A 56667-nucleotide genomic window follows, 5' to 3' on the forward strand; every position below is an offset into this window, starting at 1 on the left:
GGCTCTCGGCTCTCGGCTCTCGGCTCTCGGCTCTCGGCTCTCGGCTCTCGGCTCTCGGCTCTCGGCTCTCGGCTCTCGGCTCCAAACCTTAAACCCTTCCCAGCGCTTCCCGCAACTTCAGGGCCAGCACCTGAAACACCAGGGCCGGATTGGCGTACTGTTCCAGCCGTTCCAGGGCTTCTGAGAGGGCCTGGTCTGCCCTGGCGCGCACGGAAAGGGGGTGGTGCCTGAAAGCGAAAAGCAAGGCTTCCGGGTGCCATTCGGGGTTGAAGGATTTCTCCAGTTTTTCGGCTGCGGAGAGGGCGTCCAGCATGCTGCTTTCCAGACCCTGCACCAGTTCACGGGCCTGAACCAGAGCTTCGCGCACGGTTTCCCGCTCGAAGAGCACGCCAGGACGGCCTGCGGCAAAAGCCAGCAGGTCAGGGTCAATCTGGTTTTCCAGGTGCAACAGGGCCTGGTGCATTTCGGCTTCCGGGACCGGAGGCACAAAAATGCGGGCACAGCGGGACATGATGGTGGGGAGCACCAGTTGCTGGTCCTCGGCAATGAACACGAACATGGCCCGGTGGGGGGGCTCTTCCAGCGTTTTCAGCAGGGCGTTGGCGGCCTCTGCATTCAGGTGTTCTGCACCGTCAAAAATCACCACCTTGCGGCGGGTGTGGGGAGCAATCTGCAGCCACTCCACCACGTGCTGGTCGTAGTCGTGGCCTTCGTCTCGGCGTTCGGTGATCACCTTGACCGGGATGATTTTCCTGCGGGCCTGTTTTCCGGTGCTGGTTTCGCTTTTGGGGGCCACGAACATCACATCGGTGTGGGTGTCCCGTGCAATGGCCAGGCAGGACGGACAACTTCCGCAGGCGGTGCCATGTGCACAGTTGGCCAGTGCCGCAATGAAGTGGGCCAGGGCTTTGCGCCCCACCCGCTGGGGACCCAGCAACAAAAAGGCATGGGCAGACTGGGTGCGCAGGGTGTGCATCACCTGCTGGTGTCCGATGATCTGGAAAGGGTTCATGGTCTGGTGTTCAGCGTCCGATGATCAGGCGGTCTGCCAGACCGGAAGGCAGGCCCGCATTGATGATCTTGCGTCCTGCGGTCTGGAAGTCGTATTCCACCCGGAACACTTCAAAGATTGCTCCAGCATCATCAAAAATGCCGTAACTTGCACGGGGATCTCCGTCGCGGGGCTGTCCCACACTGCCAGGGTTGAGCATCCAGCGTGCCCTGGGGGGCATCACGGCACGGGCGTTGCCTTTCATGGGGGCACTCTTGACCCATTCGCCCACAGGACCTTCCAGGGTGGAGTAGATCATGGGAACGTGGGTGTGACCGTAAAAGCAGACCCGTCCGTCCCACAAAGTGAATTCTTCACGGGCGTGGGAGGTGCTGTCCAGGTACTTGTCCGGGTTGGAAGGGCTGCCGTGCACGCACAAAAGCTCATTGAAGCGGGATTGGGTGGCGTCCAGGCGCAGGGTTTTGCCCCAGCCGTTGATGGTCAGCAAATCTGCCTCGGAAAGCTGGTCCAGTTGCCACTTGAGGGCCAGTTGTGCTGGAGCGTTGATCAGGAGTTGCTGGTTGCGGGTCAGGCGAATCAGGTTGGATTCGTGGTTCCCCTGAATGCTGGGCACCCCCAGAGCCACCAGGTGTTGGAGCACCTCAACGGGGCTTCCTCCGTAACCGATGGCATCGCCCAGGAAAACCATGCGGTCATACTGGCGTTTCTCGGCGTCTTGCAACACGGCTTCAAAGGCCTCGAGATTGGCGTGAATGTCAGAGAAAATCAGGGTGCGCATTGGGTCTCCCAACCATGTTAACAGATGGCGCGAAAAATGATAGACGGATGTGCAAGCCACATGCCCCAGATTGGATCCAACTTGATAAGATGCAGCCATGAGCATTCCTCGTGTGGGTATCACCACCTCCCAGTTGATTGACCCTGCCCTCAAGCGCCTGTTCAATGGCACCTCCAGACTCTATGCCCAGGGGGTCCTGGATGCCGGAGGTGCACCCGTTTTGCTGCCCAACCTCCCGGAAGCTGCTGACCTGTACGTGAAGCAACTGGACGCTGTGTTGTTCAGTGGAGGGGTGGATTTGCATCCTGGCCTTTACCAGGAAGAACCCGTGCTGGGCCTCGGAGAAGTGGATGAGGAGCGGGACGCTTTTGAAGTGGCCCTCTACCACGCGGCCCGCAAAGCAGGACTGCCCATCCTGGGAATCTGCCGGGGCATGCAGGCCATCAACGTCTTTGAAGGTGGAAACCTCTACCAGCACCTTCCCAACCACCCTGAATTCTGGGGAGACCACTCCCAGAAAGCCCTGCCCCCAAATCTGGCCCACGAGGTGCACATTGCAGAGGGCAGTCTGCTGGCTGCCCACCATCCAGAATTGAAACTCCGGGTGAACAGCTACCACCATCAGGCGGTGAAAACCCTGGCCCCATCTTTGCAAATGGCTGCGACAAGCTCAGATGGTCTGGTCGAGGCATATCAGGGAGATGGAATTTTTGCGGTGCAGTGGCACCCAGAGCTCACTTTCCAGAAACACCCCCAGCACCTTGGCCCTTTCAAAATCCTGATGGACCTGCTGAAAGTGCAGGTGTGAGGTGCCCCTGACCGTCTGGCAGGACGCATACGACGGCATCTGGGTCTGCCATGAAGGGCTTGCAGGCGGGTACGACTGGCTGATGGTGGGCCTGACCTCTCAACATGTGCAGGTCCAACAGGTGCTGGAGGGTTTGCCCGGAGCTTTTAAAGGGAGGCTGCAGGTGTTGCTGCTGCCAGAGGTCACTGCGCTGCCCCTGGAACGGGCTTTGCAGGAGCACCCTGTGCGTGGGGTGATGGTCCTGGGACGCGATCTGCAGGGTGGGCCAGCCCTGGACCTCCCGGAGCGGCATGTGGACACCACCAGTGGACTGGTGTACCAGGAGGGAGGCAGTTACCCGGCCTGGAACAGTGTCCTTTCTGGACAGGGTGACGCACTTCCCGATCTGTGGGCCAGCGCATGCACTAAACTGGGGGTTCCGGTGGTGGTGTGTTCTCCCGAACGTGCCCTGGAAACCTGGCAGCTCTGGTGGGAAAAAACACCACTGGCCTTGCAAAACCTCGAAACCTGACCCTGAAACCTGAAATGTTGACCCCAGAATGCTGAACCCTGTCAAACACCTCTACCTGCATGTGCCTTTCTGCCCGACCCTGTGTCCGTACTGTGATTTTCACGTGCTGACCCGCACTTCGGGCATGGTGGAGCAGTACCTGCAGCGCATCTGCGAGGAAGTGCAACATCAGGCTGCACTTTACCCTGTGGACCTCAAAACCGTTTATTTCGGGGGGGGCACCCCGTCTTTCCTGCGGGATGCAGAGATGGTGCATCTGGTGGAAAGCGTGCGCTCAGGGCTGGGCTGGGGCCAGGAAGAGAACACCCTGGAAATCAATCCGGGCACCGTGACCCTGGAGCGTGCAGCACTCTGGAAAGACCTGGGGTTTGACCGGGCCAGTGTGGGGGTGCAAAGCCTGAACGACACCACCCTGAAATTTCTGGGCCGGCAGCACAATGCACAGCAGGCCTGCAAGGCCATCGAGATCCTGCTGGAAGTGGGCTTTCGGGTGTCTGGCGACCTGATCACGGCGGTTCCGGGCCAGCACCTGCAGGAAGACATCAAAGGTCTGTCTGAACTGGGCATTGACCACATCTCTGCGTACACCCTCACCATTGAAGAGGGCACCGAATTTTACCGCCGGGGCGTGCAGGTCCGTGAGGAAGACGAGCGGGAGGGTTTTGAGCTGACCGCTGAACTTTTGACCCAGCAGGGCTTCGAGCGGTATGAGATCAGCAATTATGCCCGTCCGGGAGCCCACTCCAGGCACAATCTGGCGTACTGGACCAACCAGCATTACCTGGGCATTGGACCGGGGGCTTCCGGGCATTACCCGACCTCCAGACCAAATTTGCTGTCACAGCGGATCACCAATCCCAGACTCTATGACTGGCTGAAAATGCCTTTCACAGAGCGTGACATCGAAGACATTGCCCCTGCAGATTTTGTGACGGACGCCCTGTTCATGGGATTGCGTCTGAAGCAGGGGGTGGACCTTGCTCTGCTCACCCGGCAGAGTGGTCTGGACGTGCTGGAAAGGTACCAGGAACCTTTGCAAAAACACCTGAACAAAGGATTGCTGACCTTGCAGGAAGGGGTTTTAAAGGCCACCGAGGAAGGGAAATGGGTGTTGAACCAGATCATCACCGATTTTCTGTTGCGGGATGCAGAAGATGCAGAAGATTCTGGAGCCTGATTCGGTATCATGGCAACCATGACCCTTTCCCCCGAGCAGGTTCTGGAGGTGTGCAAAGCCCTGGGCGATGCCAACCGCCTGCGCATTCTGGGTTTGCTGGCTGCCCGGCCCCGTTCAGTGGAAAAAATGGCTGAGGCCTTGCAAATTGGGGTTTCCACCACCTCACACCACCTGAGCAGGCTCTCAAAAGCAGGGCTGGTTGATGCTGCTGCACAGGGGCATTACAGCATTTACTCTGTGCGGCAGGAAACCCTGAATCTGATGTCTCAGGTGCTCGTCAACCCTGCCCAGCTTTCAGGGCTTCTGGAGGTGCAGGCAGATGGGGACAAATACGCCTCCAAGGTGCTGCAGGTGTTTCTGGAGGCAGACGGCAGGATCAAAGCTTTTCCCACCCAGCAGAAGAAACTGCTGGTGCTGCTGGCTTACGTGGCAAAGCCTTTCGAGCAGGGAAAAACCTACACCGAAAAAGAAGTCAATGCGGTGCTGTCCCGTTTCCATGCAGACACCGCCACCCTCAGAAGAAACCTGGTGGAACTGGGTTTCATGCAACGTGAGGGGGGCGGCGGCAAATACTGGCGAACCCCAGAATAGGCAACATCTGGTCTGTTTGTTTCCCTTAAGCCTTTTGGCGATGGTGGGGACTGTTCGATCTCTGTAAAATCATTTTGATAGATATCGAAAGGATCATCCCATGCTGCAGAGCACCCACCTCAAAAATTTCCTTCTGCTGCACCACCCACACAGGCAGGTGGTGCTGGAAGCCTTGCAAACCGGACCCCACAGCCTGCTAGACCTGGTCGCATTGCTTTACAACACCCAGCAGACAGAACACCACCTCGGCAAACTGCAAAAAGCAGGTCTGGTGAAACAGGATGCCGCAGTTTACGTCCTGGCTCTGGACCGCTTTCAGGAAGCCCAGCAAAAGGCACAACATCCCTGGCTGGAAAAAAACCGCCCCTTTTTTCAACTTCTGGAACAGGCTTTTGACGAAAATGGTGTTCTGAGAGCACTTCCACAGCAAAACAACAAAAAGCGGGCTTTGCTGGAAAAACTTTCCCTGCTTTTTGCGGCAGACCAGAAGTACACTGAAAAAGAAGTCAATGCCCTGCTGCTGGGTTTTACCAGAGACCCTTTTCTGCTGCGCCGCAGCCTGATCGATGCAGGGCTGCTGTCCCGCACGCCCAGTGGCAGCCAGTACTGGAGGGAAACCCATGTCCCAGAAATATAAAGGCTTCACGCCCCTGATGGGCATCTGGATCATCCGCAACCACAAGAACGGCAAGGTGCTGCTGGGAGCCAGTGAACACGCCCAGGCCAAACTGAACGCCTACCAGTTCCAGTTGAAAATGGGGAGCTGCATGGTGCGCTCTTTGCAGCAAGACTGGAATCAGGATGGCCCGGAAAACTTCAGCTTCGAGATTCTCGATGAACTGGAACCCGATCCTGGCAAGGGAGAGCACTTTGATTACCGCCAGGATCTCAAAGACCTGGAGGCATTGTGGCTGGAAGACCTGCAGCCTTACGAGCCCAGAGGGTACCACAAGCCCAGAAAATCCTGACAGCAAAAGCTGGCTGAAACAGCCCTGATCAAAAAGCCAAGAAAAAGCAAGTCTGAGCTCCACGTCTCCTTCACTTTTCTTGCAGCCCTGCTTCCTAAATTGGAAGCAGGGCTGATTTTGATGGGATGGATCAAGGGGGAATCATGGCTGAAGTGAAACGTCATGGCGATCTGGACATTGACACAGATTCAAAGCACAGCGAATTGCAGTGGAAAATTCAGCATGTGGGCTGGTGGGCCATGTTTTTGCTGATCCTGCTGGGTTTGCTTGGATTGCTGGGGCCAGGGTTTTTAAGTCACCGCAACGTTCAAGGGACAGGTTTGAAAGTCCAGTACGAGCATTTTTTGCATCTTGACACACCCACTTTGCTGGAAGCAGAGCTGCAGCAGGACGCTGAACATCCTGTTCTGACCCTGGCCCAGGATTACCTGAAGGCTTTTGAGATCCAGTCCATTCAGCCTGAACCCGAAAAAATGACCATTCAGGATGGAAAGTATCGGGTGGCTTTTCATGCCCTGTCCAGAGGGGCCACCATCCAGATGAAGTTGATTCCGCAGCAAACAGGCCGTGTTGAAGGGGATCTGGCCCTGGAGCCAGATCCTGCTGTTGAAATCCGTCATTTCGTTTACCCCTGAGGAGGAAACATGGAACCCATCTTGCACGGTGCCATCCTGTATTTTTCCCTGATGCTGATTTTCCGGGTGGCGGGAAAGCGCAGTCTGGCCCAGACCACCACCTTCGATTTTGTGTTGCTGCTGATCATCAGCGAAACAGTGGACAATTACTTCATGAAACAGGATTACTCCTATGTGGGGGTGCTGTCTCTGGTGGTCACCCTGATCGGACTGGACATCCTGCTCTCGAAAGTCAAGCAGAAATCCCCCCTGCTGGAACGCTGGATGGACGATGTTCCGGTGATCCTGATCGATCAGGGCAAGGTGCTGGATGCCCACCTGAAAAAATCCCGCATTGACCTTTCAGACATTCTGGAAGCGGCCCGCACCAGCCAGGGCATTGAACGGCTGGACCAGATCAAATACGCCATTCTGGAGCGTTCTGGCACCATTTCGGTGGTGCCAAAGGAGCAAGCATGACCTCTGAAGTTTCGCCCATCCTGGATTTGTTTTCCCTGACCCTGGAAGTGAACCACCTGCAGAAGGCCTGCGATTTTTATCAGCAGGTGGTGGGCCTCAAAGTGCAGGCTCTGGATGAGAAACAGGGCACCTGCACGCTGGAATTTTCTTCCGGGCAGCAGCTTCATCTGTGGATGCCCATCACCCGACAGGTCCCGTCTGAGCGCCTCTCCCAACTGGGGGCCAGAGGGGGCAGCCATGTGCACTGGGCCATGCAAATTCCAAAAGGCACCCTGCAACAGGCCAGAGAACATCTGGGACAGCATGGGATTCCCTGGCAGGAGATCGACCTTGCCAGCGGAGACCAGCCTGCAGACCTTGGACTGTACTTCTGGGATCCGGCTTTTCACGGTCTGGAACTGCGAGAAGTGGATGTGCAAGATGAGCGTTTTCCAGTGGTTCCTCCTGGCCAGGCTGCTGAAACAGGTTTGCCTGTGGTGGGTCTCAGGGAAGTGGCGCTGGCTTTTCAGGATTACGCAGCCATGAAACAGCGCCTGCCAGAGGCTTACGGCTTCGCCTTCTTGAAAGAGATGGAAGACCGCAACTTTGCCCAGTTCACCCTGGGACCATGGCCTGAAAGGGATGGTCTGTTCACACCCAGACGCTGGCTGTATGCCTGGGATCCGCAGGTGGGTCTGGCAGACATGCTGGGAGGAGAACACGCCACCGTGACTTTCCTGGCCGATGTGGACGCAGTGGAAAAGCGGGTTCGTCAGTCAGGGCTCTCCCATTTTCGGGATGAGCAGGGTCTGGTGGTGTGTGACCCTGAAGGGCATGTTTTTGAGTTTGTGCCCTTTGAGTTCATGCAGGATTGAGGGGACACAGGAAAAATGCCGCATTGGAGCGGCTCTTTCTGTTGAACCTTGAGGCCAGACTTCAGGCCTGCTGCTCAGAAATGCGGGGGGCTTTCCTGCCAAAGGCTTCGGGACCAAAGCGCACCACGGCCAGCACCCCCGCCACCACAATCACCAGGCTTTGCAAAGTGAAAGCCAGTCTGGGGCCGTAATGCTCTCCCAGGTAGCCCATGAACACATAGATGCCCAGCACCAGCACCGAGTAGAGGGTGTTGAAGGTGGACTGCACCCGGCCCTGAAATTCCAGGGCGGTTTCTTCCTGCACATGGGTCTGGTAGACCACGTTGATGCACACAAAAAATCCCATCAGCACGGTGGTGATGATGGCTGAAACAAGGCTCCAGGATTGCCCGTGCAGGAACACCATGCTGGCCAGCAGGAACAGCCACAGGACCATCAGGCGGGGCCGTCCCAGTTTGTGCACCAGCCTGGAGAGCAGGAAACTGCCCACCACCGAACCCACCGCCCATCCTGCATCGATCAGTCCAAAGCCAACGGTTCCAACCTTCAGGACATCTTTTGCAAAAACCGCCGAGAGGGTGTTCAGGGTCTGGGGAGTGGTCCAGACCATGCTGATGATGATGTAGGGCAAAACCAGTCCGGGATTCTGCCGGATGTAGGCCAGACCTGCCTGCATGTCTGCAAAAAGCTGAATTCTGGGGGTTTTTTCACTGGAGGTGCTGCGGGGGTCCTGAAAATGGATGCTCCCAATGAAGGCTGCACTGATCAGGAAGCTGATCCCATTGACCACCATGGCCCACATGGGTGAAGCGCCTGCCAGCACAAAACCACCCACCCCAGCCCCCAGAATCATGCCCAGTTGAACAGCGGTTCGGGTGTAAATGTTGGCCTGCAAAAGCAGTGGGCTGGGGACCACTTTGCGCACCATGGCCACGGTGGCAGGCCTCCACAGGGTGTCTCCCAGGGCCACCAGGAATTCCATCAGGTACAGGTGCCAGGCCTGCAAATGACCGCTCAGGTACAGCAGGGGAACCAGCAGCACCACCAGAGCACGCACAAAATCGGTGAGGGCGGCCAGTTTGCGCTGGTCCAGACGGTCCACCAGCACGCCCGCAAAGGGACTGAACAGCAGACCGGGCAGGGCGTGGGCCACCATCAGCCAGGCCACACTGGAGCCTTTTCCAGTCAGTTCCAGGGTGATCCAGCTTGAGGCAATGAACTGCATGCCAAAACCAATGGCAGAAATGGCATTTCCGGTCAGGTAGCGGGTGAAAGGTTGAATTTGAAACAACTGGGAACGTGGCATGAAACCCCCTCTGGGTGTATTTTCGCTGTCCGGGCCTGCAAGAAGCAGGACCAGATTCGGGCAGAATCTGCAGGTGTCAGGACAATGGGCTGAACACAGAGAAACCCTCAGACCTGCTGTGAGGCCTGGGTGCTCCTGGATGGCTTCAGGTTAATCTGCAGAAGGGCTTGCGACAATGGATTCAAAAAATTTTGAATCGTCCTTGAAGAGGGTGAGCAGGCCATTGCCTCTGGGGGTCAGGCGGTAATACACAAAGCGGCCCATGCGTTGCGGCTCTGCCAGCCCCAGGTTTTTCAGGCGTCCCAGATGATGGGAAATGGCTCCAGGGGCCAGGTGCAGCCGCTCGGTGAGTTCCAGGGTGGTGGCAGGCAGGTTCAGCATCACTTTTGCGCAACTGTTGCCCAGCAGGATTTCCAGCTGATCATGGTTCTCTGCAGGAGCACTGCCCCACAGGAGGCCCACCCCACGGGCCGGATAGAACAGGGTGGGTTGCCATGGCTCCTCGCAGATGGACATGCTCTTGGGGTACACAAAAGCAGACGGCACCAGCACAATGCCGCGCCCTCTGGCGTCGCTGTCTTCGTGCCTGCCCCGGTCAATCAGCACGTGCCCATCCTCATAGCGGATGGTGGGATCAATGCCCGAGAAAAGCTGCTCCGGGCCTTCCAGGGCCAGGGTGCGGGAACGCACCAGCACATCGTTTTCCAGAAACACCTGCACTTTGACCCAGTAAGGGGCCATCACCCGGTCCCAGTAGGCCCTGAGGGTGTCCACCAGTTTTTGCAGGTGCAACTCGGGTTCGAGCAGGAAAGCATCGATGACTTCTGGGCGGGTTTCTCGCAGGCTGCAGAGTTTGTTCAGCTCATAGACCACCTGTGCTGTGGATGTTTGCAGGATCTGCTTGACCTCCTCTTCAAACACTGGAAATGGGGTGAGGGGGGGAGGGGTCAGAAAATCGGGAATGTAATAAGGTGGGTTCCCGAGTTGCCTGGGAATCAGGGCTTCCAGCAGGGTGGTGTCAAAATCACCCAGCAGTTTGCGTGCCTCCTTGATCCAGGGCAGGTGCAGGGCATGAAAGCCCGGACTCTGGTAGACCATGAAACTGGCCACACATTCCCACAGTGGACTGAAAGCAAAACGCACCCTGGACAGATCCAGAGGGCTGACCTTGATTCGGATCACAGATCCTCCTTTGCCCTGAGTCTGACCTGCCTGATCTGGGCAGGCAATAGCGCCGATGGCCTATGGAGAAGTGCGGGGGTCGGGTTCTACGCTGAACAGCATGACCGAACAGCCAGAGACCCTTCCTCAGCAACAGGGCCAGCAACACAGCTACTGTCTGGCGGTGCAATCCGGGAAGCTGGACGCCCTGCACGTGCACTACCACGACACCGAGTATGGTTTTCCCCTCTCAGAAGACAACCTGCTCTTTGAGCGTCTGGTGCTGGAAATCAACCAGGCGGGCCTCTCCTGGAGCACCATCCTGAAGAAGAAAGACCATTTTCGGGTGGCTTTCGATGGTTTCGATCTGCAGCAGGTGGCCTCTTACACCACAGAGGACATCGAGCGCCTGATGCAGGATGCGGGGATCATCCGCAACCGTCTGAAAATCGAGGCCACCATCGAGAATGCCCGGCGGTTGCTGGTTTTAAAAGAACAGCATGGCTCCTTTCGGTCATGGCTGGATCAGCACCATCCCAGAACAAAAGCAGACTGGGTCAAACTTTTCAGGCAGACCTTCCGTTTTGTGGGAGGAGAGATTGTGGGTGAATTCCTGCTCAGCACCGGATACCTGCCAGAGGCACACCATCCCGATTGCCCGGTGCAAGAGACCATCTTGCAGCTTTCCCCTCCCTGGTCCAGACGGCCCTGAGATGCTTTCAATCTGCATGAAAATTTCCTTCGATCTGCTAAAATGAAAGCAAATTCAAGGGCTCCTTCTGAAAAACCCTGTTCCTGAAGTTGAATCTCTCTGAAGTGCAGGCTGGGTTTCCTGAAAAACAGCTGTGCATTTTCAGAAAGGTGAAAGAGAAGCGCTATACTATGGAGTGAACGGGAGCTTTAGGGGTTGGGTGCGTGAAAGTGCTTCAAAGCATGACAACGCGGCCCACGGTTGTTTGTTTTTCGAACAAACAAAATGCTAAACTCAAGAACACCTACCCCTACAGGAGTGAGTCACATGCGGTCAGAAACCCTAGACCTGAATGCCATTCGAATGCAGCACACCCTGATTCTGCTGCGCAAACTCTGGTATGAAGACATTTCCCGGGCAGAGCTCTCCCGCCGGATCGGACTCTCCAGAAGTGCCATTTCCAGCATTGTTTCAGAACTGCTGGATGTCAACCTGGTGCTGGAACTCGGTCTGGGTGCCTCCCTGGGAGGCCGCAAACCCACCATCCTCAGGCTCCACGAAAACGCAGCCTGTCTGCTGGCCGTGGACATCGGCAAACGCCACCTGGGCGTGGCCCTGATGGATTTGCGTTGCAACATCATTGAACAGGTTTCCTGCGAACACCACCGCGAATACAGCCCCGAAGACACCTACGAGGAACTTGAACAGGTGATCCAGGGCTTCAAAAAGAAACACCCCGAGAAAGCCACCCGCATCGCCACCATCGGGGTGAGCATTGCAGGACCGGTCAATTACAAAACCGGACAGGTGATCCAGCCGCCCAGCCTGCCCTCCTGGAACAATGAAAACGTGGCAGCAGCCCTGTCCCGCCGCTTCAACACCCCGGTTTACGTGGACAACGACGCCAACCTGGGTGCCCTGGCCGAACTGCACTTCAGTGGCATCAGCGACCAGCACCTGATCTACCTGAAATGCGCCACCGGCATCGGGGCAGGCATCCTGATCGATGGCAAGATCTACCGGGGGGTTTCAGGTGGGGCCGGAGAAATCGGGCACACCAGCATCAACGAAAACGGCCCCGTCGGTCCCAGCGGGTATCCGGGCAGCCTGGAAAGTTATGTCTCGGGGGCGATGCTGCTGCAACGCATGCTGGAATTGCTTCCCCAGTACCCCCAGTCTGTGCTCAGGGCAGACAGCAGCCTGCAACACCTGGCCCTCTCTGCCAAAGCAGGAGATGAACTGGCCACATTGATCGTGCAGGAAGCCGGACAGCACCTGGGCATTGCCATTGCCAACGTGGTCAACCTGTTCAGCCCCGGAGAAGTGATTCTGGGAGGAGACCTCTCCCTGGCCGAGGAGGCGCTGCTGGAGCCCCTGCAGCAAATGCTGGAACAGCGCACCATGCTGATCAACCGGGAACAGACCAACGTGCGCCTGACCCGCTTCAACACCCTCACCTCGCTGTACGGGGCAGGGGTGCTCGCCCTCTATGAACTGTTCTCACCCACAGGCCTGAAGCACCTCTACGAGGTGGCCAGACAGCCTGTTTTGACGGAAGCTTAAGCTCCACCTCCAACTCGGGCTGCGCCCTATCCTCCCCCGCCATGCGGGGGAGGATAGCGAGTGTAACGAGCGAGGAGGGGGAAGAGGGACAGAATCAGGTCAGGGCTGGAGCCACCAGCACCTTGAGGCCAGCCTGTTCCAGGGCCACACGCTGCTGGTCCTGCACCCCATCGTCGGTGATCAGGGCGGTGACCTGCCGGACGGTGCCAAAACGGGTCAGGGTGTGGCGGCCCACCTTGCTGTGGTCTGCCAGCACGTAGCAGCGCTCTGCAGCATGGCACACCACCCGTGCGGCAATGGCTTCTGGCTCGTCCCGCATGGAGAAGCCAAATTCAGGGGTGATGCCTGTGCAACCCAGGAAAGCCAGATCCAGCCGGTGTTCCTGCAGGGTTTGCCGCACGTTGTCTCCCACCAGTTCGTAGGAGTACATGTTGAGTTGCCCACCGGCCACCAGCACTTTGGTGTGACCGTGGCTGTACAGCTCCATGGCGACATTGAGGGCATTGGTCACCACGGTGATTTTCTTGCCCCGCAGCCAGCGGGCCAGTTCGGTGCAACTGGACCCACCAGAGAGGCCGATCACCATGCCGGGCTGCACCAGACTGGCGGCCACTGCAGCAATGGCCCTTTTCTCTGCAGCGTGTTTTTTGGCGGAATCCAGAAAGGAAGGCAGGTACTTGACCGGGGTGGCCACACACACCCCGCCCCAGGTGCGTTCCACCAGGCCGCGCGACTCCAGGGTGGCGATGTCCCTGCGCATGGTGGCAATGGACACCTGGACCAGTTGACTGAGTTCTTCCAGTCGGCATTCTCCTTTGCGCGTCACCACATCCAGAATCAGAGCATGCCGTTGTTGGGTGCTGAGTTTGCTCACGAGAACTCCTTACAGGTGGGTTGGAATGGACAGGTCTGGAGCGATCAGACCGGGCAGGGCACGGATCCACAGGGGCCACACAAGACCCAGACCGTTGCGCCATCCAGGTGCTGAAACAGAAGTAACTCCATCATAAGCGAAAAGGGACGATTCGGTCACAGATCCACAAGACTAAAGGTTTTCACTTGTTTGAGTCTCAGGTTGCGAAGTTCCACTTCTGTAAAGATTGTTGCGGTGATTTCTGCCCTGGGACGTAGAATTCCTCTACAGGAGGATGAAATGAACACACCAGAACAACAAATTTTGACTGCAAAGCAACAATTTCAGGACAGCATCAACAGTCGATTCAGGAACACCGGTTTGCAGGTCAACCCCGAAGCCGCAGACTCAGATGGCTTTGTGATGGGCACCGAAGATGGCAGCAGAAGGGTGCGGGCCGTTTTCCATTGCGACCAGGACCAGGTGCAGGTGGACCTGTACCGTCCTCTGGGCGCAGGCTGGGACAATGAACCCTTCGAGCATGGCCTCAGTGATTTTGAACGGGCAGGCTTCCTGATTCATGAAGAGCTGCGGGGCAACGAGCAGAAAATCCAGTAAGCCTTCTATCTCGAACCAGAGAAAACCGGACCTGTGAATCAGGTCCGGTTTTCTTAGCACGGAGGATTTATTCCTGGGATTTGTCCTCGGCTTTTTTGTTGGGCTGGTGCAGGATGTTGTGGGCCAGGTCCTTGCTGGTGGCCCCCAGAATCTGCGCCGTCTGCTTGAGGTTGGGCGGATAATCTTCGGTGATGGGGAGCCTGCCACCCTTGATGCGGTCCCTCAGTTCATCAATGGCCAGTTCTCGCAGCATGGCAGAGACCGTGAGGCCCTGGCGTTCTGCGGTGTGGGCAATCAATTCGTATTCAACTTTTTCCAGTTGCACCACCACATCGGTGGGCTGCTGCAGGGTTTTTTGCTCCTGGGTCTGATTTTGTGAAGGTTGATTCTGTGAAGTGGTCATTGAAAACTCCTTTCGTTTTTGCCAGATGCAATGATGGTCTCAATGCAGCGGTGGTTGATCATGGCGTGTTGATCATCCTGTTGATCATCCTGACTGACATCATATTGCCCGGTTTGTGTTTCTTCTCGTTTGAAATTTCTTGTTCTTTAAACTCCTGTTGTTTAAAATTGATTGCTTTTAAACACAAGACGTTTCTGCAGGATGATCCATTTTAAGTCCCTATATTTTCGCTTCTGTATCGGAAAAAACCATTACAAGCCCCACAATTTTTAAGAAGCATTTCCCACAACTGAAGGGCAATTGAAGATCACTTAAAGGATGGATCAATGCTTTTGGAGGGCCTCCGTCAGCTTCAATCTGCACAATCAGGTCATGAACCTGCTGGTGGCTTTTCTGGTTTCCTTTCTGCTGGGTGTGATGGTGCGTGCCCTGTGGATCATGCTCTTCCCGCTGGACATGACTGCAGCACTGGCAGGCCAGTCCAGCAATGACATCACCGAGGTGACCTTCAGAACCCTGATGTCCCTGCTGTGGTGTGGATTGCTGGTGGCAGGGGCAGGAAGTTTGCTGTTCAGTGCTTACTTGCTGATTCGTCGTTTGTTCAACCGCAAAGCAATTCCTGAAAGGACCTGACCAAAAGCCCATTTCACAAAACAAAAAACCCCCGAGAGATTCTCCGGAACTCGGGGGAAGCTGTAAGGCTTACTGCTACCTTAGCAGAGCTTCCCCTGCCTTTTTGGTATGAATGGCTGGGGTTCAATTGTAACAAAAACCGAAATTTCTGGTTTGCTGGAAAAATGCTGTCCAGCAAACCAGAAGACAATCTTTGAAACCTTAATGAAGGCGAACATGGAGGGTTTGTTCATTTGTGAGAATCGGCTCTCAGTGCGACCTCAGAGCCACTGTCTACAGTAAAAGCAGGCTTGCCCACCACAGGGCATCAAGGCTTTTCAGCAGAGGTGGTCCATGACGCACAACACCAACAACCAACAGGACGACCCGGAAGACAGCCTGAGGGATTTCATCCTGGTCCTCACGGTGGGTGGGGGTGTGGAATCCCTCAGGGTCAGGGACATCGAGAAGGTGGTGACGGGTCCCTCTGCAACCATCAGTTACGTGTATTTGCGCCGGGAACACAGCCGGGTGTTGCAGCTTCTGGTGGTGGTGGAAGATGCCAGAGCCTTCCAGCAAAGGTGTCACAACCTGCTGGCCGCCCTGCAAGCCCACAACACAGACCTGATCAACAAATTTTTTGCCCCTCCCATGGTGGGATGAATTCAAATAAGCATCCAAAAAAATTCCCCCAAAAAAACCTCCGAGGTGTGCACCCTTAAAGACACCTCGGAAGTGGGGGAAAAGCTGACCTCAGTGTAACGCCAGCAGATGAGCTGGAAGTGGTGTTTGCATGTTGGTTCTTTGAGGGTTCCCCCATCGGGCGGTCAGGAAAAATCCTCAGAAACAAAGACACCTTCTGGCTTGCTGCGTTGAGCGGTAGACCAGCAGTTTCAAATCTTCAGGCCAGACGCTCATTTGGCAGATCCTGCGCCAGTTCTGGCAATTCCACCAGACGGTAACCATAGGCATTGATCACCTGGGTGGGTCCATCCTGGTACTGGATTTTCTTGCCCTCATATTCATGGATGTGACCATGCACCATCAGGCGCGGCTGGTGCTGGTGCATGAAGCGGGTGAGGTCAGGGCAGCCCCGGTGCGCAAAATCCGTTCCTGCATGTTCTCCCACAGGAGGAGCATGGGTCAGGAAAACATCAATTTTGCTTTTGCGTTTGAGCTTCATTTGCAGGTCCATCCTCCACAGTCCCACCCTGGCCTGCCAGGGGGTGTAGTGGCCGTGATCGCTTTCACGGTATCTGGGAACGCCGCCCCAGCCTGCAATGGTCAGGCCCGCCACTTCCAGCACCCGGCCATGGATGTTCTCCACGCCTCCGGGAGGCACCAGTTCATGCTGGTCATTCAGGGTGAATTCATCCCGGTGGTTTCCGGGCACGTAGAGCACCGGAACCGGCAAGGTGGAGGCCAGAAATTCCAGATAGTAAGCAGGGAGATCCCCTGCAGCCAGCACCAGATCCACCTCGGGCAGACCCTGGGGGAAACCCTCACGGTACACGAAAGGATGGACGTAATCCGCCAGCAACAACAGACGCTTCATGTTTCTGAAATAGTATAAGCGCTTCCATGGGTGAGAAGGGGTGATGCTGTAAACAAATGCCCTTCAGCTTTCTGCTTTTTCCCACTCCCAGCGGTTGTCCCTCACCTGCTGCCTGACCTGCCCGCTTTCCAGCAGCTCGGTCAGGTGGGCACTGACCACGCCCCGGTTCAGCACCACAGAAGCGGGGGCCTGCATGTGGATGTTGAGCCTCTGGCAGGTTTTCTGCAAAACCTCATCGATGGTGGATGGGGTGTCCAGCCCTTGCAGCACGGCATCGGTGGTGCTCTGGAAGCTTTCCAGGTTGGTGGTGCAGAGGTGCTGCAGGTCCTTGCTGGGGTTGCCGTGCCCGGGCAGGGTGATCTCGATGCCTTCCAGGTGCTGCAAGGTGCGCACGCTGTCTTTCTGGGCTTTTGAGTCCACACAGTAGGTCAGGGGGTGTTTCTGCAACACCTCCTCTCCGAACAGGGCATCTGCAGCAAACAGCACGCTGCCCATGCGCACCGCGTACATTTCATGGGCGTGACCGGGCACCGAGATGAGTTCCAGTGGGACGCCTGCAATCTGGGTGAGTCCAGTCTGGGGAATGGACACGGCAGGACTGGGTTTGCCCATCAGAAACTTGCCTTGCAACTCCTTGATGGGTCTGGCCCCGAACAGGTACAGCGGTTCCAGAATGGGGTGCTGGATGATGGCGGCTTCCAGCGGAGGAGCGAACACCTCGATTTCCGGGTGGCGCTGCAGGATCAGGTGGTTCCCGCCGTAATGGTCTGCATGCGAGTGGGTGTTGAGGATGGCGGCCGGGGTCAGTTCCCAGCTTTGCAGCGCTTTCAGAAGTTTGCGGGCATGGTCGCTGTCCAGTCCGGTGTCAATGATCAGGCACTTGCCATACACATCCTCAATGATGCCGATGTTGACGCCCCCCGGAAAATAGTGGATGCCGGGTTCCAGTGTGATCAGATCAGGCATGGCTGTCCTCCATGAGTTCTCCTGCCGTCATGTGCTGCACCTGCATGTCCTGGTGGTAAGCGTGCAGGGTGCGGGAGGGCAACTCCAGCACCACAAAGCGGTCGCTGTGAAAACCACCAAGGTCGAGAAAGTAGGCGTCGTTGTTCAGCACAATCGGATGGGCAAAAGGGGTGTGCCCATGCACGCTGTCGTAAGCCCCTGCCGGGAGGGGTTGCAGATCGTGCAGGGTGGGGCGGTCCCAGATGTGATGGTCTCCGATCACCATCAGGTCGCCATCCGGGGTGTGTCCCAGACGGGGACGGGCAGCGTGGGCAATCAGGGCATGGTGGTGCATCACGTAGGGCAGGGCATGTTCACGGATCCACTGCAAATCCTCTTCCAGTTCGGTGCCCCGGAAATCCCGGAGCTGCTGCAGACCGTAGCTGCGCAGGGTGGCCAGTCCTCCGTTGGCAATCCACACGTAAAAGACCTCGTTCTGGCCGTCCAGGATGCCCCGGATGGCGAGGTCTTCATGGTTGCCCAGGCACAGTTCGGCCCGGTCAAAGTCCACCAGGGCACGCACTTTTTGCACCACACTGGCAGATTCCGGTCCACGGTCAATCAGGTCGCCCAGAAAGACATAGAAGTGTGCGGGGAATGTTTCGACCACCCATTTCAGGTGATGCAGGTTGCCATGAAGGTCAGGTACAACCAGAATCTTGTCTCTGTGCATGCTGACTCCTGATCGGATGGTTTGCAGTCAATCATACGCCCCCACCCATGCGGATTCCAGTCAGGGGCCCTGCAAAGTGAGGCTCCACTGGTCAAAAAGGGGAGAGTGCAGAAGGTCCTGCACCTCTGCCATCTGCACCTGCAAGATCGCCTGTACGGTCTCCTCGGTGCTGAGGTAGCGCCCGGTGTACAGAAACTCCAGCCCCAGGTGAAAGAGGCGGTTGTAGGGGGTCTCAAAGCGCAAGGCGGCTTGCAGGGCCAGTTTGTTGCGGGCACGGGCCAGTTCAGCTTCAGAGAGGTTCTCACGGGCTTCAGCGATCACCTGATGGAAGACCTCCAGGGCCTTTCTGGCTTTTCTGGGTTCCGCCGAGATGAACGCCTCCAGGTACCCGATGCCGTCTGCATCCACATGGCTCAGCGAGGCCTCGTCTGCCAGACCCACATGCACCAGCTTCCAGTGCAGGCGGCTGTTTTCTCCGCCCAGCAACTCCACCAGCACATTCATGGGGATGCGCTTTTCATCGGTGGAGGCCAGCCCACGGCCCATCAGGGTCATGCTGCTGCGGTTCAGCTGTTTTTCTTTCAGGCGCTGGGTTTCGAAGGTGGGGACAAATTCAGGGTGTTGCCGCTGAACTTCACTGGGTTGCCAGAAGGCGGTTTCCTGCTGCAACTGGGACACCACCTGCTCCCAGTCAAAAGCGCCGGTCACGGCAAAAATCAGGTTGTTGGGAGCGTACAGGGTGTGAAAATACTGCCGCAGCTCTTCCACCTGTAAATTGCCCACCGTTTCTGCCGTTCCCAGCACGCTCTGGCCCAGAGGGTGGCTGCCCCAGAAGTTTTCACGGGCGGCATCAAAAAGCCGGGAGATGGGGTCGTCCTGGTACATCTGGATTTCTTCCAGAATCACCTGTTTTTCCAGCTCAAAATCTTCAGGACGAAAAGCGGGTTTCAGGAGTTCAGTGAGCAGGTGTTGCAAGGCACTGGCGTGTTCTTTCAGCACGGCAGCGTGATACACCGTCACCTCCTCACTGGTGAAGGCGTTGTAATTGGCCCCCAGCGCATCAAACTGGTGGTTGATCTGCTGGGCACGGGTCTCCTCTGACCCTTTGAACAGCATGTGCTCCAGAAAATGGGACACCCCATTCAGGTGGGCAGGCTCGTCTCTGGAACCTGCGCGGGCCAGGAAGCCCATGGCCACACTGAGGGCTTCGGGGTTCTGTTCGCCAATCACTTTCAGGCCGTTGGGCAAGGTGGTTTCAAGAAACACGCAGGGGCTCCTGTCCGAGGGTGAACATCCCCAGCAGCTCTGGGGTCCAGGTGTCCAGGGTGTCCTGCACATTTTGCAGCGTCACAGCTTGCACGCTGTGCTGGATTTCTGGCAAAGAGCGCACATGCCCCAGTCGCCACAGATCGCGGGCCATCTGGGCGGCCCTGGACCGGGAATTCTCGCCGCTCATGATCAGGTCGCTGAGCACCCCGGTGCGGGCGTGTTGCAGCTCTGCATCGGTGATGCCTGATTTCAGGCTGGAAAGCACCTGCAAAGTCACGTCCAGGGTTTCCTGGGCTTTGCCTGGCGTGCTGGAGGCGTAGGTTTGCAGGTAAGCCAGATTTCGGACCACCTGAATGCCTGCATGCACCCCGTACACCAGACCCCGCTTCTCGCGCACCTCATCGAACAGGCGGCTGGAAGACCCACCAGACAGCACATTCACCGCCAGCATGAAGGCATACCACTGGGCATCTCCAGGCTGAAAAGCAGGATGGGCCAGCAGCAGGTGGGTTTGCTGGCTGGGGCTGCTGTGGTGCTGCACAAAAGGCGCATTGAACCGGGTTTCTGGAAAAGTGGGGGCAGGGGTGTTCCACCCTCCAAAAACCTGCTGCACGGTGTCCAGCAACTGCTGCCAGTCCAGGGGGCCCACCACGGTGAGCACAGCCCCCTGCAGGGAAAGCTTGCGGACATGCTGCACAGCATCCCGGTGGCGGATGGCTTTGAGGCTTTCCGGGGTGCCACTGGGGTAATGACCATATCCCGGTCCCAGCAGGCTTTCCCGGAACAGGAGTTGCGCCTGATCTGCCGGAGAATCCTCCACGGTTTCCAGGTCTGCCAGGGCCAGGGCTTTCAGGCTGCGCAGCTCTGCGGCCTGCAGGTGGGGTTCCTGCAGCACCTCTCCCAGCAGCTGCAGCACTTCTGGCAGGTGTTCGGGCAGGCAGGAGGTTTTGAAGGGCATGTGCTCGCTGCTCACCCCACCACTGCCCCGCCCGGTGGACAGGTCATCCAGTCGGTTGAGGAGGTCCTGGGCAGAATGCTTTCCTGCACCCCGAAAAATCCACTCGGCGATCAGGGCACCCAGGCCCTCTTTGCCTGCAGGGTCCAGGGCACTGCCAAAAGGCAGGTGGAGTTCCAGGCTCACGCCCAGGGTGGAGCGTTCTTCCAGGGCCAGCCGGAAACCATTGTCGAAAATGTGGGTATGAATGGCAGTCACTGATTTTAGAGTCTACAGTTTACAGTGGACAGTTTACAGTTGGCATGCACATTTGCAGGACCAGACCGGGCTTCTGAGGGCAGAAAAAAGAAAAGCCAGAGCATCTCTGGCTTTTCTGAAGTTTGCTGTGAACTGTGAACTGTCTTGCTCTGACTGCGTGTTCACGGGACAGCCCGTTTCGCACTGAGCGCTGAAAACTGTGAACTCAGATCAGGAAATGACCACCTTGTTTTTCCCGGTGCTCTTGGCGTCCCGCATGGCTTCCATGGAAAGGCGCAGCAGGTTCTCGGGTTCGTCGGTCTGGGCGGTGCAGGAGATGCCTGCACTGACCGTCACGATCAGGTTGGCAGCGATGCTGTTCCAGTCGAAGGCTTCCACGGCATTGCGCACTTTTTCGCAGGTCTGGTAAGCCGCCAGGTCCACGGTGTTGAGCATCACGGCCACCAGTTCTTCGCTGCCGTAACGGGCCAGGATGGCGGCTGGACCAATTTCTTCTTTCAGAATGGCGGTGAAGGCCTTGATCACTTCATCCCCGATCTCGTAGGAGAAACTCTCGTTGATGGTGCGCAGGTTGTCGATGTCAAACGCCGCCAGGCTCAGGTAGGTGTTGGTGCGCTGGGATTTCTCAATCAGGAAGGGAAGCTGCTGGTCGATGTAGCGGCGGTTGTAAAGTCCGGTCATGGCGTCTCTGGTGTTGGCATCGATCTGGCCGCGCACATCGGTGATTTCCTGACGGGAACGGGCTTCCAGTTCCTTGTTGCGGGCTTCCAGCTGTTTGACCTTCTCCTGCAGGGTGTCAATCTGGGACAGGCTGGAATCCTGCATGCGGGCATACCCCCACTGGGACCAGCCGGAGATGGGCAGTTTGCTGCTGGCATCCGACCATTCCAGCGAGATGGTCTCGTTGGAGAGGTTCTTGATGGTGACTTCAGAGCGGTCTGCATTTCTGGGTCCAGGCAGGTCGCTGCGGGGAGGGTGGCCCATGGCCATGGAGGCAGGGGTTCCGGTGACCCGCTCGGCTTCCCGGTTCCAGTAGGCGATGTTTCCATCAACGTCGGTGGCCACCACCGCCAGAGGCAGGGATTGCAGCAGCAGTTTGATGCGGTACTCGGCGTCGCTGACCTGACGCTGCGCTTTCTCAAGTTGCTCTTGCAGGGCTTCCACTTCGGTGAGGGCAGGGGCTTCAGGTTCCTGGGGCTCTGCCTGTTTGCTGGCTGCATTCTCATCAAAGCTGATGGTCTGTGACAGTTCCATTTGCTGCTTGGCCCGGTTGCTGTCTCCCATCAACTCAAAAACCATGCTGAGCTGCAGGTGGGCCTGGGAGGTGAACTCCTCGTGCTTCTGGTCCCGTGCGAGGTAGAGGGCACGCTGGGTGTATTCCAGCGCCACATCCGCACGTTTCTTGTTGATGTGCACCCGACCCAGACCCATGAAGGCGCTGTAGGCGGCTTCCCAGACCTGGGGGTTGGCCTGACCGTTGTAGTTCAGGCGCAAACTCTCGCTGTAATAGCGGGTGGAGGCATCGTAATGCTGCAGATCTGCCAGTGCAGAACCCAGGATGCTGAGGGCTTCCGAGGTGTAAGCGTCCAGACCGTTGTCGTGCAGGGTGCGGATCAGGTGCTCGCTGTAGCGCATGGGGTTGGGCACAGCGTCTGCATAGGCAGATTGCAGGGCGTCCAGGGCTTTGGTCTGGCCTTGCAGCAGGTTCTCCAGGCGGCGGTCAAAGCGGGGCATGGCCTTGGTTTTGGCCCCCACGCCAGCGTCCTGCTGCACCCGGTCAATTTCCGAGAGGTGGTAAGCGGCCCGTTTCTCATCGCCCATGCCCTTGAAGATTTCATGCAGGAGCTGGTGGGTCTGGGAGGTGCGGGGGGTGTCTTTGTTGTCGCGGGCCAGGAACAGTCCACGCTGGGCGTACTCCAGGGCCACATCGGTGCGGTTCTGCTTGAGGTTCAGGTACCCCAGCGACATGAAGGTCTGGTGGGCCACCGGCCAGTCTCTGGGGTTGGCCCCAGAGGTGTAGTTCAGGCGCAAACTTTCGCTGTAGTAGCGGGGAGCCAGATCATCGCGGGACTCTCCCACCACCATGCCCAGGGTCAGGAAGTAACGGGCACCCTGATCCTGCAGACCGCTGTCCTGCATGACTTTCAGGGCATGTTCAATGAACACCAGGGGAGACTGGAAGGCCTCTCCGAACTGGGCGGCCAGCGAACGGTTGGCACTTTCGTGCCTGAGCACATCGGCCAGACGGTCATCGTAGGGCACACTGGGTGCAGAAGGTTCTTCTTCGCGCTGGGTGGGCAGGGAAGCCTGCTGGGTGTACATCATCGACTCGGCCAGGTGGAAGGTGGCGCGCTCCTCGTTGCCCAGGCTTTCAAAGATGTCCGAAAGCTGGTAGTGGGCCAGCGACTTGTACTGCATCACCCCGTTCTGGTCTGCCAGGATCAGGGCTTTCTGGGTGAATTCCAGGGCGGCCTCGGTTTGCTTGAGTTCCAGGCACACCCGGCCCAGTTCCCGGAAGGCCTCGAAGGCCTGCTGCCAGTTCTGGGGTTCGCCTTTCTGGTAATTGCGCCCCAGGCTTTCCCGGAAGTAACGCTGGGCCACCTGCGGGTTGCCCGAATCCACCATCACAAAACCCAGGGTGTTCAGCCAGGGAATGGTTTGTGCGCCCTGACCCGCTTCCTGGATGGCCTGCAGGCTGCGCTGGATGTAGGCTGGAGGATCAGCGAGCGCCTGCCCGAAGTTGTCTTTCAGCGCAGTCACCAGCTGGGGGTGGTCTGTTTCGCTGATCACGTCTTCCAGCATGGGATGGTATTCCAGGTTCGCAGTGGCCACAGCTGCAGGAGCAGGGACCTGACCGTCTGCGCTGCGCCCAGAAGCCTCAAGGTACTTGCGGGCCCGGTCCGGGTTGCCCATCTTCACAAAGAGCTGATGCAGCAGGTAATTGCTGTCAGAGAGACGCTTCTGGTCGTTGCGGTTCTGGGCCAGTTGCAGGGCCCGCTGGGTGAAATCCAGGGCCACATCGGTGCGTTCCTTGCGCAGGTAACTGACCCCCAGATCGTGCAGGCTCTGGAAAGCCACTTCATACAGGACCGGTTCGGGACCCAGGAAGTTGCGCTTCAGGCTTTCGGTGAAATAACGGATGGCCGCATCCAGCTGGCTGTTTTCCAGCATCACTTCGCCGAGGCGCTGAAAAACACTGCCTGCCTGCGCCGCCAGTCCGCTCTGGTCCAGCACCTCCTGCACATGGCTGGCATAACCCGCCACATTGCTGGCCGCCTCGGGATAGCGGGACTTGAGGGCTTCGGCCGCATTGGTTTGGTTGTTGAGGAGCTGCCTGAGTCGGCTGTCAAACTCCGAGGGATACTGTTCCATGCGTGTGGTTTCTCCTGGGTGATCCTGATTCATGCTTCAAGCAACTCGGGCAAAAGGCCCTGAGGCCCCTTGTGCTTTCCAGACCGCTCAGAACTGTCCACAAAGTTCGGTCCAGGCCGGGCTTTGCTAGGCGAAGCGAGCAGGCACAAACGTTCTTGCATCCATGTCGGCTTGTCGGACAGTCTCTGAGGGTATTCTAGCAATTTTTTGTGCGGAGCACAGGCGTTCTGGCGTGTTCGGGCCGTTGCAAATTCCTTGCAGTTGTGACCCTGCCACTGACCCTGCCGCCTGGAATCTCATTTGCTTTTGACCTGGTTTCTGGCGAGCTTGCGGTACAGTTTGCCAAAACGCTGCACTTCCTTGAAACCCTGTGGCCTCAGGTGGTAGTGGGTGAGTTTGCCCTGACGGTTGGGTTGCACCAATCCAGCCTGCACCAGCAGTTTCATGTGGTGGCTGATGGTGGGTTGGGAGAGCCCCAGCAACACCTGCAAATCTGCACTGCACACCCCCGCCGAACTGTGCAATTTCTGCAGGTCAGGCTCGGCCAGAAATTGCACGATGCGCAGGCGGTAGGGGTCGGACAGGGCCTTGAAAACTGCAGTCACTTGCTCCATTGGGCCTCATCTTAAGGGTCCAGATCAGGGTTGTACAGGGCTGTAAGGGGCTGCAAAACCGCTGTCTGCTGGCTTGCTGCACCTGCTGTCAAAAGCAACCAGCCCACAACGTTGCGTCGTGGGCTGTCGGAAATCACTTGCGACCAAACCCTCCAGAGGAGTTGGGGTTGTTGGGATTGGGGTTGGGGGTTGCGGCGGGGGTGCCACTGCGACCGAGGTTGCTGGGGGGCTGGCCTGCGGCACCTCCACGACCTGTGGTTGCTGCATTCTGCTGGGCCTGCTGCGCGGCCATCGAAGGCAACTGGGGCAAGGTGACACTGTCGCTCTTCATCAGACGGGTGTATTCCTTGGAGTCCACAGCACGCTCCATGCCCATCTCCTCGGTGATGATGCCTTTCTTGGCCAGGCTGGCCAGACAGGCATCCATGGTGACCATCCCGAGTTGCATGCTGGTCTGCATGATGCTGGTGATCTGGAAGCTTTTGCCTTCACGGATCAGGGCACGCACAGCTGGGGTGGCGGTCATGACCTCGTAGGCAATCACACGGCCATCTCCGCCTTTCTTGGGCATGAGTTGCTGGGTGACAATGCCCACCAGGTTGTTGGCAAGCTGCACACGGATTTGCTCCTGCTGCTCCTCGGGGAACACGTCCACAATACGGTCAATGGATTCTGGGGCACTGTTGGTGTGCAGGGTTCCCATCACCAGGTGTCCGGTTTCTGCTGCGGTCACAGCGGCTTTGATGGTTTCGTAGTCACGCATTTCGCCCACCAGAATCACATCTGGGGCCTGACGCAACACCGCACGCAGGGCATTGTTGAAATCCCAGGTGTCTGCACCGATCTCGCGCTGGTTCACGATGCTGTTCTTGTGCGGGTGGGTGAACTCGATGGGATCTTCAATGGTCACAATGTGTTTCTTCTTGTTCATGTTGATCCAGTCGATCATCGAGGCCAGGGTGGTGGATTTGCCAGAACCGGTGGGTCCGGTCACCAGCACCAGACCACGGGGTGCAGAGGCCAGATCCAGCAGGGTTTCGGGCATGCCCAGTTCTGCCAGGCTTTTCACCTCGGTGGGAATCAAACGCAGAACGCCCCCCACCACGCCTTGCTGCATGAACACGTTCACACGGAAACGGCCCAGGTTGCGCATCGCAAAAGAGAAGTCCATCTCGCGTTTCTCTTCAAAGATCTTCTGCTGGCGCTCGTTCATCATGCTGTACATGATGCGGCGGGCATCCACCGGGGTCACATCTTCAAAATCTGCTCCGGTGTACACACCGTGAATTTTGAACTGGGGGGGAATCCCCACAGTGATGATGATGTCGGAAGCTTTGCGTTCCACAGAGTAACGCAGGATTTCTGCCAAATCTAAAGCCATAGTTGTCCTCCTGGCGGTCTTGATCCATTGTAGCTTTTCACACGTGCAAAATTCTTACTGAAATGTAATGAACTCCAGACATGAAAAATGCTCGCTGTGAGACAGGAAAAAGGGTGAGCGTCGCTCACCCTTTTTCCTGTCGGTTTTACTCGTTGGTGTTCCCCAGAATCTCTTCCAGTGTGGTCATGCCTTGCAGGGCTTTTTCCAGACCGTCTGTTCTGAGGGTTTTCAGGCCCGAGTGCTGGGAAGCAATTTCTTTGATCTCGGTGGCAGCTTTGCCAGTGTTGATGCCCCGTTTGACGTGCTCATCCACCACCAACAGTTCGTGGATGGCCATGCGTCCTTTGTAGCCGGTCTGGTTGCATTTGGCGCAACCGGTGCCCCGGAACAGGGTGGCGTTGCGGATGTCCCTTTCCTGAAGGCCCAGTTTGCGCAGCACTTCCGGGTCGGCACTGATGGCCACCTTGCAGTTCTGGCAGACGCGGCGCACCAGACGCTGGGCCAGCACACCAATGAGTGCCGCAGAGATGTTGAAGCTTTCCACGCCCATTTCTTCCAGACGGGTGATGGCTCCCGGGGCATCGTTGGTGTGCAGGGTGGCAATCACCAGGTGTCCCGTGAGGGCGGCTTCGGTGGCAATCTGGGCGGTTTCACCGTCACGGATTTCCCCCACCATGATGATGTCCGGGTCCTGACGGAGGAACGATCTGAGGGCTTTGGCGAAGGTCATTCCGGCCTGCACATTCACCTGGGTCTGGTTGATCCCGGGAATCTCGTATTCCACGGGGTCTTCCACGGTGGTGGTGTTGCTGTCTGGCGTGGAGATGCGTTTCAGGATGGAGAAGGTGGTGAAGGACTTACCGGAACCGGTGGGACCGGTGATCAGGAAAATGCCATAAGGCTTCTCGATGGTGTCGATGAAGCGCTGGTAGTTGTGTTCGCTGAAGCCCAGTTGTTCCACTTCCGGGATGTTGGAGGCTTTTTGCAACAGACGCATCACGATTTTCTCGCCGTATACGGTGGGCAGGGTCGAGAGACGCAAATCGAGGTCGATGGCTCCTTTTTTAAAGCGCACACGTCCGTCCTGGGGAATGCGGCGCTCTGCAATGTCCAGGTTCCCCATGATCTTGATGCGGGCCGCAATGCTGTTGGCAGCGGTCTTGGGAAGTTCCTGGTATTCACGCAGGGCACCGTCCACCCGGAAACGCACTTTCAAACCGGTGGGGTTGGGTTCGATGTGGATGTCCGAGGCCTCCTGCAGGGCAGCTTCCCGGATGATGGTGTCCACCACCTTCACGATGGCGTTGTCATCCAGGGCGTCCAGAACGTTGTTTTCTTCTTTGGCGGCATCTTTGCGCATGCCTGCCAGCTCTTTGTTGAGGGCAGAGATGTCGGTGTTGCCGTGGATGCGCTCGATGATCTTCAGGATGTCTTTTTCCTGGGCCACCACTGGAATGATTTCCCGTCCGGTCATCACCCTGAGGTCGTCAATGGCAAAGATGTGGCGGGGGTCTTTCATGGCCACCACCAGGGCATTGCCCTGCATGCGCACTGGCACCACCGTGTAGCGGCGTGAGGTGGATTCAGAGACCATCTGGGCCACCGCCAGTTGAACCTGGGTTTCGTTGAGGTTCACATACTCATACCCGAGCTGCAAGGCCAGAGAGCGGGCAATGGTTTCCTCGCTGATCTTGCCGGATTGCACCAGGGTGTCTTCCAGGCGGGTGCCGCTGGATTTCTGGTTGGAAAGCGCCGCTTCCAGGTCTTCCACTTTCAGGTAACCCAGGTCCACCAGGATTTCCCCGAGGGGTTTGTTGGAGCGGGTGCGGCGCTGGATGCTCAGGCCTTCCAGAAGCTGTTCGCGGGTGATCTTGCCCTGCTGCATCAGGGTTTCGCCCAGTGCGCTCTTTTCGGGATAGAAACGCTCAATCAGCTGTTGCAGGGCCTGCGGCAGGATCAGGGCCAGTTTGACCGGGCGACCCACGGCAGCTTCAATGTCGGCACGGTTCCTGAAGTCCGAACTGCCCACCAGCAGTGCGCCAGAGTGCTCTTCCAGGGGCACCGCCTGCAAACGGATGGCGTCCGAGCGCAGCATGTGGCCCAGCACCTCGTCGCTGGGTTCGTAGTCTTTGGGGTTGCGGATGAACGGCACCCCAGCATGCTCGGAAAGCGCCTCGTAAAGCTGGTCTTCCGAGATGTACTTCATGCGGACCAGCACCCGGCCCAGGGGCTCCCCGGATTTTTGCTGTTCTGCCAGGGCCTCGGTCAGCTGGGTTTCCTTGATGAACCCGCGCCGCAGCATGATCTGCCCGACTTTGGCCACCTCCGAATGCCCGATGTCGGTGACCTCGGGAATGGGCAGGTTCAGTTCGGGGTAATGCTTGGCAATGGCCCACTGCAACTGGGAGCGCAGGCCCTGGTAAGGCTCCACCGAATAGTTGGTGTCGTCTTCCACGGTTTCCAGCGAGATGTTGTGCAGAGGATCCAGGAACGCCACTTTGAGGATGCGTCTGGCATGGTCTGCAGCAAAAGGAAAAGCATTGTGTTGCTGGGCCGTCTGCCCGGGCAACAGCTGGTAGGCAGAGGGATCCAGGGTTTCTTTCAGCAAATCCACCAGAGGGATGCCCAGGTTTTCCTCGATCACCTTGGCGATGCGGCGCTCACTGACGATGTTGTGTTGGATCAGAATGTCACTCAGACGCCCGCCACCCATGGCGGTGTGCGCCTCAATTGCCCGGTGCAGGTCTTCATCGCTGATCAGACCCTGCTCCAGCAGCATGGCTCCCAACCTTCGGTCACTGATGGTCAAACTCATCTGGCGTTCTCCTTCAAGAAGTGCAGAACCAGGCGTTCCAGTTTTCTGGTCACTTTGGTGTGCGGCAGTGCGTTGTCACTCAGGGGAGACACCATCACCGTGCGCATGCCTGCCAGATTCCCACCCAGCACATCTGTAAACAGCTGATCTCCCACCATCGCCACCTGCTCAGGAGGGAGTCCAAGTGCCTTTAAGGCACGCCTGAAAAACTTTGGAAACGGCTTGGCAGCCAGTCCCACCCCTGGGAACAGAAATTCCCTCACCCAATAGTCCACCCGTTCATGCAGGGCATTGCTGACCATGTACAGCTTCACGTCAGATGCATGCATGCATTTGACCCAGTCCTGAATTTCAGGGGCTGTTTCGTTACTCTTATAGGGTACCAAGGTGTTATCCAAATCCAAAATCAGACCCTTAATGTCCCATTCCTGCAGGAAATCTGGAGAAAGCTCGGTGACATCCCGCACCATGAAGGTGGGTCTTAAAGGTTTGAAAATGCGTTTCACAGTCCAATCACCGCCCACATCCTCCCTGTGGTTCCTGCATCCCGACGGTACGAGAAAAAGTCTGGTTCTGTGGAGCAGCGTTTTGCGCTCCAGATGTGATCTGTGGGGATGCCTGCCTCCTGGAGCACAAACAGGTTGGCTTCCAGCAAATCCAGATGGGTTCCTCCGGGAATGCAGCGTTCTGGGAAACCCGCCTGCAGGAACTGTGCGGCCACCTCTGGTCCTACCGGATACTGCCCGGCAGAAATTCCGGGTCCGATGGCCACCTGGATGGTTTCCAGCCTTGCACCCAGATCTTGCATGGCCTGCAAGGTGAGGGCTGCAATGCGACCCACCGTGCCCCTCCAGCCTGCATGTGCAGCACCAATCACGCCATGCTCGGGGTCATGAAACAGGATGGGGTAGCAATCTGCTGTGCCAATGGCCAGCACCTGTCCAATTTCACGGCTGACCAGGGCATCTCCGGTCTGCACCCCAGGACGGGCCTGCACCACGTCACAGGAATGGATCTGGTTCAGGCGGGCCACCTGCTGCAGGTCAAAGCCCAGGGCAGAGAGGGCCAGACGGCGGTTCTCTGCAACCCGTGCAGGATCGTCCTGCCTGTCATCGAAGTTGAGGCTGTCAAAAGGCGCGAGGGACACCCCACCCTGCCTCTTGCTGAAACCGTGCTTTGCGGAAAGTTGCTCTGAGGTCAACCACATGGACAGACTGTATTCTATCCAAAATTTGACTGCACAAAGTTTAAATTGCGCCATTTGCACCAGAGCCGCAGAAAAAGCAGGCTTTTGAGGCACACCAGCAGGCATGAAAAAGGTTTTCAGCATTTCCTGTTCAGAAAAGGCGTGGTAACCTACCTTACATGATTGGAATTGATCTGTCAGGCAAAACCGCTCTGGTGATGGGTGTCACCAACAGTTACTCTCTGGGATGGGCCATTGGTAAAAAATTGCTGGAGGCAGGCGCAAAATGCATCTTCAGTTACCAGGGCGAGCGTTTGAAAGACCCCCTGGAAAAGCTTCTCGCCCCCTACCAGGGCACCCTCACCGCCCAGTGCGATGTGACCAATGAAGCCGAACTGGAGGCCCTGTTCGCCACCATCAAAGCCGAATCCGGTTCTCTGGACTACATTGTTCATGCGGTGGCTTACGCTCCCCGTGCCAGCATGGAAGGCCGCTTTGTGGACACCACCCAGGAAGACTGGAACACTGCCCTTTCGGTCAGCGCTTACAGCCTGGTTTCGGTGGCGCGCCATGCAGAGCCCCTGCTCAACGAAGGCGGCAGCATTGTCACCCTCACCTATTACGCCAGCCAGAAAGTGGTGCCCAAGTACAACGTGATGGGTGTGGCCAAAGCTGCCCTGGAAGCCTCCACCCGCTATCTTGCTTACGAACTGGGCAGCAAAAACGTGCGTGTGAATGCCATCTCTGCAGGCCCCATGCGCACCGTGGCCGCCAAGAGCATCCCCGGTTTCAGCAGCATGCTGTCCAAAGCTGCAGAAATGGCTGCCCTCAAGCGCAACGCCACCAGCGAAGAAGTGGGCAAACTGGGCCTCTTCCTGCTCTCCGATCTGGCCAGTGGCATCACCGGAGAAACCACCTACGTGGACGCCGGATACAACATCATGGGCATGTCTTTCGAGTAAGTTTTTGTTGCATTTGCACCACAGCATCTGCCCTGACCTGGGGCAGATTTTTTTGTGATACACCTGTTCTGGGTGCTGAATTGCAGACTTCAGGTTTCATTCAGAACCCTTCAGAACATGTTCAGTGACCTTCAGAGAAGTTTCAGTGACCGGGATTAACCTGTAGACATGAAAGATTTATGGAGGAGGTCAAGATGCTTTTTCTGATTTCACTTGCCGCTGGACTCATTTTCGGATCTGTGATTTTCTTGGTCATTCTGTTCACTGATAAACTTTTGACTGAGGCAAGCAAACAATTGGTTTTGATTCAAAAAGAGCGTCCAGAATTTATTTATCACAGCATCAAAATCAGCAGTATGAAAATCAGCAGCATCAAAATCAACAGAAGAGCAAATATGGTTTCATGACACAAAAAATATCCAAACATCAAATACAAAATATTGCTGATTCATTTAAAACCCCACCCGCGAAGGTGGGGATCATTTTTGGACCTTTTTGATGCTTTTTGAAGCTGTTGTTGAACTGGTGGGGTTCCGGGAAACCGAAAGCGGTGCAGCAAAATCAGTGCAGGGGAGACAGGGGAGAAAAAATCACTTCCAGGAAATGCACGTCTTTGTCGGTGTAAACACCATGCAGGTCGAGGTCTTCGATGTAGGTCACCAGGCATTTGTGTCCGTCTACGGCCACCGGCTCCTCGATGTCGTGGGCATCCAGCAGCATCTGGGCAATGCTGGAATCTGCCAGCACCGCCAGCTTGTCCCTCTGGTCGTATACGTTCACCGTGATGGTACTTCCGAACACTTCTAGGGTCATGCCCCATGATAGCAAGTGCAGCCTTTCTCAACTGTCACCTTCCCTGAGAATCCAGCGCTGTTGAGGGCTGCCCACAGGTTGCCTGAAAGTTGTCCACAGCTGTGCATAACCCTGTGGAAAATTTTAATGTCTAGAACGATGCTGAGCTTAAACTGAGCTTGTGAGAACCCACCCTGCACTGCCCTAGTGCAAGATCACAGGTGAGGTTGTTTGCCCCTCTCAGAAAAGTTTACAGTTCACAGCCAACAGTTCACAGCGAAAGATTTTGTTCAACATACCATCAATTCACCAGCATCATCCGTGAAGTTGCACTAGGGGTTTAACATCGAACGGCTTAGGGGAATTTCCCTAGCCAAACTGGATACAGGACATGAAACATGTCAGGCTTCATGCGGTACAGTAAAAGCAGTACATGCGCATTCCCAGAGGTGCAAAACTTGACCGCCTGATCCGGTTCCCCGTGGAGTGGAACCAGTTTTACCTGCGCATGGAGGAAGAAAGGCGGCTTTCAGAACTGCTGGAAGCCCTGCAGGAATTGCCAGAAAGCAGCGTCCGGGACGTGCGGATTGCGCGGATTTATGTGCGCTTTGGCAGGAGACAGGAAGCCAAGGATCTGGTTTATCAGCACCGCAGATGTCCGCTGGCCAGATCAGCGTATTTTACTTACCTGACTCAAAATGGGGACGAAGAGACCATTCGGAAGTTTGCGGACAATTTTCGTCCTGCAACATCTTTTGGCAACACGGCCATTCATCTGGAGGCACAATACAATGACTATTTGACCCTGGCTGCTGCTGCACATATTTTAAAAAGAACAAAAATGGCCAATGAGATGTATTTTGAGGCCTTGCAGATCGCCAAAGTGATGAAAGATTCTCTTGCAGAAAGGGCTGTGATTTACAACACGGCCTGGATGCGAATGTACGAAGGGCAGCTTAAAGAAAGTGCAAGCACCTTTGAACAGGTTATGAAAATCACAAAACCAACCAACAATATTTATCACTATTCCCTGGACTATCTGGTTTGGATTGCCTGGTTCACCGGAGAAATTCCAGAACATTTCCCAGATTGGGCCAGACATCTCATTCAAACCACCAGGGCTGGAAAACTGCCAGATCCCAATGTTGAAATGCCTGCCAGTTCTGGCATTGCTTACATGGTGCCCGTCATGGAGAATTTGCGGGTCCTGACCAGAGAATTTCACCTGCGTCTTCCCCTGATGCATGTGCAGGAGAACAAGAATTTTCGAGATGATCTGGTTTCCAAAATCCGTGAAGATGTTGGCGACGATGTTGGCGAAATGATTGGCTTCATCAGCCGGTCGGTTCTGGCGCTTGCCCTCAGCATGCAAAACGATCAGGAAGCTGTGAAAGTGCTCAAGTCAGCATTCAAGTGGCCCACCACAGGCTTGCCCATCATGGGCATGTTGTATTTTGCCAACTTGATCCAGATTCAGGCCAATTTGCCTAGGGCACCCCTGGATTCTGCGGAGATTAAACAGGCCATGCACACCCTCAGTGCACAGTTTCAGCACCTCTCTGCAGGAGAGCAACACTGGTTGATGGTATGGATGAAAGACTTCACTCCAGTCACCCTGTACCTGCTGTCGGAAAAATGGAATGTCTATCCAGCCCTTCACGATTATGTAGTGGTCAAGCCCGGAGGCGTATACAGGGGCAATGAATCTGTGGCAAAATATCCCAGATTTTTCATGGTGCGCCATGTGCGGGATCTGCTCTCGGGACAGAGTGTTCCAGACAGCAACCGCAAGCAGGCTTACCGCCATGTGGAAGCCCTGCGGTCCATTGGTGCTCCGCTGGTGATTTACGAACCTGTAATTGAACCCTTCAGAAAATTTCTGTACTGACCTTTACCAAAGTGTCACAACAAAACCGGCTGTTTTGAGGTTTCCTGTCTTACCTTAAAGACATGAAACGGAAAATGCGGTCTCTGGGAATCATCCTGTTGCTGGTCATTGGCGGCTCCTCCTTCGGTCTGAACACGGCCTTTGCTGGACCACCCCAGCCAGGCGGTTATTGTGTTGGTAATACTGCAGGCTGCTGAGTGCAACCTACTCTCATGACCTCTGTCCATTTGTGACACTTCCAGCAGTTTTTCTCCCTTTTTAACAACCGTTTCCGATTTTCCCGCAACCCCAGCACCACCCGGTTTTTCGTACTTTGACGGTACGGAGACCCCCATGCACTACACCCTCGATGACCTGGATTTTGATTTTGGTGCCCTCTGCTTCCTGACCAGGGAAATCTCAGACAATCAAAAACAAGACCTGCTGAACAGGGGCATCCTGATTGCCCGCTGCACCTTCCCTGACCACGAAGGCATTTTTGTTCCCGATGAGCAGCTCAAAGCAGCCAGATCCATCCTGAACCCTTGCTCTGTGGCCTGAACTGTCACACAACAGCCCGCTTTATTGCAATCCCAGAGACAACCCATCCAACCCAGAAACCGAAAGACACCCAGGCCAACCTGGGTGTTTGTTTTGCTGTTTGTTTTGCTGTTTGTTTTGCTGAAAGTGCCTCAGCCCAGTCCGGTCAATTCTTTGGAGGTGTACCACAAACGTGCTGCCAGCCCTTCGTCATGGCTGCGCACACTGGATTTGCTCTGCATGCAATTGACGAAATACTTTCCAGACACCTCGCTGACTTCCGGGCTGCTGGCCAGATAAATGCCTGTTTTTGCCCCCTGTTCTGGTGTGACCATGATGGGGCGGAACACCTTGAAGAGCTTGCCCAGCACCCCTCCTGCATTCTTGCCAAAATCGGTTTTGACCATTCCTGGATGCAGGCAGTTGGAGGTGACCTGGGTGCCTTTCAGGCGGCGGGCCAGTTCGTAGGTGAACAGCACGTTCATCAGTTTGGTGTCGTTGTAGGCCCGCAGGGCGTTGTAACGGCGGTCCTGGTACTGAAAATCCGTGAAATCCACATACCCCATCTGGTGGGCCTGGCTGCTCACATTGATGATGCGTCCGTGTTCAGCCTTGATGAGCAAATCCAGCAGCAGGTTGCTGAGGATGTAATAGCTCAGGTGGTTCAGGGCAATGGTCATCTCGATGCCCTCGGGGTTTTCCAGGCGGTCTGAAAACATTGCCCCTGCATTGTTGATCAGCACATCAATTTTTTCGTGCTTGCTGTGGATGTCCCAGCAGACCCGCTGCAGGTCTTCCTGACTGGAGAGGTCCCCGATGTACAGCTCACAATCGCTGGAGAGGCCTTTCATGGCATCTTTGCCCCGTGCAGCATCGCGGGCCAGCACCAGCACTTTTGCCCCCATCTGGGAAAGCGCCTGGGCTGTGACCTTGCCAATGCCGCCCGTCGCTCCGGTGATCACCACGGTTTTGCCTTGCATAGGGTCACGTTACACTTCAGTGACCTTAGAAGTCTGTGTTTTAAGTCGGGAATGGACTGAACATGGACGGTGGGTTTAAAGCATCTTGCGGTACTGCACAAAACCCGATTTCTGGGCAATGCGGTCATACAGCAGCCTGGCGTCCTGGTTGGTTTCGTGGGTGAGCCAGTGCACCCGTGAGCATCCTGCCTCTGCCGCCTGCTGGTACACGTGCTCGATCAGTTTGCGGCCCACTCCCAGCCCTCGCTGGTCGCCTTCCACAAACAGGTCCTGCAGGTAGCAGTAATCCGCAACCGTCCAGCAGGAGCGGTGGTAAATGTGGTGCACCATCCCGATGGCTTGCCCGTCTTTCCAGGCCAGGGCTGCAAACATCGGCTCTGTGGGATCCAGAAAGCGGGACCAGGTGAGGGCGGTGGTTTCTGCAGGAATGTCAGCGTGGTAAAAACGCTGGTAGCCTTCCCAGAGGGGAAGCCACTGCTGATGGTCCTGGGCGGTCACGGGGCGGATCTGCACAGTCTGTTCGGTCATGGCTTCATGCTAAAAGAACAGGGGGGGTGTGCAGAGGTCCAATTGGATCCGAATTCAGGGAACCACCTGAGAAGAAGCCGCCTGCACTTTGCGCACCTGCAACATAGCGAGGGTCAGGGACAGGCCAGCAAGCACCATGGAAAGCAGAAACACCTGGGTGTTGTAACGGTCAATGAAAAACCCCAGCACAAAGGTGGTGAAGCCCGGAAAGAGCTGCATGCCCACCCCTCCGTACACGCTGATGAGGAGCTGTCGGGTCTGGTTGCCCAGGGTCTGGGAGTATTTCATGAAGGCCAGTTGCATGGTGGCAAACGTGATGGAGTGAAACATCTGGGACAGGATCAAGACCAGATACCCGGGCTGACTGAACCACAACCACCAGCGGAAAATCGCCAGACCTGCTGCCAGCACTGCCACCGGGAAAAAAGGCAGTTTGAAGCGGTCTGCCACAAAAAACGCCACCGATTCTGCCACCACTGCAACTGCAAAGACCCGCGAAAGTTGTGTTCCAGAGAGCCCCAGCCCTTCCAGCAGCACCGACCCGAAATTGTTGTAGGCCGCGTGCGATGCCGACAGCAAAATGATGGTGGCCAGCACTGGAAGCAGCATCAAAAGACTGGCTCTTCGGGTTCCAGGTGCCGGTTTCTGCAGGGTTGCCACATCCCGCTGGACCTTCAGGAAGGTCACGCTGTTGTTGAGGACCTGGGCCAGCAAAGTCACCGAAATCATCCATACTGGAATCACCCCATGCCCGAGGCGGTCCACCAGAGGACCCAGAATCAGGGTGGTCACCATGAAACTCAGGGATCCAGCCACCCGCACCAATCCATATGTGGGTTTCACGCCATTCAGGGTGGTGGTGGCCGCAATGTCATTGAGTGGCATCAGGGTCATCAGGGCTGCTCCCAGCCCTCCCGTGATGATGGGGTACAGAAATGGTGTGCTCTTGCCCAGCAGGAAGATCAACAGCACACACAGGCTGGAGGCCAGCCACATGAACCGGTGCAACCTGCGGTCCCCCAGACGCTCCACCAGTTTGGCCAGAAAAAAAGTGCTGAACACAAAACTGGCCAGCGCCGTCATCAGGCTCCCCAATCCAATGACAGAGGTGGAGACTTCAAAGTGCCGGGCATACAGCGGCACATAGAGGGCAAACGCTGCAAAGTTGGAATAGAACACCACATTCCGCAGCGCCAGCAGCAGGTTCATGCGTTGAACGGTCAGGCCAGCGCGGTCCATGTGCAGGTCTTTTCTTGGGGAGACAGGGCAGAACAAAACATGCCCAGAGCATAACCTTTCAGGCTCTGGGCATGACATGCGTTCAGGGAAAACCTGTCCAGAAATGGGCCAGATGGCTTACTTCCGGTAACGCACCCGTGCAATCGCGTCGTGCAAATGGATGCTTTCCTCGTTGCGGCACTCCACGAAGAAGGCGCTCACTTCGGGCATCTCGTAGAGGTCTGCAGCGACCAGACGCACCATGTCTTCCACAAAACGGGGGTTTTCATAGGCGGTCTCGGTGATTTTCTTCTCATCCGGGCGTTTGAGGATGGGGTGCATGCAGGCGCTGGCGTTGCTTTCCTCGGCTTCCAGCAGGGCTTTCTTCCAGTCCCAGTCGGTCTGGGGGTCCAGAAGCTCGATTTCTGCAGTGACAATGCCACGCTGGTTGTGGGCGCTGTACTCGCTGATTTCCTTGCTGCAGGGGCACAGGGTGGTCACGGTGGCTTTCAGGCCCACGGTGGCGGTGAAGCCTGCGACCTCATCAAAATGAACCTTCATGAAGGCCTCGGCGTGCATCAGACCGGTCAGGCCCGACACAGGAGCAGGACGTTCATAAAACCAGGGGAAGGTCACCTCAATGGTGGCCGCACTTTGCTTCATGCGGCCCGCCAGTTCCTCTGCAAACTGGCAGAGGCTCCTGACGCTCAGTTCCCAGCCCTGCTGGTGGTAGACATCCAGTTGCTCGGTCAGGCGGCTCATGTTGATGCCCTTGGAGTCCTGCACCAGACTGGTGGTGAGGGCAAAATTCGCCACGGTGGTCTGCAGGGTGGGGTTCAGGCTGGAACGCACCACTGCAGGATGTTTGACGCTGGAAATGCCGACCTGGTCCAGTGCAAACAGGAAGTTTTTCGGCGTGTTCTGCAAATCCACCATTCTCTCTTTTTCGGTGGGTTTGTTGCCAGGGATGGGGTCCACAGAGCCAAACAGCCTGTGGCGTTCCTGTTTGGTGGGAAGACGGGAGCTGCCCTGAATCAGGGTGGGGTTGTGATTTGCCATGTATGTCTCCTTGAGGAGTGTGTTTTGCGCGCCTCGACCCCGAGAAACTTCGGTGAGAAACTTCGGTGCAAAGCTTGACGAAAGGCTGACATGCAGCTTCAGGTCAGTATAGGTTCACAGCAGAACACCAATTGTAAAGTAGAGAGCAAAGCAGAATCTGAATTGGTGTTCCAGACTGCGAAAATTGGTTTGAAGCAACAGCAAAAGGGCGAGGCATCCCTCGCCCTCACACGGGGGATCTTACCAGTGCACTTCGCCGAAGGTTTTTTCGCGCTCCGGGCCAGTGGCGAACAGCACCACGGGGCACTGGGTGTGCTCCTCAATCAGGTCCAGGTAGGCCTGGGCTTCTTTGGGGAGGGTTTCGCGGCTGGTGGCGTTTTCGGTGTCTCCCCAGCCTTTCATTTCTTTGTAGATGGGCTGGCCTTCGGAGCCGTAACCCACGCAGACCTTGAGGGTTTCCAGACCGGAGAGCACGTCCACTTTGTTGATGGCGAGGCCGTCAAAGCCGTTGAGGTCCACAGCGTACTTCAGCAGTTCGAGGTCCAGCCAGCCGACCCGGCGGGGGCGTCCGGTGGTGGTGCCGAATTCGTCCCAGGGTTTGCTGCCATCTCCACGCAGGCGGTGTTCCATCTCGCCGAAAACTTCGGTGGCGAAAGGTCCATGTCCGACGCGGGTCTGGAAGGCTTTGGCCACACCGTACACCTTGTTGATGGCCTTGTGGCTCACCCCGGTGCCCACAATGATGCCGCCCACGGTGGGGTGGGAGCTGGTCACGAAGGGGTAGGTGCCGTAATTCAGGTCCAGCAGGGTGGCCTGTGCGCCTTCAAACAGGATGTTGCGGTTGTCCTTGACAGCCTGGCGCAGCATGGCTCCAGTGTCTGCCACAAAAGGGGAGAGCTTTTCGCGGATCTCCTGCAGGTCTTTGATGGCGATTTCAGGACTGGTCCAGCCCACTTCTTTTGTGGAGTTGGGTTTGGCCTCAATCAGGTGGGCCAGACGCTCGAGCAGCACAGCGTCGTCTTTGAGGTCACCCATGCGCACACCCACACGGCGGGCACGGTCTGCGTAAGCAGGTCCGATGCCGCGTCCGGTGGTGCCCACGAAGTCTTTGCGGGCATCCACGCTCTTGTGGTGGGGCAGCACGAGGTGGGCGTTCTGGCTGATGTGCAGGGTGGGGTTGAGGCCACCCTCGATCAGGGATTCGCGCTCCTGCAGGAATTTCCAGGGATCGATGACCATGCCGTCACCCAGGATGCTGACCACCCCGTCGCGCAGCACGCCGCTGGGCAGCAGGTTCAGTTTGTAGGTTTTTCCTTTGGCCTTGACGGTGTGACCGGCGTTGGCCCCGCCCTGGTAACGGGCGACAAAGTGCGCGTCTGGTGAGAGGAAATCGATGACTTTGCCTTTGCCTTCGTCTCCCCACTGCGCCCCGATGATTGCAATTCCTGGCATGTGTGTGCTCCTTCAGTTCGGCGTTCTGCCGATGATTTGACCTGTTCAAGCGTGTTGGTGTCAGCGTGTTTTTGGGTTTTTGCAGGTGTTGCCAGAAAAACACAAAAAAAAGCACGGTGACCACGCACCGTGACTGAGTGTAACATGTCCAGTCTGCTGCTTTCTGGAAGGTGTCTACCTGACTTGCTTCAAGGCGAGGGTGTGCCAGATTGGGCCACTTCCAGGGCTGCTTGCAACATCCGGTCCTGACCGGTTTGCATCAGGGCCACCAGATCATCTTTGATGGGCAGGTCAGGGGTGATGCGTTCAGGATAGGGTGCCCCCGAGGGTTGCTGGGTGCGGGTGATGGCCACCACCAGGGTTCCACCATTGGAAAGGGGATGGTCCTGGGTGGTGGTGTTCAGCAACCCCTGGGTGGGTTCTCCAATCACGGTGGCCCGGTGTTGCAATTGCAGGGTGTAGGCCAGGGACTCTGCTGCGGAAGCTGTTTTTGGATTGACCAGCACCAGGAGTTTGCCTGTCCAGAGGTGGGGTGTGGGGGCACGGTAGAAAAAGGGCAGGTACAGTTTGCCTTCCTGTCTGACTTTGCCTTCCCATCCCACCAGGTGCACTTTGCGTGCAGGGAATGCATCGACGGTGTCCACCTGTTTCATGAAAGCAGATGCACTGGACAGCATTTCCCACACATACCCTCCAGGATTGCCCCTCAGGTCCAGCACCAGGGTGTTGAGCCGGGCATCCTGGGCGGTTTTGATCAGGGCATGGATGCTGTGACTGACTTTTTGCCAGCTGTCAAAATCGGGCACCGTCAGCAAGCCGATGCCTGCTGGCAGACCCGCGGTGACCAGAGCGGGCATGAAGCCTCCAGCAGGTTGTTTGCCCTGCAAAGTCAGTTGCCAGCGGCCTTTCCCTGGACGGTGCACAGTCCCCTGAAAAGGCTGGCCTTGCTGGATGGTGGTTTTCAGCAAGGTTTCGTGTTCAGGGGTGCAGGGCACGCCATTGACGGTCAGAATGGCATCCCCGCGCCTGAGCCCCGCTTTTGCGGCAGGACTGTCTTCCTTCACCCGCAGGATCAGGTGCGCGTTCTGGTCCTTGAGAAATGCCAGTTGAATGCCCAGCGCCACCTGCTGGCCTGCATCCTGCTTGTGTTGTTCAGGGGTGCGGTAAAAGGTGTGTGGGTCAGCCAGGTCTTTCAGCAGGTTTTTCAGTTCGGTTTCTGCAGTGTTCCAGCTGCAAGTTTGGTAGCACAGCTTTTTGAGGTGCTGCTGGTGGTTCTCAATCAGGGGTTGCAGGCGTTGCTTTTGATGCCCGTAATACTGTTTCTGCAAAATCAGGGTGGCTTCATCAAACCACCTAGAAGGTGTGGTGGCGACCTTCTGGGTGCAGGCTGTGATGCTGAGTGAGAGCACCATCAGGGCAGGTAAAATTCTGGTCATAAGGTCAAATCAAGTTCCTCCAGGGCACGTTGGACCAGCGGATCCACCAGGTTTCCTGCGCGGGCCAGCAGGTCATCAGAGATCATGATATCGGGGGTCAGTCGTTCAGGATAGAAGGTGCCATCCGGGCTCGCCGATTTGACGGTGGTGATCACCAGCGCCCCTCTGTCTGGCAAATCAAAAGTCTGGGAAGCGGTGTTCAGCAGCCCTGCGGTGGGTTCACCGATCACAGTGACCCCCAGTTTTTGCAGGTAATACGCAAAGTATTCTCCGCTGGAAGCCGTGTCTTTGTTGACCAGCACGGCCAGTTTGCCTGTCCACATCTGCGGGAAGGTCATGGCGTAATACTGCCCTGCAAATTGGTTGTTGATGCGCACCTGCAGGGAACCCCTGCGGTATTCCAGCCGGGTGGTTTCGGTTTTGCCCATGCTCAGCAAAGCCGGATTGGGGGCAAAAGCAGCCACTGCACTGAGCAATTCCACCAGCAGGCCGCCCTCGTTGTTGCGCAAATCCACAATCAGGGCCTTGAGGTTTTTGCTCTGGGCTTCTTTGACCAGGTTGTGCACCTTGAAGCCCACCTCCTGATAGGCCTCAAAATCAGGAATTTGCAGCAGGCCCACGTCATTGGGCAAGCCTGCTCCGGTGGTCAGGGTGGGCAGGGGGGCCTGGGTCAGCACCTCTGCCTGCAAGGTGAAATGCAGGATGTCGGTGCCCCGTTTGATGGTCAACTCGAAAGGCAGGTGTTTCTGGGAATACTCTGCAATCAGGGAACCGCCATCTTCGCGGGCAGACAGGCTCTTGCCTGCCACCCCGGTGATCAAGTCTCCGGGCTTCATGCCAGCACGAAAAGCCGGTCCATCGTCCCGCACGAAAAGCACCACCCGTCCACCTCCGCCAGGAACCGGGGCAGTGGTCAGGCCGATTCTGGGGGTGAGGGGACCCTGACCAGCCTGAGCACGGTCCCGCTCCACGCTTTCTTCGGGGTAAAGGTAATAGGTGTGTGGGTCGTTGAGTTCAGCCAGCAGGTGTTCCAGGGCATCCCGGCCCAGTTCCACCGGGCAACTGTCTGCCCTGGGTTTGCAGACCGCCTGCAATTGCTGGTGGTGGGTTTCCACCAGTGCAGGCAGGTCTTGCGCACTGTACCCGAAATAGTTGTCCTGCAACGTTCTGGTGGATTGATCGTACAGGTCTTCTGCTGGACTGGCTGCCAGCCCCATCCCACACATCCACCACAGCACCGTGAGTTTCCCCCACATGGACTCCACCCTTCTGCGCACGCTTCTGGCGTGTCAGCTGCCTCTTCCGAGAATGCTTTTGCCTGAATGACCCTGTTCTGTGCTGGCTGAACCCTCTGGGCATGGGATTGAAAAGCAGTGCAAAAACGAGTACAGGTGGAATCAGTCTATACAGATTGACCTCACTGTAAACTGAAAAATGAAGAAACTTCGTGTCCGAGCTCGCTTATGGATTCCTTTAATCAACATGGATGGGGTTTTCACATGCATGGTAGGAGGGTGGGTCGGTGCCTTTGACACAGAAAAGGTTGTTTGGTCTGCAACAGCGGACCCTGTTAGGATGACAGGCAGAACAGGATGCACTTCAGAAGGCTGCATCCAGGAGCGTGAATTGTGCAAAAACCTTTCTTGATTGGCCTTGCCGGAGGCACCGGATGTGGAAAAACCACCGTGACAGAACGCATTGTGGACACTGTGGGTGCAGACCGCGTGACCGTGATCGTGCAGGACAACTACTACCGGGATCAGGCCAACATGGATTTCCCAGAACGCCTGCAAACCAACTACGACCACCCGGCAGCGTTTGACTGGGAGTTGCTGCTGGCCCATCTGGATGCCCTGATGAATGGGGTCGGGGTGGACATGCCCACCTATGACTTTGTGGAATACACCCGTGCAAAAGAAACCGTGCACCTGAAACCCAGTCCGGTGGTGGTGCTGGACGGAATCTTTTCCCTGTACGAAGAAAAAATCCGCCAGCTGATGGGCCTGAAGATCTTTGTGGATGCCGATGCCGATGTGCGTTTCATCCGCCGCCTGCTCAGGGACACCGAAGAGCGGGGCCGCAGTGTGCAGAGCGTGATCGACCAGTACCTGGATTACGTGCGTCCCATGCACCTGCAGTTCATCGAACCCACCAAGCGTTACGCCGATGTGATCATTCCCCACGGTGGGCACAATGAACCTGCCCTGCAGATGCTCTCTGCAAGGATTCGCAGCCTGGGACAATCCTGAGTTTTCTCAGCAGGGGCCTGTTCACCCCTCTGGCCTGAGGTCAGCTGCAAACCCATTCTTTCCCAAGCCAGGCTTTCATCGGTTACTCTGATAGACGGTTTATGCTCTGCCAGAGATGCCTGTTGAAGGCACTGCCAGGGAAAGGTGGTTGGTGATCCTTTGTGAAATCCCTCAGAACGCTGCTTTATGCGCTCCTGTGTTTAAGTCTGATTCCAGCCCTCATTCTGGGCTGGAACCGCATTCAATTTGAGCGGGCCCAGCAGGTGACGGTGCTGACCATGGACATGCCCACCCTGCACGACCAGGCCCTGTCCACGGGCAAAACCGACGATGAATTGCTGGCCGAGTACCGCCAGCAGGGCATCAATGGTGTGGCCATCTTTGAGGACATGGTCAAAGACCGCATTGACCGTGGAGAACTGATGATGGTGGGCGGCTACGCCCTGAAGGCCCTGCACCCGGAGGCAAAACTGCGTCCCAACTGGGCTTACTACCTCAGCCTGAAAGCCGGTGCTGCCGAGGATCTGGTGCAGCGCTACACCCTGCAATCCGAGAAAGCCGAAGTGGCGGGTCAGACCTGGTACGGTTTCCCGGTGGATCTGGCGGCTTACCCTGCAGGCCCCAACCTGCCAGAGATCAACAAACGCAAAGCCGAAGGCTGGGTGGTCAGTTACCGCCCCTGGAACCATCCCGCGGTCAGGAACCCCGAGCAGTACCTGCCTGAAGTGCCCATCCTGATTTTCAATGGCCTGAACCTCTACAACCAGGACCATCCTGAAAACCAGCAGGTGTACCTGGAGGCCATTCGCAAAAGCGGAGCTGCTGTGTCCCTGATTGAATTCACAGAACAGAAGGGGATCTCTGACATGACCAGAGTGCTGCCTGCGGTGCGGGTGTTCAGCCTCAGCAAGGAGTACCAGGCCACCCTCAAACCCGATGATTTTGCCTCCAAGGTGGTGCTGGGGGCCAGGGAGCGCTACATGCAGGTGCTGTACATCCGGCCTTTCAACCGGGTGGAGGACACCGCCCAGATGATTGCACAGGTGAAAAAAGGACTGGATACAGCTGGTATTCGTCTGGGACAGCCCATCCCTGAAAACTACCAGCCCAGTGACCTGCTGCGCTGGCTGAGTTGTGTGGGACCGCTGGTGGCCCTGATCCTGGTGGCCCTGGCCTACCCCCTGCGCTGGCTGGGTGTGGTGGCTGCAGTGGGCACCCTGGGTCTGGCTGTGGTGGTGGCCGGTCCCGGTCTGATGGCGTTCTCTTTGCTGGCCGCCATGGTCTTTCCTGCGCTGGGTTTTCTGCTGCACCGCAAAACCCCCTGGGACTGGCTGAGGGCCACCCTGATCAGCTTCATGGGGGTGTTCTTCCTGACCGGCATTGGCACCACCCGTGCAGGCATGCTGGGGATTGAACCCTTTGCCGGGGTGTCCCTGACTTTGCTGATGCCTGTGGTGCTGTACCTGGGCAGTCTGCTGCCCGATCAGGACATCCGCAAAACGCTTTCAGAGCTGTACAACACCAAAATTCAACTGGGTGACCTGGTGGTGGCCGGAATCGGTCTGGCGATGATGGCCCTGATCGTGCTGCGCCGGGGCAACGACACTGGAGCCAGTGTCTCTGAGTCAGAAGCGGCCCTGCGTGAATTTCTGCAAAACGGCATGATCCGTCCCCGCTTCAAAGACATCATGGGGCACCCTGCGGCATTGCTTGGCCTCACAGGATATTTTCCGCCCTACATCACCATTGCCTTCCTGACGGTGGGGGTGATCGGGCAGGCCAGTCTGGTCAACACCTTCGAGCACTTCCACACCCCGCTGCTGATCAGTTTGCTGCGGGCGGTCAATGGCATTGCTTTCGGACTGGCCATCAGCTTTGTGCTGATTCCCCTGGTGCGCTGGCTGGTGAAGTGGTTTGGTCAGTCCAGGGTGGTGAAAGCATGAAAGTGCTGCTCAGCGGTTACTACGGTTTTGACAACACCGGAGATGAAGCCATTTTGCTGGCCATCACCCGTGAACTCCGTGCCCTGGGCCATGAACCAGTGGTGCTCAGCAACAACCCCGAGCAGACCATGAATTTCACGGGTGTGAAAGCCTTTCCCCGCATGAAGCCGCAGGGTTTGTTGCCTGCCCTGATGGGCTGCCAGGTGCTGCTGTCTGGTGGCGGTGGGCTCCTGCAGGACAAAACCAGCACCCGCAACCTCACCTATTACCTGACCGTGATCCAGACTGCAAAAATGCTGGGAAAACGGGTGGCGGTGTTCAACCAGAGCATCGGTCCCCTCTCGGAAGAAGGCAAGAAGCGCATTCAGGGGCCTTTAAGCCGCACCATCAACATTGTGCGCGACCAGAAAAGCAAGAACCTGCTGGAAAGCCTGGGTCTCAAAGCCTCTCTGGGAGGAGATCCCGCTTTGCTGCTCCGGCCCTCCAAAACCCTCCCCAGAGACCCCAGTCGCATTGTGATCGCCCCCAGAGGAGACGAAACCGACATCACCGACCGCCTGAAACCCGTCGTGCGAGACCTCACGGCCAGGGGATACCGGGTGCAGATCATCTCCTTTCATCCCCATGTGGACGATGTGGCCGCCCGTGCTTTGCAGCAGGCTGGACAGAACGTGGAGGTGCTCTCCACCAGCGACCCACAACTGGCCCTGGACCAGATTTCTGCTGCCGGGCACGTGATCGGGGTGCGCCTGCATGCGGTGATTCTGGCTGCTGCTGCACGGGTCAAGTTCACCGGCATCCATTACGACCCCAAAGTGGAGGGCTTCTGTGATGATGCCCTGATGCCCACCTTCCCCAGAGACTTCAACCCCACCGAACTGCTGCACACCATCATCCGGGATGTCAAACCCGACTGGACCGGCGTGGAAGCCATGACCTTGCGGGCCAGGGAGAGTTTCAGGCTGGCTGTGGAAGGGGCCTGACCCCAGTCCAGTGAATTCCAGCCCAGTGAACTCCTGCCCAGTGAACTCCTGCCCAGTGAAAATCCCCTCAGGCAAACTGAGGGGATTCTTTTGTGGGAAAATCAGGGCAGAGGCACCTGACGGATGCGGCGGTAGGGTTGGGGTTCATTGCCACCGTTGCCATCAGCCACAAACAGCCATTTGCTGCCCGGTTTCACATCAATGCCTTCCTGAGCGTAAAACTGGGAGGCCAGGGGCTTGTCGTCCTTGAAGCCCAGCAGTCCGTTGCCTGCAATGGTGCTGACTTTGCCTCCACTGATTTTGCGGATGCGGTGGTTGCCGTTGTCGGTCACGTACACGTTGTTGTCTGCATCCACAGCGAGGTCCTGTGGGCCTTTGAAGAGCGCTTCTGCTGTGGTGCCGTCTTTGTATCCTCCACCCGGACCACACACCCCGGCAAAGGTGCTGGTGTCTCCGTTTGGCTTGACCAGACGGACGCAGTTGTTGGTCATGTCTGCAACCAGCACATCGTTGCCCAGCAAGGCCAGACCGTAAGGTTCATTGAAGTGTGCTTCATTGCTCGCACCATCGTGGTACCCAGACATGTCTTCCATGCCAGCCAGGACGGTCACCACCGCGGCCGGGCCGCTCAAATCAATCTTCAGGATCACGTGGCGTCTGCGGTCTGCAGCAATCACGGTGCCATCGGTTTTCACCACAATGCCGCGCTCCCGCCCGGAGTTGATGTTGTCCACCGGGGTGGTCCCTGCGCCATTGTTCACATTGATCTTCCAAAGGCTGCTGTTGCCGTTGCCGTTCAGTTCCCTGTCTGTGGTGACATAAAGGAAACCCGCCCGGTAGGCCAGCCCAAATGGCCTCTGGAAATTCGCCTGGGTGAACAGGGTGCTGACCGTGCCATCTTCCGCGATTTTGCGGATCCTTCCCGGGTTGTCATCGTGGAAATCTGCAACATAAAGGTTGCCCGCATCGTCAAACACCACATTGACCGGGTTGTGGAATTGGGCTGCAGCCCCTTTGCCATCTGCAGTGCCATCTGTGCCACTGCCTGCAAAAGTGCTGACGTTGAGAACCACGGGCGCAGCAGGATTGCATGCACCCAGCAAAACAGCAGTGATACAGGTGAAAATCAGCCGTTGTCTCATGTGGAACCTCCTGATGGGACAGTCCCCGCCGGGATGGGGCAGAAAAAATGGGCGTGGTTCTCTCAGGATACCCGCATTCTGCTGCCCCTGCTGCAAAAAGCAACACCTCTTCTTTGCAGAAGAGGTGCCAGTGCGGTTTTTTGGTTTGAAGGATCAGTACCGGCGTCCGGCCAGTGCAGCGCCAATCACGCCAGCATCGGTGCCCAGTTCGGCCAGGCGCAGCACCGGGCGCACATCGAAGTTGCCCAGACGCTCAATGGCGGTTTCCCGCACAAAGTTGATGAAGTACTCGCCCACGCTGCTGACCCCTCCGCCCAGCACGAACATTTCAGGGTCGATGGTGAGCTGCAGGTTGGCCACCAGAATCCCGATGTGGGTCATGGCGGTTTCCACCACGCGTCTGGCCAGCGGATGGCCTTCCTGGGCCAGCTGGAAGGCTTCTGCGGTGGTGGTGGGCTTGTTGAGTGCGAAGCTGGCATCTCTGGCAATGGCGGTGCCGCTGCACAGGGCTTCCAGACCGCCCACCACACCAGAACCTGCCACGGTGCCATAAGGCAGGGCGGTCACGTGACCGATTTCGCCGCCGACCCCGTGTGCGCCCCGGATGACCCGGCCATTCAGCACGATGCCGCCACCAATGCCGGTGGAGATGGTCACGAAAACGCTGGAGTCGGTGCCGCGACCTGCACCGTACACCCCTTCACCGAGGGCGGCAGCGTTGGCGTCATTCTCGATGTCCACGTGCATGTTCAGTTTCTCGGCCAGGTAGCTGCGCACAGGCACGTTTTCAAAGCCGTAAATGTTGGGGGCGAATTTCACCAGGCCCAGTTTGAAGTCCAGCGGACCGGGGAGCCCCACACCCACGGTTTCCACGTTGGGAACATGCTGCCGCAGTTCTTCCACCTGGCGGGCAATCTGGTCCAGCACGCTGACCCAGCCGTCTTTGGGGGTGGGTTCCACGCTCTTGTGGGTGATGGTTCCATCTTGCACCACTGCAACTGCAATTTTGGTGCCTCCAAGGTCTACGCCGATCAGTGACATTAAACTTCCTCCTGTGGATCCATCAGGCTGGTCAGAAACCCCCGGACTGCATCCGGGAGCACCGCAGAGGTCATGGCCTGGGGATCGATCCCCACCTGAACACTTTTGGCGGTGCTGCACACCACACCATCTGCCAGAACCTGGTACGCCATTTCGAAACTGCTCTTGCCGATTTTCACAACCGTTGTTTCAACCTGAACCTGCTGACCCAGCTTGATTTCGCGCCTGAAGTCCAGGCTGATGTGGGCCAGCACAAAATTGAAATTGGGGATGCCGCGTTTTCTTGCTTCCTGCACCATTTGCATGCGGGCCACTTCAAGGTACTGCACGTAGGCAGCATTGTTGATGTGTCCCAGCATGTCGGTGTCTCCAAATCGGATCTGGATGTCGGTGACAAGTGGGCTGGGCATACGCTAACAGTTTAACAAGGTCACTTCGTATTTGACGATGACAAAGATAAATGTCTAGAACGGTGGGTGCTGCCAGCAGGTTTGCAGCAGGAAACAGCACTGTTGCAGGCCGAGTCCATCCATGTTGGCTTTTGCCTGGGCTGTTTGACTTGAAAACCAGGAGTGTCTGCTGCGTTCTGGCTTCTGGATTTCAGCCCTCTGCCCTCTGCCTGTGGCTCTCGGCAAACCCACACCATCCCCAAACAATCTTCTTTATACTGTGTTGGTGACGAAACGCCCTCCCATCCTGATGATCCTTCTGAGTGTTCTCGCCGGGCTGGGCATCATCCAGATGACGGTGCTGATCGGGTACAGCATCTACCGCACCGTGGAGTTTCACCAGCAGATCCGGGAACTCGAAGCCAGGGTGACCCTGCTGAAACAGGATGTGGCAGACCTCAGCAACATGCGCCAGAAATCTTTTGATCCCGAGTTCCTGCGCCAGCTTGCCCGCTGCCAGGGCTACGTGGGAGAAAAAGAAGAGGTTTTTGTGGACCAGAAGGCCGTTCAGGGCGTGAACGAAGCCGAGTGCAGGTTGCCTGTGCTCAGGCCCTGATTTGACCCCCTTTTTGTGGCGCGCACAAATGGTATAACTTGACTCGTGCTAGCCGACCTTGTGCGCATTGCCCAGACCCCTGCCCCTTCCCACCAGGAACACCAGCGGGCGGCCCTGATTGCCTCCATGTGGAAAGAACTGGGGTTCAAACCCGAGCAGGACGAGGTGGGAAATGTTTTCCTGAAACTCGGTCCCTTGGCGGGGAAAGCCCTGCTGCTGAGTGCGCACCTGGACACGGTGTTTGGTTTCGATGTGCCCCATGTGGTGCAGGAGAAAAATGGTCGTCTGGTTGGTCCCGGAGTCGGAGACAACAGCGCCAGCCTGACTGTATTGACCCAGTTTCTGAAGACCCTGAAAGTGGACCAGTTGCGCAGGCCCCTGTGGGTGCTGGCCAACGTGGGAGAGGAAGGTCTGGGGGACCTCAAGGGCATCAAGCACTTCCTGCAGCACCACCATCAGGGCATCCACCGTTACATTGCCCTGGATGGGTACCTGGGGATGGTGGTCACCCAGACGGTGGGGTCCAAGCGGTACCGGGTCAGCTTCAAAACCCCCGGAGGGCATTCCTGGGGGGACAACACACCTTCTGCTGTGCATGCGCTGGGGGCAGCCATTGCCCAGCTTTACGCCATGCAGATTCCCCGTGAACCCCGCACCACCCTGAATGTGGGGACGGTTTCCGGGGGCACCAGCGTGAACACCATTGCTGGACACGCCGAGTTCTTGCTGGATTTGCGTTCTCTGGATGTGCACAACCTGACCCATCTGGAAGCCCGTGCCCTGGATGTGATCCGCAATGCTGCCCGTGAAGTGGGGGCACATGTGGAACTGGATCGGGTGGGAAACCGTCCAGCAGGGGATTTGCAGAATCAGGACCTGGTGCGCCTGATCAAAATGGCAGGTTCCAGACAGGACCTGGAGTTCAGGCAGGTGGCCAGCAGCACCGATGCCAATGCCGCGGTGACCTACGGCATCCCTGCCGTGGCCATGGGGGTGTACCTGGGAGGCAATGCCCACCGCCCCGACGAATGGGTGCAGCCTTCCAGTCTGAAAGTGGGCCTGGGACTGCTGCAACACGTGGTGGACAGCTGGGAACGCCTGATGCCCTGAGGACCTTGCTGAACCCTGCTGTGCTGAACCTCCAAGCTGTGTAAGATGAGCAGGTAGCCCCAATCCACTGTTGCTACGGAAAGAAGGTCATGATGAAACGGTTTCGTCACTGGTTGCTTTCTGCTGCTGTTTTGCTCTCCACCTCTGCGCTGGCGGTTCCTGCCACCTCCATTTTCAAGTCCTATCAGGCGGTTTTCGCTGAAGCCGAAAAACAACTTCCAGGGGCAGAACTCTGGGACGGGGGCTTCACCTACTTTGATAAATCCGGCGAGGAGTGGTCCTGGGATTACGCGGATCCTTACCTGACCGTTGCTGGAGAGCATCTGGTGATTGTGGCCTTTGGCGATGGTGAAGTGCTCACCGACATGGATCTGGTGGTCACCGATGTCAACGGCAATGTGCTGGGCAAAGATGAGGATGAGGACACTTTTGCTGTGGTGGACTTTGTGGCTCCAGGCGGACTTCTCAACATCACCATGAAGGCTTTCGAGACCAAGAAAGCCAACGAGGGGTATGGCGGTTACATGATTTTCCGTCTGCCCAAATGAGCCTGAGGGGGATGCTGTTCGCCTGCAGGTGGATTGTCTTACAGGTCAAGCACAACATTTGTTCAGGTCTGCCGGTGTGCAGGCCTGAATTTTTCATGGTGTTTGCGGATCTTGGCGGGGGTGCAAAAGGTTTTTTGTTGTGCAGGAAGAAAAAAAGATTTCTGTCATGTCTGTATACAGCAGTTTGAGCAAAAATGTTATCATGGCCTTGTGGCTGGCGTGAAACTTCAACGAACCTGTAGACAGTGTTTGACCGTATGGACCGTGGACAGAACCCACGAAGAACGGCTTGCCAAAGAAGCCGCCGATGTGGGAGGCATGGTCACCGACCTGCTGAATGTGGACCTCACCAAGATGGTCCGCAACCGCTTCAAGATTGGCCTTTCACAGAGTTCCCGGGAGAACACCACCCTCAGCAACCGCGCCATTGCTTCTCAGGAATTGAAAAGCATGCGCCGCTGCCCCAGCTGCAAAACCCCCGATTACTTCGATGAAAAAGCTCTGGAACAGGATGGAGAAGCCATCTTTGGGAATGTGCCTGAAACTGCTCCTGAAGGGGTGCCTGCTGCTCCGGTCTTGCAAACGACTGCTCCTGCAACCCCTGCTGTGGCTGCAAAAGCAGAACCTGAAACTGCCCCTGGCGGAGCCCTGAAGGGGGTCAATGACTTCCTGCAGGAGCTGGACAACCTGCTGGACCTGCTCACCACAGGCAAGATCAGCAGCGAAGAGTACAGCCAGCGCAGACAGCAGATCATGAAGTTCATCGAGATGGTTTGAAGTAAACAGTTGACAGTAAACAGTTGACAGTAAACAGTTTGCTTGCTGAGAAGCATCTTTCTGGAAATTGAATGGCTGGTTTTTTGAATCCATCTTCTGAAAATCAAAGCACCCTTCTGGTTTCAGGGGTGCTTTTCCACTGTGAACTGTCAACTCTTGAACACAAAAGTGTTGCGGATGGTTTTGGCCTGATACATGGCTGCGTCTGCCATGCGCACAATCTGCTGCAGGTCCCGACCGTGTTCTGGCACCAGGGCAATCCCAATGCTGACCCCCACGCGGGCCATGCCCTGCGGCAGGCCAACAGGCTGGGCCACCACCTGCAACAGTTTTTCGGCGAGTTCATGGGACTGGTGGGCAGTGGCATTGGGAAGCAGCAAACCGAATTCATCTCCAGACAGCCGGAACCAGATGCCAGAGCGGGGTGCAATCTGTTGCATGCGGTCCACAATGGTTTTCAGCAGGTCGTCTCCGCCTTCATGACCGTAGGTGTCATTGACCTGCTTGAAACGGTCCAGGTCCATGAAGAAGAAGGCCGCCTGGGACTGGGCATCCAGCAACTGCTGCCCGTAGGCCCACAGGTAATGTCGGTTGTAAAGCCCAGTCAGGGCATCATGGTAAGCCATGTGCTGCACGCGGGCTTCATGGGCTTTGCGTTCGGTGATGTCCAGGGCCACCAGCATCACACAGGGCTGGTGCTGGATGTCCAGCAATTGACCGCTGAGCAGGAAAATGCGCTGCTCGCCATTTTTCAGCATGTGGTGCACTTCCATGGTGACTTCATGCAGGGTTTTCAGGCCCTCCAGCCATTTGCGGCGTTCTTCCGGAAAGACCCACAAATCGATGTCCATGTCGCGCAGGCCCAGCACGTGGGCAGCAGAGTGCCCATACACCGTGGCAAAGGCGGTGTTGATGTCCAGAAAACGGTGCTGGTTCAAGGAAAGCAGGGCAGAAGGCAGTGGGTTGGAGTGAAAAATCTTGGAGAAACGTTCATGGGTGGCCTGGATTTCGATTTCTGCGGCTTTGCGGTCGTTGATGTTGCGCAGGTTCAGCACCACCCCCTGCACCACCGGATCTTTCAGCAGGTTGCGGGCAAAAATTTCCAGCCACAACTGGCCCGCAGAGGTCAGGTACCGCACCTCCACCTGCTGTTCCTGACCGGGGGTGTGCAGCACATCCGTCCAGAAGTCCCGCATTTTCTGGCGGTCTTCTGCCACCACCTGCATGGGCAGGTTTTCGCCCAGTTGCACTTCCAGTTCAGGAAAGAGGTGGTGCAGGGAGCCCCCGATGTGCCTGATCTTGCCGTCCTCATCCAGCAAAATCAGGCCATCCGAACTGGCCTCACTGAGGATCCGAAAGTACTGCTCGCGGTTCTGCAGCTGCATGCGGGATTCTTCCAGGCTGGCCAGCATGTGGTTGATGTCCTGGCTGAGCATGCCCACCTCGTCCGGGCTGTTCTCGGTCAGCCTGGCTCCGGGATCGCGGGTCAGCCGGATCTGGCGTACGGTGTCGCTGAGGCGGGCCATGCGGGAAAGCACCGTGCGGTTGAGCAAGAGCAGGGGAATCAGGGTGGTGAACAGCACCATCACCACCATGGTCAGCAGCAGATACTGCCGGGTGTGGGACAGCACCGGAGAGAGCAGGCGGATGCTGCTGCTTTTCAGCAGGTAAATGGGTTTTTGCTGGCTGTCCCTGAGCAGCATGTAAGAAGTGAGCCGGTTTTGCTGTTCTGCAACCACCACAGGCTGTTCTTGGAGCTGCGCAGTGAGCGCAGGATCTGTGGTGAGGGGCTGCAGGGAAAGCTGCACATGGCTGCGGTCTCCGATGGTTTTCAGCAAAGGTTCACCCACCATGCGTCCCATCAAGAGGTAGCCATTGGGTTCTTTGAGCGACAGGCTGTCCCGGATGGGCGCCACCGAGAAGGTCATCAGGCCGTCCGGGGTGCGGACCAGGCCTTTCTGGGCGGTTCTGAGGGTGGCCAGAAAGGCCTGATTCATCCAGCTGGGACGTGGAAAGTACTGGTGTTTTTCCCAGTCCATCCACACTTCTCGCACGGTGTCCAGGTTGAGGGTGTAAAAACCGATCAGGCCCAGGCGCAGCCCCTGCAAAGCCTCCATGTTCAGGTTGTTGGCAATGAATGTGGGGTTGTGGTCCTCAATGAAGAGGTAAGCATCGTCCCAGCGGGCCCAGTCGGCCTTGTTGATTTCATGCAGGATGTCTGCTTCGTGGTGCAGGTCTGCCACAACACGTTCCAGCCGGGACTGCTCCATGATGCGTTCAGTGTCCCGGAAGGTGTATTGCAGCAACAACTGTACACAGAAAAACAACACCAGAGCCACCAGTGCCGAGCTGATGCCCAGCACCAGGAAACTCCTGAGTCGCAAATTCAATGGCCGGATTCCCATCCTGCTATGCATTGTTTCAAACCTAACATCACAGGACTCTTCTGGGTTTGTTGGGTTTGCCTTACATTCCCCCCAGCAGCACGGAAGTGTACCAGTCGCTGAGGACAGGGCCATAAAGCAGGGCAATGAAGCCGCCAATGGCCAGAAAAGGACCAAATTTGATTTTGCGGTTGCGCGTGATCAGGTAAACCAGCAGTCCCAGCACGGCTCCAGCCAGAATGGCAATCACCAGACCCACAAAAACATTGGACACGCCCACAAATGCCCCAATCAGGGCCAGCAATTTGACATCTCCAAACCCCATGGCGATGGGGTCCCATTCCTCTTCAGGCAGTTCTTCTTCGGGTTCGGGGGCCAGCCACCAGTAGAAACCCGCGATCAATGCAGCGATTCCGGCTCCGGCCAGCAGGTTCTGGAAGGTGATCAGCACGGTGGTGATCAGGTTGCTGTCCAGGCCCTGGCTGATCTTGAACACCACACTGAGCAGGACCAGGGGCAGGGTCAGAAAGTCAGGAATGCGCACGTACCTGCGGGCTGCAAAATTGACCAGCATGGCCAGCACCACGGCAATGGCGGCCCACAGCGGACCAAACCAGATCCCGACCAGGGCCCCCAGGTTGAGGGTCTGGTAATCAATCGGGGTGGTGGGGTGCTTTGCTTCCCGGAAACGCCTGAGCAGGTAAGAGCCAAAGTTTCCCACCAGGGTCAGGATCCCCGCCCCATACAAGGCTCCGGTGAAAGCATCTTTCAGGCCGGGCAGATGAAAGAAATACCCTCCCTGTTTTTCATTGACCCAGGCGAAACCCAGACCCACCAGCACCCCCACCAGACTGAGGGAATCTGGGATGGTGTAGGTTTGCAGGTCAATCACGCTGATGGCCAGCAGCACCGTGAAAAAGAAGAACAGGCCAAACAGGCTGGCCCCCACATCCTGCAAAGGAAAGAAGCAAGCCAGCACGCCGTAACCCACAGCGGAAATGGTTTCAATGATGGGGTACTGCGCACTGATGGGTGCCCGGCAGTAACGGCACTTTCCGCCCAGAAACACCCAGGAGAACACCGGAAACAGATCGATGGCGTGCAACTGGTGGTCGCAGTTGGGGCAATGGCTGGGAGGAAAGGCAATGGACTCCCCTCTGGGAATGCGGTAAATCAACACATTGGTGAAAGAGCCAACCAGAGCACCCAGAATCACAGCAAAGGTGACGATGAAGGCGGTGGGGAGTTCAAAGGAGTTCACGTTTTACAGTGTACAGGTTCAAAGCAAAAACCCCGGATCATTCCGGGGTTCTGGTGGGCTGCAGGCTCATTCAACCTTGCTGATGGTGGCGTAATAATCCCCTGCAAACATGGGGTTTTTCAGGCGTCCCTGCACCATCTTGTTTTGCACGTAGGTGTTGAGGGGCTGACCCAGCGGAATGAAAGGCACATCCTCGTACCCCTGCCGGGCAATCTGCTGGTACAGTTCTGCACGCCGGTTCAGGTCGGTGGTGGCCACAGCCTCGGTGATCTGCTGGTCCAGTTGTGCGTTCTTGTAGCCAATCTGTGCCCCGTAATTCCCGGTGGATTGCAAGAAAGGCTGGGCAAAGTTGTGGGGATCGGCGTAATCTGCACCCCATGCCCCGGCCCACACGGTCATCTGGTTTGCAGAAGCCTGGGAGAGCAGCTGGCTGAAAGGGAGTTCCCGCACTTCCAGCCTGAATCTGGGGTTGATTTTCTGCAGGGTGGTCCTCAGGATGTCCAGGGACCGCTGGCGGCCAGTGTTGCCAGAGTTGTAGAAGACTGGCAGTTTGAAGCCTTTTTCCCACACCTGACCGCCCCAGGCTTTTTTGAAGAATGCAGCAGAAGCTTCTGGGTCTTCACTGTAGGCAGGAAGGTCTGCACTGTACCCGGGCATGCCTTCAATCAGGATGGTGCCCACCCGCTGGCTGAGGTTCAGGGTGACCTCCTGGATGTAAGCACCGTAATCCATGGTGGTGGCAAAGCCTTTGCGCACATTCACATCGCTGAAGAAGTTGGCAGGAATGCCGTTGCCGTCCAGTTTGCCACTCCCCAGGTGATTGGTGCCCTGAGCATTGATCTTCTCGTTCATGAAAAGGGCAGTGAGGGACAGGCCAGAGGTTTTCTCCACCGAGAGGTTGTCCATCTGCTCCAACTGGGGCAGGGCCACCGGGGTCATGGCGTTGGGCAGGGCCATGTCGGCATCTCCCGATTTCAGCATCTGGATGCGGGTGCTTTCATCGCCCACGCTCTGGATGATCACCCGCTGCAGGTTGGGGGCCTCCTGCCAGTACTTCTCGCTGCGCTTCAGAACCACATTTTTGCCGACATCGTATTTTTCGATGGTGAAGGCAGCAGAACCCACTGGCCCCTGGTCCAGTTTCCCGGAGCCTTCTGCCAGGTTGTTGAAGTCCTTCCAGGTGGTTTCGGTGCCGTCCCAGTCTCCTTTTGAAACCGCATCGGCTTTCTGATAAATGGCGCTGGGATAGGTGGCCAGCACCCCCAGAAACGGCGCAAAAGGTTTGGCGAGGTGAAACACCACCGTCT

Annotated in this window: 56 protein-coding genes (1 of these 56 only partly in view); 25 read left to right on the forward strand and 31 right to left on the reverse strand. The window is 56.9% G+C overall.

Going from position 1 to position 56667, the window contains the following annotated elements:
- Window positions 1-88: 88 nt before the first annotated feature.
- Both IEY52_RS19840 and IEY52_RS19845 read right to left on the reverse strand, forming a co-directional pair.
- A complete protein-coding gene (locus tag IEY52_RS19840) occupies window positions 89-1012 on the reverse strand; it encodes a DNA polymerase III subunit (protein WP_189005767.1) in 924 nt (307 codons plus the stop codon).
- Window positions 1013-1022: 10 nt separating this feature from the next.
- Window positions 1023-1790 (reverse strand): metallophosphoesterase family protein, encoded by a 768-nt coding sequence (locus IEY52_RS19845; protein WP_189005769.1) that lies wholly within the window; start codon window positions 1788-1790, stop codon window positions 1023-1025.
- A gap of 97 nt (window positions 1791-1887) precedes the next feature.
- On the opposite strand from IEY52_RS19845, the gene IEY52_RS19850 reads away from it, so the two are divergent.
- From IEY52_RS19850 to IEY52_RS26790, 9 genes are all read left to right on the forward strand, one after another.
- Complete coding sequence (locus IEY52_RS19850) at window positions 1888-2598, forward strand: gamma-glutamyl-gamma-aminobutyrate hydrolase family protein (RefSeq protein ID WP_189005771.1); 711 nt, start codon at window positions 1888-1890, stop codon at window positions 2596-2598.
- 1 nt (window position 2599) lies between these two features.
- Window positions 2600-3109: a hypothetical protein gene (locus IEY52_RS19855; RefSeq protein WP_189005773.1), complete on the forward strand. Its 510-nt coding sequence runs from the start codon at window positions 2600-2602 to the stop codon at window positions 3107-3109.
- Between the two features lie 28 nt (window positions 3110-3137).
- The gene (gene hemW, locus IEY52_RS19860) at window positions 3138-4286 is read left to right on the forward strand and encodes a radical SAM family heme chaperone HemW (RefSeq protein WP_189005781.1); all 1149 of its coding nucleotides are present in this window, start codon (window positions 3138-3140) and stop codon (window positions 4284-4286) included.
- Between the two features lie 18 nt (window positions 4287-4304).
- Window positions 4305-4877, forward strand: coding sequence for a DUF2087 domain-containing protein (locus IEY52_RS19865; protein WP_189005783.1), 573 nt, complete (start codon window positions 4305-4307; stop codon window positions 4875-4877).
- Window positions 4878-4977: 100 nt separating this feature from the next.
- The gene (locus IEY52_RS19870) at window positions 4978-5514 is read left to right on the forward strand and encodes a DUF2087 domain-containing protein (protein WP_189005785.1); all 537 of its coding nucleotides are present in this window, start codon (window positions 4978-4980) and stop codon (window positions 5512-5514) included.
- Window positions 5498-5845: a GIY-YIG nuclease family protein gene (locus IEY52_RS19875; protein WP_189005787.1), complete on the forward strand. Its 348-nt coding sequence runs from the start codon at window positions 5498-5500 to the stop codon at window positions 5843-5845. Before IEY52_RS19870 ends, IEY52_RS19875 begins: the two co-directional genes overlap by 17 nt.
- Window positions 5846-5988: 143 nt before the next feature.
- Window positions 5989-6480, forward strand: coding sequence for a hypothetical protein (locus IEY52_RS19880; protein ID WP_189005789.1), 492 nt, complete (start codon window positions 5989-5991; stop codon window positions 6478-6480).
- Between the two features lie 9 nt (window positions 6481-6489).
- A complete protein-coding gene (locus IEY52_RS19885; RefSeq protein ID WP_189005791.1) occupies window positions 6490-6939 on the forward strand; it encodes a DUF421 domain-containing protein in 450 nt (149 codons plus the stop codon).
- Complete coding sequence (locus tag IEY52_RS26790) at window positions 6936-7793, forward strand: VOC family protein (RefSeq protein ID WP_229684883.1); 858 nt, start codon at window positions 6936-6938, stop codon at window positions 7791-7793. Before IEY52_RS19885 ends, IEY52_RS26790 begins: the two co-directional genes overlap by 4 nt.
- 61 nt (window positions 7794-7854) lie before the next feature.
- Here the strand turns inward: IEY52_RS26790 and IEY52_RS19895 are convergent, their stop codons facing one another.
- Both IEY52_RS19895 and IEY52_RS19900 read right to left on the reverse strand, forming a co-directional pair.
- Window positions 7855-9099 carry an MFS transporter gene (locus IEY52_RS19895; protein WP_189005793.1) on the reverse strand — a complete coding sequence of 415 codons (1245 nt, stop codon included), beginning with the start codon at window positions 9097-9099 and terminating at the stop codon, window positions 7855-7857.
- Window positions 9100-9249: 150 nt separating this feature from the next.
- Window positions 9250-10281 carry an ArsR/SmtB family transcription factor gene (locus IEY52_RS19900; protein ID WP_189005795.1) on the reverse strand — a complete coding sequence of 344 codons (1032 nt, stop codon included), beginning with the start codon at window positions 10279-10281 and terminating at the stop codon, window positions 9250-9252.
- A 100-nt stretch (window positions 10282-10381) separates the two neighbouring features.
- Here IEY52_RS19900 and IEY52_RS26995 point away from each other — a divergent pair, with 100 nt between their 5' ends.
- Both IEY52_RS26995 and IEY52_RS19910 read left to right on the forward strand, forming a co-directional pair.
- Entirely contained in the window at window positions 10382-10972 is a 591-nt protein-coding gene (locus tag IEY52_RS26995) for a DNA-3-methyladenine glycosylase I (protein ID WP_189005797.1), read from the forward strand.
- 306 nt (window positions 10973-11278) lie between these two features.
- Window positions 11279-12514 carry an ROK family transcriptional regulator gene (locus IEY52_RS19910; RefSeq protein WP_189005798.1) on the forward strand — a complete coding sequence of 412 codons (1236 nt, stop codon included), beginning with the start codon at window positions 11279-11281 and terminating at the stop codon, window positions 12512-12514.
- Between the two features lie 94 nt (window positions 12515-12608).
- Here the strand turns inward: IEY52_RS19910 and IEY52_RS19915 are convergent, their stop codons facing one another.
- A complete protein-coding gene (locus IEY52_RS19915; RefSeq protein ID WP_189005800.1) occupies window positions 12609-13388 on the reverse strand; it encodes a DeoR/GlpR family DNA-binding transcription regulator in 780 nt (259 codons plus the stop codon).
- Between the two features lie 279 nt (window positions 13389-13667).
- Between IEY52_RS19915 and IEY52_RS19920 the strand changes: the two genes are divergently transcribed.
- Window positions 13668-13985, forward strand: a complete 318-nt coding sequence (locus IEY52_RS19920) for a hypothetical protein (RefSeq protein WP_189005802.1) — start codon at window positions 13668-13670, stop codon at window positions 13983-13985.
- A gap of 67 nt (window positions 13986-14052) precedes the next feature.
- Here IEY52_RS19920 and IEY52_RS19925 read toward each other — a convergent pair whose 3' ends face one another.
- Complete coding sequence (locus tag IEY52_RS19925; RefSeq protein WP_189005804.1) at window positions 14053-14388, reverse strand: hypothetical protein; 336 nt, start codon at window positions 14386-14388, stop codon at window positions 14053-14055.
- Between the two features lie 372 nt (window positions 14389-14760).
- On the opposite strand from IEY52_RS19925, the gene IEY52_RS19930 reads away from it, so the two are divergent.
- Both IEY52_RS19930 and IEY52_RS19935 read left to right on the forward strand, forming a co-directional pair.
- Window positions 14761-15021, forward strand: a complete 261-nt coding sequence (locus tag IEY52_RS19930) for a hypothetical protein (protein WP_189005806.1) — start codon at window positions 14761-14763, stop codon at window positions 15019-15021.
- A gap of 333 nt (window positions 15022-15354) precedes the next feature.
- The gene (locus tag IEY52_RS19935) at window positions 15355-15663 is read left to right on the forward strand and encodes a hypothetical protein (RefSeq protein WP_189005808.1); all 309 of its coding nucleotides are present in this window, start codon (window positions 15355-15357) and stop codon (window positions 15661-15663) included.
- 238 nt (window positions 15664-15901) lie between these two features.
- Here the strand turns inward: IEY52_RS19935 and IEY52_RS19940 are convergent, their stop codons facing one another.
- From IEY52_RS19940 to pgeF, 11 genes are all read right to left on the reverse strand, one after another.
- A complete protein-coding gene (locus IEY52_RS19940; RefSeq protein ID WP_189005810.1) occupies window positions 15902-16555 on the reverse strand; it encodes a metallophosphoesterase family protein in 654 nt (217 codons plus the stop codon).
- 63 nt (window positions 16556-16618) lie between these two features.
- Window positions 16619-17521 (reverse strand): MBL fold metallo-hydrolase, encoded by a 903-nt coding sequence (locus IEY52_RS19945; protein WP_189005811.1) that lies wholly within the window; start codon window positions 17519-17521, stop codon window positions 16619-16621.
- Complete coding sequence (locus IEY52_RS19950) at window positions 17514-18233, reverse strand: metallophosphoesterase (RefSeq protein ID WP_189005812.1); 720 nt, start codon at window positions 18231-18233, stop codon at window positions 17514-17516. Before IEY52_RS19950 ends, IEY52_RS19945 begins: the two co-directional genes overlap by 8 nt.
- 60 nt (window positions 18234-18293) lie before the next feature.
- Window positions 18294-19499, reverse strand: a complete 1206-nt coding sequence (locus tag IEY52_RS19955) for a M16 family metallopeptidase (protein WP_189005813.1) — start codon at window positions 19497-19499, stop codon at window positions 18294-18296.
- Complete coding sequence (locus IEY52_RS19960; protein WP_189005814.1) at window positions 19489-20715, reverse strand: M16 family metallopeptidase; 1227 nt, start codon at window positions 20713-20715, stop codon at window positions 19489-19491. Before IEY52_RS19960 ends, IEY52_RS19955 begins: the two co-directional genes overlap by 11 nt.
- Window positions 20716-20925: 210 nt before the next feature.
- On the reverse strand, window positions 20926-24087 hold the full coding sequence (locus IEY52_RS19965) for a diguanylate cyclase (RefSeq protein ID WP_189005820.1): 3162 nt from the start codon (window positions 24085-24087) through the stop codon (window positions 20926-20928).
- A gap of 296 nt (window positions 24088-24383) precedes the next feature.
- Window positions 24384-24701: an ArsR/SmtB family transcription factor gene (locus tag IEY52_RS19970; protein WP_189005822.1), complete on the reverse strand. Its 318-nt coding sequence runs from the start codon at window positions 24699-24701 to the stop codon at window positions 24384-24386.
- A gap of 133 nt (window positions 24702-24834) precedes the next feature.
- Window positions 24835-26082, reverse strand: coding sequence for a type IV pilus twitching motility protein PilT (locus tag IEY52_RS19975; protein WP_189005824.1), 1248 nt, complete (start codon window positions 26080-26082; stop codon window positions 24835-24837).
- 145 nt (window positions 26083-26227) lie between these two features.
- On the reverse strand, window positions 26228-28897 hold the full coding sequence (locus IEY52_RS19980) for an ATPase, T2SS/T4P/T4SS family (RefSeq protein ID WP_189005833.1): 2670 nt from the start codon (window positions 28895-28897) through the stop codon (window positions 26228-26230).
- On the reverse strand, window positions 28894-29367 hold the full coding sequence (locus tag IEY52_RS19985; protein WP_189005983.1) for a YqeG family HAD IIIA-type phosphatase: 474 nt from the start codon (window positions 29365-29367) through the stop codon (window positions 28894-28896). The genes IEY52_RS19980 and IEY52_RS19985 overlap by 4 nt, the downstream gene beginning before the upstream one ends.
- Window positions 29368-29399: 32 nt before the next feature.
- Window positions 29400-30104, reverse strand: coding sequence for a peptidoglycan editing factor PgeF (pgeF, locus tag IEY52_RS19990; RefSeq protein WP_189005835.1), 705 nt, complete (start codon window positions 30102-30104; stop codon window positions 29400-29402).
- Window positions 30105-30262: 158 nt separating this feature from the next.
- Between pgeF and IEY52_RS19995 the strand changes: the two genes are divergently transcribed.
- A complete protein-coding gene (locus IEY52_RS19995; RefSeq protein ID WP_189005838.1) occupies window positions 30263-31045 on the forward strand; it encodes an enoyl-ACP reductase FabI in 783 nt (260 codons plus the stop codon).
- A 194-nt stretch (window positions 31046-31239) separates the two neighbouring features.
- Window positions 31240-31452, forward strand: a complete 213-nt coding sequence (locus IEY52_RS20000; protein WP_189005839.1) for a hypothetical protein — start codon at window positions 31240-31242, stop codon at window positions 31450-31452.
- 154 nt (window positions 31453-31606) lie between these two features.
- Here IEY52_RS20000 and IEY52_RS20005 read toward each other — a convergent pair whose 3' ends face one another.
- A complete protein-coding gene (locus IEY52_RS20005) occupies window positions 31607-31858 on the reverse strand; it encodes a hypothetical protein (protein WP_189005842.1) in 252 nt (83 codons plus the stop codon).
- 412 nt (window positions 31859-32270) lie between these two features.
- Here IEY52_RS20005 and IEY52_RS20010 point away from each other — a divergent pair, with 412 nt between their 5' ends.
- Both IEY52_RS20010 and IEY52_RS20015 read left to right on the forward strand, forming a co-directional pair.
- Window positions 32271-33725: a hypothetical protein gene (locus tag IEY52_RS20010; protein WP_189005844.1), complete on the forward strand. Its 1455-nt coding sequence runs from the start codon at window positions 32271-32273 to the stop codon at window positions 33723-33725.
- A 333-nt stretch (window positions 33726-34058) separates the two neighbouring features.
- Window positions 34059-34265: a hypothetical protein gene (locus tag IEY52_RS20015; protein ID WP_189005845.1), complete on the forward strand. Its 207-nt coding sequence runs from the start codon at window positions 34059-34061 to the stop codon at window positions 34263-34265.
- A gap of 131 nt (window positions 34266-34396) precedes the next feature.
- Here IEY52_RS20015 and IEY52_RS20020 read toward each other — a convergent pair whose 3' ends face one another.
- The 7 genes from IEY52_RS20020 to IEY52_RS20050 all read right to left on the reverse strand — a co-directional run bounded on the left by IEY52_RS20020 (window position 34397) and on the right by IEY52_RS20050 (window position 42173).
- The gene (locus IEY52_RS20020) at window positions 34397-35224 is read right to left on the reverse strand and encodes an SDR family oxidoreductase (protein WP_189005847.1); all 828 of its coding nucleotides are present in this window, start codon (window positions 35222-35224) and stop codon (window positions 34397-34399) included.
- A 75-nt stretch (window positions 35225-35299) separates the two neighbouring features.
- Window positions 35300-35752 (reverse strand): GNAT family N-acetyltransferase, encoded by a 453-nt coding sequence (locus tag IEY52_RS20025; RefSeq protein ID WP_189005849.1) that lies wholly within the window; start codon window positions 35750-35752, stop codon window positions 35300-35302.
- Window positions 35753-35806: 54 nt separating this feature from the next.
- The gene (locus IEY52_RS20030; RefSeq protein WP_189005851.1) at window positions 35807-36991 is read right to left on the reverse strand and encodes an MFS transporter; all 1185 of its coding nucleotides are present in this window, start codon (window positions 36989-36991) and stop codon (window positions 35807-35809) included.
- Between the two features lie 117 nt (window positions 36992-37108).
- Window positions 37109-38029, reverse strand: coding sequence for a GTP cyclohydrolase FolE2 (gene folE2 / locus IEY52_RS20035; protein WP_189005853.1), 921 nt, complete (start codon window positions 38027-38029; stop codon window positions 37109-37111).
- Between the two features lie 240 nt (window positions 38030-38269).
- The gene (locus tag IEY52_RS20040) at window positions 38270-39481 is read right to left on the reverse strand and encodes an adenylosuccinate synthase (RefSeq protein ID WP_189005855.1); all 1212 of its coding nucleotides are present in this window, start codon (window positions 39479-39481) and stop codon (window positions 38270-38272) included.
- Window positions 39482-39669: 188 nt separating this feature from the next.
- Entirely contained in the window at window positions 39670-40917 is a 1248-nt protein-coding gene (locus IEY52_RS20045; RefSeq protein WP_189005857.1) for a S41 family peptidase, read from the reverse strand.
- Window positions 40914-42173 (reverse strand): S41 family peptidase, encoded by a 1260-nt coding sequence (locus IEY52_RS20050; RefSeq protein ID WP_189005859.1) that lies wholly within the window; start codon window positions 42171-42173, stop codon window positions 40914-40916. Before IEY52_RS20050 ends, IEY52_RS20045 begins: the two co-directional genes overlap by 4 nt.
- A gap of 372 nt (window positions 42174-42545) precedes the next feature.
- Here IEY52_RS20050 and udk point away from each other — a divergent pair, with 372 nt between their 5' ends.
- From udk to csaB, 3 genes are all read left to right on the forward strand, one after another.
- A complete protein-coding gene (gene udk, locus IEY52_RS20055) occupies window positions 42546-43166 on the forward strand; it encodes a uridine kinase (RefSeq protein WP_189005861.1) in 621 nt (206 codons plus the stop codon).
- Between the two features lie 161 nt (window positions 43167-43327).
- Window positions 43328-45109: a DUF5693 family protein gene (locus IEY52_RS20060; RefSeq protein ID WP_189005863.1), complete on the forward strand. Its 1782-nt coding sequence runs from the start codon at window positions 43328-43330 to the stop codon at window positions 45107-45109.
- Complete coding sequence (gene csaB, locus IEY52_RS20065) at window positions 45106-46092, forward strand: polysaccharide pyruvyl transferase CsaB (protein WP_189005865.1); 987 nt, start codon at window positions 45106-45108, stop codon at window positions 46090-46092. The genes IEY52_RS20060 and csaB overlap by 4 nt, the downstream gene beginning before the upstream one ends.
- Window positions 46093-46193: 101 nt before the next feature.
- Here csaB and IEY52_RS20070 read toward each other — a convergent pair whose 3' ends face one another.
- The 3 genes from IEY52_RS20070 to IEY52_RS20080 form a co-directional block, all read right to left on the reverse strand.
- Window positions 46194-47234, reverse strand: a complete 1041-nt coding sequence (locus IEY52_RS20070; protein WP_189005867.1) for an NHL repeat-containing protein — start codon at window positions 47232-47234, stop codon at window positions 46194-46196.
- A 153-nt stretch (window positions 47235-47387) separates the two neighbouring features.
- The gene (locus IEY52_RS20075; RefSeq protein WP_189005868.1) at window positions 47388-48275 is read right to left on the reverse strand and encodes an ROK family protein; all 888 of its coding nucleotides are present in this window, start codon (window positions 48273-48275) and stop codon (window positions 47388-47390) included.
- A complete protein-coding gene (locus IEY52_RS20080; RefSeq protein ID WP_189005871.1) occupies window positions 48275-48685 on the reverse strand; it encodes an acyl-CoA thioesterase in 411 nt (136 codons plus the stop codon). Before IEY52_RS20080 ends, IEY52_RS20075 begins: the two co-directional genes overlap by 1 nt.
- Before the next feature lie 265 nt (window positions 48686-48950).
- Between IEY52_RS20080 and IEY52_RS20085 the strand changes: the two genes are divergently transcribed.
- The 4 genes from IEY52_RS20085 to IEY52_RS20100 all read left to right on the forward strand — a co-directional run bounded on the left by IEY52_RS20085 (window position 48951) and on the right by IEY52_RS20100 (window position 51715).
- Window positions 48951-49280, forward strand: a complete 330-nt coding sequence (locus tag IEY52_RS20085) for a septum formation initiator family protein (RefSeq protein ID WP_189005872.1) — start codon at window positions 48951-48953, stop codon at window positions 49278-49280.
- Between the two features lie 45 nt (window positions 49281-49325).
- The gene (locus IEY52_RS20090; RefSeq protein WP_229684884.1) at window positions 49326-50390 is read left to right on the forward strand and encodes a M20/M25/M40 family metallo-hydrolase; all 1065 of its coding nucleotides are present in this window, start codon (window positions 49326-49328) and stop codon (window positions 50388-50390) included.
- A gap of 92 nt (window positions 50391-50482) precedes the next feature.
- On the forward strand, window positions 50483-50938 hold the full coding sequence (locus IEY52_RS20095; protein ID WP_189005874.1) for a hypothetical protein: 456 nt from the start codon (window positions 50483-50485) through the stop codon (window positions 50936-50938).
- Window positions 50939-51157: 219 nt separating this feature from the next.
- Window positions 51158-51715 carry a hypothetical protein gene (locus tag IEY52_RS20100; RefSeq protein WP_194510051.1) on the forward strand — a complete coding sequence of 186 codons (558 nt, stop codon included), beginning with the start codon at window positions 51158-51160 and terminating at the stop codon, window positions 51713-51715.
- 149 nt (window positions 51716-51864) lie between these two features.
- On the opposite strand, the gene IEY52_RS20105 is transcribed toward IEY52_RS20100, so the two are convergent.
- From IEY52_RS20105 to IEY52_RS20115, 3 genes are all read right to left on the reverse strand, one after another.
- On the reverse strand, window positions 51865-54078 hold the full coding sequence (locus IEY52_RS20105) for a diguanylate cyclase domain-containing protein (protein WP_189005886.1): 2214 nt from the start codon (window positions 54076-54078) through the stop codon (window positions 51865-51867).
- 103 nt (window positions 54079-54181) lie between these two features.
- A complete protein-coding gene (locus tag IEY52_RS20110) occupies window positions 54182-55360 on the reverse strand; it encodes an A24 family peptidase (RefSeq protein ID WP_229684885.1) in 1179 nt (392 codons plus the stop codon).
- Between the two features lie 66 nt (window positions 55361-55426).
- Window positions 55427-56667: the 3' portion of an ABC transporter substrate-binding protein gene (locus IEY52_RS20115; protein ID WP_229684886.1), read on the reverse strand. Its footprint extends 502 nt past the window's final position; the window shows 1241 of its 1743 coding nt (coding positions 503-1743); its start codon lies beyond the right edge, outside the window; its stop codon occupies window positions 55427-55429.

Source organism: Deinococcus roseus (genome assembly GCF_014646895.1).
GTDB classification, from domain to species: domain Bacteria; phylum Deinococcota; class Deinococci; order Deinococcales; family Deinococcaceae; genus Deinococcus_C; species Deinococcus_C roseus.

Bases quoted from the DNA above. Each gene is read 5' to 3' on its own strand.
- IEY52_RS19950 (WP_189005812.1), bottom strand. From the start codon at position 18,233: ATGCACAGAGACAAGATTCTGGTTGTACCTGACCTTCATGGCAACCTG.
- IEY52_RS19850 (WP_189005771.1), top strand. From the start codon at position 1,888: ATGAGCATTCCTCGTGTGGGTATCACCACCTCCCAGTTGATTGACCCT.
- IEY52_RS19970 (WP_189005822.1), bottom strand. From the start codon at position 24,701: ATGGAGCAAGTGACTGCAGTTTTCAAGGCCCTGTCCGACCCCTACCGC.
- IEY52_RS20030 (WP_189005851.1), bottom strand. From the start codon at position 36,991: ATGGACCGCGCTGGCCTGACCGTTCAACGCATGAACCTGCTGCTGGCG.
- IEY52_RS19985 (WP_189005983.1), bottom strand. From the start codon at position 29,367: ATGGTGCGGGATGTCACCGAGCTTTCTCCAGATTTCCTGCAGGAATGG.
- IEY52_RS19885 (WP_189005791.1), top strand. From the start codon at position 6,490: ATGGAACCCATCTTGCACGGTGCCATCCTGTATTTTTCCCTGATGCTG.
- IEY52_RS19945 (WP_189005811.1), bottom strand. From the start codon at position 17,521: ATGCCTGATCTGATCACACTGGAACCCGGCATCCACTATTTTCCGGGG.
- IEY52_RS20010 (WP_189005844.1), top strand. From the start codon at position 32,271: ATGCGCATTCCCAGAGGTGCAAAACTTGACCGCCTGATCCGGTTCCCC.
- IEY52_RS20015 (WP_189005845.1), top strand. From the start codon at position 34,059: ATGCACTACACCCTCGATGACCTGGATTTTGATTTTGGTGCCCTCTGC.
- IEY52_RS19910 (WP_189005798.1), top strand. From the start codon at position 11,279: ATGCGGTCAGAAACCCTAGACCTGAATGCCATTCGAATGCAGCACACC.
- IEY52_RS20020 (WP_189005847.1), bottom strand. From the start codon at position 35,224: ATGCAAGGCAAAACCGTGGTGATCACCGGAGCGACGGGCGGCATTGGC.
- IEY52_RS20040 (WP_189005855.1), bottom strand. From the start codon at position 39,481: ATGCCAGGAATTGCAATCATCGGGGCGCAGTGGGGAGACGAAGGCAAA.
- IEY52_RS19965 (WP_189005820.1), bottom strand. From the start codon at position 24,087: ATGGAACAGTATCCCTCGGAGTTTGACAGCCGACTCAGGCAGCTCCTC.
- IEY52_RS19980 (WP_189005833.1), bottom strand. From the start codon at position 28,897: ATGAGTTTGACCATCAGTGACCGAAGGTTGGGAGCCATGCTGCTGGAG.
- IEY52_RS19880 (WP_189005789.1), top strand. From the start codon at position 5,989: ATGGCTGAAGTGAAACGTCATGGCGATCTGGACATTGACACAGATTCA.
- folE2 (WP_189005853.1), bottom strand. From the start codon at position 38,029: ATGGCAAATCACAACCCCACCCTGATTCAGGGCAGCTCCCGTCTTCCC.
- IEY52_RS19920 (WP_189005802.1), top strand. From the start codon at position 13,668: ATGAACACACCAGAACAACAAATTTTGACTGCAAAGCAACAATTTCAG.
- IEY52_RS26790 (WP_229684883.1), top strand. From the start codon at position 6,936: ATGACCTCTGAAGTTTCGCCCATCCTGGATTTGTTTTCCCTGACCCTG.
- IEY52_RS19870 (WP_189005785.1), top strand. From the start codon at position 4,978: ATGCTGCAGAGCACCCACCTCAAAAATTTCCTTCTGCTGCACCACCCA.
- IEY52_RS20095 (WP_189005874.1), top strand. From the start codon at position 50,483: ATGAAACGGTTTCGTCACTGGTTGCTTTCTGCTGCTGTTTTGCTCTCC.
- IEY52_RS20075 (WP_189005868.1), bottom strand. From the start codon at position 48,275: ATGTCACTGATCGGCGTAGACCTTGGAGGCACCAAAATTGCAGTTGCA.
- IEY52_RS20025 (WP_189005849.1), bottom strand. From the start codon at position 35,752: ATGACCGAACAGACTGTGCAGATCCGCCCCGTGACCGCCCAGGACCAT.
- IEY52_RS20045 (WP_189005857.1), bottom strand. From the start codon at position 40,917: ATGACCAGAATTTTACCTGCCCTGATGGTGCTCTCACTCAGCATCACA.
- IEY52_RS20005 (WP_189005842.1), bottom strand. From the start codon at position 31,858: ATGACCCTAGAAGTGTTCGGAAGTACCATCACGGTGAACGTATACGAC.
- hemW (WP_189005781.1), top strand. From the start codon at position 3,138: ATGCTGAACCCTGTCAAACACCTCTACCTGCATGTGCCTTTCTGCCCG.
- pgeF (WP_189005835.1), bottom strand. From the start codon at position 30,104: ATGTGGTTGACCTCAGAGCAACTTTCCGCAAAGCACGGTTTCAGCAAG.
- IEY52_RS19930 (WP_189005806.1), top strand. From the start codon at position 14,761: ATGAACCTGCTGGTGGCTTTTCTGGTTTCCTTTCTGCTGGGTGTGATG.
- IEY52_RS19875 (WP_189005787.1), top strand. From the start codon at position 5,498: ATGTCCCAGAAATATAAAGGCTTCACGCCCCTGATGGGCATCTGGATC.
- IEY52_RS19925 (WP_189005804.1), bottom strand. From the start codon at position 14,388: ATGACCACTTCACAGAATCAACCTTCACAAAATCAGACCCAGGAGCAA.
- IEY52_RS19845 (WP_189005769.1), bottom strand. From the start codon at position 1,790: ATGCGCACCCTGATTTTCTCTGACATTCACGCCAATCTCGAGGCCTTT.
- IEY52_RS19865 (WP_189005783.1), top strand. From the start codon at position 4,305: ATGACCCTTTCCCCCGAGCAGGTTCTGGAGGTGTGCAAAGCCCTGGGC.
- IEY52_RS19995 (WP_189005838.1), top strand. From the start codon at position 30,263: ATGATTGGAATTGATCTGTCAGGCAAAACCGCTCTGGTGATGGGTGTC.
- IEY52_RS20070 (WP_189005867.1), bottom strand. From the start codon at position 47,234: ATGAGACAACGGCTGATTTTCACCTGTATCACTGCTGTTTTGCTGGGT.
- IEY52_RS20000 (WP_189005839.1), top strand. From the start codon at position 31,240: ATGCTTTTTCTGATTTCACTTGCCGCTGGACTCATTTTCGGATCTGTG.
- IEY52_RS19975 (WP_189005824.1), bottom strand. From the start codon at position 26,082: ATGGCTTTAGATTTGGCAGAAATCCTGCGTTACTCTGTGGAACGCAAA.
- IEY52_RS19935 (WP_189005808.1), top strand. From the start codon at position 15,355: ATGACGCACAACACCAACAACCAACAGGACGACCCGGAAGACAGCCTG.
- IEY52_RS19895 (WP_189005793.1), bottom strand. From the start codon at position 9,099: ATGCCACGTTCCCAGTTGTTTCAAATTCAACCTTTCACCCGCTACCTG.
- IEY52_RS20050 (WP_189005859.1), bottom strand. From the start codon at position 42,173: ATGTGGGGGAAACTCACGGTGCTGTGGTGGATGTGTGGGATGGGGCTG.
- IEY52_RS20080 (WP_189005871.1), bottom strand. From the start codon at position 48,685: ATGCCCAGCCCACTTGTCACCGACATCCAGATCCGATTTGGAGACACC.
- IEY52_RS19840 (WP_189005767.1), bottom strand. From the start codon at position 1,012: ATGAACCCTTTCCAGATCATCGGACACCAGCAGGTGATGCACACCCTG.
- IEY52_RS26995 (WP_189005797.1), top strand. From the start codon at position 10,382: ATGACCGAACAGCCAGAGACCCTTCCTCAGCAACAGGGCCAGCAACAC.
- IEY52_RS19940 (WP_189005810.1), bottom strand. From the start codon at position 16,555: ATGAAGCGTCTGTTGTTGCTGGCGGATTACGTCCATCCTTTCGTGTAC.
- csaB (WP_189005865.1), top strand. From the start codon at position 45,106: ATGAAAGTGCTGCTCAGCGGTTACTACGGTTTTGACAACACCGGAGAT.